This window comes from Desulfobacter latus (assembly GCF_013389365.1).
GTDB lineage: Bacteria > Desulfobacterota > Desulfobacteria > Desulfobacterales > Desulfobacteraceae > Desulfobacter > Desulfobacter latus.
Genome location: NZ_JACADJ010000032.1, coordinates 1 through 40,975 on the forward strand (window position 1 = coordinate 1; position 40,975 = coordinate 40,975).

43 protein-coding genes and 2 tRNA genes are annotated in these 40,975 nt (G+C 47.1%); 17 read left to right on the forward strand and 28 right to left on the reverse strand.

Going from position 1 to position 40,975, the window contains the following annotated elements:
• The 4 genes from HXW94_RS19265 to nadS all read left to right on the forward strand — a co-directional run.
• The coding region (locus HXW94_RS19265) for a hypothetical protein (RefSeq protein ID WP_218576666.1) at window positions 1–217 on the forward strand (217 nt) is incomplete at its 5' end.
• Window positions 218–1,546, forward strand: coding sequence for a hypothetical protein (locus tag HXW94_RS10275; RefSeq protein ID WP_178366813.1), 1,329 nt, complete (start codon window positions 218–220; stop codon window positions 1,544–1,546). It abuts the gene before it with no gap.
• A gap of 1,017 nt (window positions 1,547–2,563) precedes the next feature.
• The gene (locus HXW94_RS10280) at window positions 2,564–2,878 is read left to right on the forward strand and encodes a type II toxin-antitoxin system RelE/ParE family toxin (protein ID WP_178366814.1); all 315 of its coding nucleotides are present in this window, start codon (window positions 2,564–2,566) and stop codon (window positions 2,876–2,878) included.
• Window positions 2,875–3,165: a NadS family protein gene (nadS, locus tag HXW94_RS10285; RefSeq protein ID WP_178366815.1), complete on the forward strand. Its 291-nt coding sequence runs from the start codon at window positions 2,875–2,877 to the stop codon at window positions 3,163–3,165. Before HXW94_RS10280 ends, nadS begins: the two co-directional genes overlap by 4 nt.
• Window positions 3,166–3,502: 337 nt before the next feature.
• Here nadS and HXW94_RS10290 read toward each other — a convergent pair whose 3' ends face one another.
• Complete coding sequence (locus HXW94_RS10290; protein ID WP_218576667.1) at window positions 3,503–3,703, reverse strand: hypothetical protein; 201 nt, start codon at window positions 3,701–3,703, stop codon at window positions 3,503–3,505.
• 27 nt (window positions 3,704–3,730) lie between these two features.
• Here HXW94_RS10290 and HXW94_RS20345 point away from each other — a divergent pair, with 27 nt between their 5' ends.
• The 4 genes from HXW94_RS20345 to HXW94_RS10310 all read left to right on the forward strand — a co-directional run bounded on the left by HXW94_RS20345 (window position 3,731) and on the right by HXW94_RS10310 (window position 7,541).
• Window positions 3,731–3,901, forward strand: a complete 171-nt coding sequence (locus HXW94_RS20345; protein ID WP_425484217.1) for a type II toxin-antitoxin system RelE/ParE family toxin — start codon at window positions 3,731–3,733, stop codon at window positions 3,899–3,901.
• Between the two features lie 111 nt (window positions 3,902–4,012).
• Window positions 4,013–5,443, forward strand: a complete 1,431-nt coding sequence (pyk, locus tag HXW94_RS10300; protein WP_218576669.1) for a pyruvate kinase — start codon at window positions 4,013–4,015, stop codon at window positions 5,441–5,443.
• A gap of 117 nt (window positions 5,444–5,560) precedes the next feature.
• Window positions 5,561–6,391 carry a rhodanese-like domain-containing protein gene (locus HXW94_RS10305; RefSeq protein ID WP_178366818.1) on the forward strand — a complete coding sequence of 277 codons (831 nt, stop codon included), beginning with the start codon at window positions 5,561–5,563 and terminating at the stop codon, window positions 6,389–6,391.
• A 28-nt stretch (window positions 6,392–6,419) separates the two neighbouring features.
• Complete coding sequence (locus HXW94_RS10310; protein WP_178366819.1) at window positions 6,420–7,541, forward strand: NAD(P)/FAD-dependent oxidoreductase; 1,122 nt, start codon at window positions 6,420–6,422, stop codon at window positions 7,539–7,541.
• Here the strand turns inward: HXW94_RS10310 and HXW94_RS10315 are convergent.
• The 8 genes from HXW94_RS10315 to HXW94_RS10350 are packed head-to-tail and all read right to left on the reverse strand — an operon-like array spanning window position 7,504 to window position 15,570.
• A complete protein-coding gene (locus tag HXW94_RS10315) occupies window positions 7,504–9,162 on the reverse strand; it encodes a B12-binding domain-containing radical SAM protein (RefSeq protein WP_178366820.1) in 1,659 nt (552 codons plus the stop codon). The genes HXW94_RS10310 and HXW94_RS10315 overlap by 38 nt on opposite strands.
• A 32-nt stretch (window positions 9,163–9,194) precedes the next feature.
• On the reverse strand, window positions 9,195–10,565 hold the full coding sequence (locus HXW94_RS10320; protein ID WP_178366821.1) for a DUF711 family protein: 1,371 nt from the start codon (window positions 10,563–10,565) through the stop codon (window positions 9,195–9,197).
• A gap of 13 nt (window positions 10,566–10,578) precedes the next feature.
• Window positions 10,579–11,130 carry a glycine cleavage system transcriptional repressor gene (locus tag HXW94_RS10325; protein ID WP_178366822.1) on the reverse strand — a complete coding sequence of 184 codons (552 nt, stop codon included), beginning with the start codon at window positions 11,128–11,130 and terminating at the stop codon, window positions 10,579–10,581.
• Complete coding sequence (rpe, locus tag HXW94_RS10330; protein ID WP_178366823.1) at window positions 11,127–11,792, reverse strand: ribulose-phosphate 3-epimerase; 666 nt, start codon at window positions 11,790–11,792, stop codon at window positions 11,127–11,129. The genes HXW94_RS10325 and rpe overlap by 4 nt, the downstream gene beginning before the upstream one ends.
• A gap of 9 nt (window positions 11,793–11,801) precedes the next feature.
• Window positions 11,802–13,163 carry a 16S rRNA (cytosine(967)-C(5))-methyltransferase RsmB gene (gene rsmB / locus HXW94_RS10335; protein WP_246293831.1) on the reverse strand — a complete coding sequence of 454 codons (1,362 nt, stop codon included), beginning with the start codon at window positions 13,161–13,163 and terminating at the stop codon, window positions 11,802–11,804.
• A gap of 2 nt (window positions 13,164–13,165) precedes the next feature.
• Entirely contained in the window at window positions 13,166–14,113 is a 948-nt protein-coding gene (gene fmt, locus HXW94_RS10340) for a methionyl-tRNA formyltransferase (RefSeq protein WP_178366825.1), read from the reverse strand.
• Complete coding sequence (gene def, locus HXW94_RS10345; protein WP_178366826.1) at window positions 14,110–14,640, reverse strand: peptide deformylase; 531 nt, start codon at window positions 14,638–14,640, stop codon at window positions 14,110–14,112. Before def ends, fmt begins: the two co-directional genes overlap by 4 nt.
• The gene (locus HXW94_RS10350) at window positions 14,641–15,570 is read right to left on the reverse strand and encodes a bifunctional riboflavin kinase/FAD synthetase (protein WP_178366827.1); all 930 of its coding nucleotides are present in this window, start codon (window positions 15,568–15,570) and stop codon (window positions 14,641–14,643) included.
• Between the two features lie 119 nt (window positions 15,571–15,689).
• On the opposite strand from HXW94_RS10350, the gene HXW94_RS10355 reads away from it, so the two are divergent.
• A tRNA-Leu gene (locus HXW94_RS10355) sits at window positions 15,690–15,776 on the forward strand.
• Between the two features lie 95 nt (window positions 15,777–15,871).
• Here HXW94_RS10355 and HXW94_RS10360 read toward each other — a convergent pair.
• A complete protein-coding gene (locus HXW94_RS10360; protein WP_178366828.1) occupies window positions 15,872–16,504 on the reverse strand; it encodes a flavodoxin family protein in 633 nt (210 codons plus the stop codon).
• Between the two features lie 76 nt (window positions 16,505–16,580).
• Window positions 16,581–19,301 carry a pyruvate, phosphate dikinase gene (gene ppdK / locus HXW94_RS10365; RefSeq protein ID WP_178366829.1) on the reverse strand — a complete coding sequence of 907 codons (2,721 nt, stop codon included), beginning with the start codon at window positions 19,299–19,301 and terminating at the stop codon, window positions 16,581–16,583.
• A 339-nt stretch (window positions 19,302–19,640) separates the two neighbouring features.
• Here ppdK and HXW94_RS10370 point away from each other — a divergent pair, with 339 nt between their 5' ends.
• Genes HXW94_RS10370 through HXW94_RS10385 form a run of 4 tightly spaced genes read left to right on the forward strand, consistent with a single transcriptional unit; the run spans window position 19,641 to window position 25,000 of the window.
• Window positions 19,641–21,485 carry an ABC-F family ATP-binding cassette domain-containing protein gene (locus tag HXW94_RS10370; protein WP_178366830.1) on the forward strand — a complete coding sequence of 615 codons (1,845 nt, stop codon included), beginning with the start codon at window positions 19,641–19,643 and terminating at the stop codon, window positions 21,483–21,485.
• A 1-nt stretch (window position 21,486) separates the two neighbouring features.
• Window positions 21,487–21,702, forward strand: a complete 216-nt coding sequence (locus HXW94_RS10375; protein ID WP_178366831.1) for a hypothetical protein — start codon at window positions 21,487–21,489, stop codon at window positions 21,700–21,702.
• 17 nt (window positions 21,703–21,719) lie between these two features.
• Window positions 21,720–23,954 (forward strand): type IV-A pilus assembly ATPase PilB, encoded by a 2,235-nt coding sequence (gene pilB / locus HXW94_RS10380; RefSeq protein ID WP_178366832.1) that lies wholly within the window; start codon window positions 21,720–21,722, stop codon window positions 23,952–23,954.
• Between the two features lie 44 nt (window positions 23,955–23,998).
• Window positions 23,999–25,000, forward strand: coding sequence for an adenosine deaminase (locus HXW94_RS10385; protein ID WP_246293832.1), 1,002 nt, complete (start codon window positions 23,999–24,001; stop codon window positions 24,998–25,000).
• Between the two features lie 8 nt (window positions 25,001–25,008).
• On the opposite strand, the gene HXW94_RS10390 is transcribed toward HXW94_RS10385, so the two are convergent.
• The 3 genes from HXW94_RS10390 to HXW94_RS10400 are packed head-to-tail and all read right to left on the reverse strand — an operon-like array spanning window position 25,009 to window position 26,833.
• Complete coding sequence (locus HXW94_RS10390) at window positions 25,009–25,539, reverse strand: epoxyqueuosine reductase QueH (protein WP_178366834.1); 531 nt, start codon at window positions 25,537–25,539, stop codon at window positions 25,009–25,011.
• The gene (locus HXW94_RS10395) at window positions 25,536–26,225 is read right to left on the reverse strand and encodes a YggS family pyridoxal phosphate-dependent enzyme (protein WP_178366835.1); all 690 of its coding nucleotides are present in this window, start codon (window positions 26,223–26,225) and stop codon (window positions 25,536–25,538) included. Before HXW94_RS10395 ends, HXW94_RS10390 begins: the two co-directional genes overlap by 4 nt.
• 2 nt (window positions 26,226–26,227) lie before the next feature.
• Window positions 26,228–26,833, reverse strand: coding sequence for a Maf family protein (locus tag HXW94_RS10400; RefSeq protein ID WP_178366836.1), 606 nt, complete (start codon window positions 26,831–26,833; stop codon window positions 26,228–26,230).
• Between the two features lie 95 nt (window positions 26,834–26,928).
• On the opposite strand from HXW94_RS10400, the gene HXW94_RS10405 reads away from it, so the two are divergent.
• The 4 genes from HXW94_RS10405 (at window position 26,929) to HXW94_RS10420 (ending at window position 30,758) form a co-directional block, all read left to right on the forward strand.
• A complete protein-coding gene (locus tag HXW94_RS10405) occupies window positions 26,929–27,666 on the forward strand; it encodes an RsmE family RNA methyltransferase (RefSeq protein ID WP_178366837.1) in 738 nt (245 codons plus the stop codon).
• A 67-nt stretch (window positions 27,667–27,733) separates the two neighbouring features.
• Window positions 27,734–27,809: transfer RNA gene (locus HXW94_RS10410), tRNA-Phe, on the forward strand.
• Between the two features lie 234 nt (window positions 27,810–28,043).
• The gene (locus HXW94_RS10415; protein WP_218576670.1) at window positions 28,044–29,534 is read left to right on the forward strand and encodes an alkaline phosphatase; all 1,491 of its coding nucleotides are present in this window, start codon (window positions 28,044–28,046) and stop codon (window positions 29,532–29,534) included.
• Between the two features lie 78 nt (window positions 29,535–29,612).
• A complete protein-coding gene (locus tag HXW94_RS10420) occupies window positions 29,613–30,758 on the forward strand; it encodes a YibE/F family protein (RefSeq protein ID WP_178366838.1) in 1,146 nt (381 codons plus the stop codon).
• 108 nt (window positions 30,759–30,866) lie between these two features.
• Here HXW94_RS10420 and HXW94_RS10425 read toward each other — a convergent pair whose 3' ends face one another.
• The 14 genes from HXW94_RS10425 to HXW94_RS10485 all read right to left on the reverse strand — a co-directional run bounded on the left by HXW94_RS10425 (window position 30,867) and on the right by HXW94_RS10485 (window position 40,841).
• A complete protein-coding gene (locus HXW94_RS10425; RefSeq protein ID WP_178366839.1) occupies window positions 30,867–31,688 on the reverse strand; it encodes a hypothetical protein in 822 nt (273 codons plus the stop codon).
• 145 nt (window positions 31,689–31,833) lie between these two features.
• Window positions 31,834–32,316, reverse strand: coding sequence for a Crp/Fnr family transcriptional regulator (locus tag HXW94_RS10430; protein WP_178366840.1), 483 nt, complete (start codon window positions 32,314–32,316; stop codon window positions 31,834–31,836).
• Between the two features lie 10 nt (window positions 32,317–32,326).
• On the reverse strand, window positions 32,327–34,153 hold the full coding sequence (locus HXW94_RS10435) for a Na(+)/H(+) antiporter subunit D (RefSeq protein WP_246293833.1): 1,827 nt from the start codon (window positions 34,151–34,153) through the stop codon (window positions 32,327–32,329).
• Window positions 34,143–34,418 (reverse strand): hypothetical protein, encoded by a 276-nt coding sequence (locus HXW94_RS10440; RefSeq protein WP_178366841.1) that lies wholly within the window; start codon window positions 34,416–34,418, stop codon window positions 34,143–34,145. Before HXW94_RS10440 ends, HXW94_RS10435 begins: the two co-directional genes overlap by 11 nt.
• Window positions 34,419–34,443: 25 nt before the next feature.
• On the reverse strand, window positions 34,444–34,578 hold the full coding sequence (locus HXW94_RS19850; protein WP_281357831.1) for a hypothetical protein: 135 nt from the start codon (window positions 34,576–34,578) through the stop codon (window positions 34,444–34,446).
• A gap of 4 nt (window positions 34,579–34,582) precedes the next feature.
• Window positions 34,583–36,064 (reverse strand): monovalent cation/H+ antiporter subunit D family protein, encoded by a 1,482-nt coding sequence (locus HXW94_RS10445; RefSeq protein WP_178366842.1) that lies wholly within the window; start codon window positions 36,062–36,064, stop codon window positions 34,583–34,585.
• A gap of 11 nt (window positions 36,065–36,075) precedes the next feature.
• Entirely contained in the window at window positions 36,076–37,575 is a 1,500-nt protein-coding gene (locus tag HXW94_RS10450; RefSeq protein WP_178366843.1) for a complex I subunit 5 family protein, read from the reverse strand.
• Window positions 37,572–37,982: a cation:proton antiporter subunit C gene (locus tag HXW94_RS10455; protein ID WP_178366844.1), complete on the reverse strand. Its 411-nt coding sequence runs from the start codon at window positions 37,980–37,982 to the stop codon at window positions 37,572–37,574. The genes HXW94_RS10450 and HXW94_RS10455 overlap by 4 nt, the downstream gene beginning before the upstream one ends.
• 11 nt (window positions 37,983–37,993) lie before the next feature.
• The gene (locus tag HXW94_RS10460) at window positions 37,994–38,812 is read right to left on the reverse strand and encodes a Na(+)/H(+) antiporter subunit B (RefSeq protein ID WP_178366845.1); all 819 of its coding nucleotides are present in this window, start codon (window positions 38,810–38,812) and stop codon (window positions 37,994–37,996) included.
• Window positions 38,809–39,054, reverse strand: coding sequence for a Na(+)/H(+) antiporter subunit B (locus tag HXW94_RS10465; RefSeq protein WP_178366846.1), 246 nt, complete (start codon window positions 39,052–39,054; stop codon window positions 38,809–38,811). Before HXW94_RS10465 ends, HXW94_RS10460 begins: the two co-directional genes overlap by 4 nt.
• Before the next feature lie 2 nt (window positions 39,055–39,056).
• A complete protein-coding gene (locus HXW94_RS10470) occupies window positions 39,057–39,401 on the reverse strand; it encodes a cation:proton antiporter (protein ID WP_178366847.1) in 345 nt (114 codons plus the stop codon).
• Window positions 39,398–39,703, reverse strand: coding sequence for a monovalent cation/H+ antiporter complex subunit F (locus tag HXW94_RS10475; RefSeq protein ID WP_178366848.1), 306 nt, complete (start codon window positions 39,701–39,703; stop codon window positions 39,398–39,400). Before HXW94_RS10475 ends, HXW94_RS10470 begins: the two co-directional genes overlap by 4 nt.
• Entirely contained in the window at window positions 39,700–40,251 is a 552-nt protein-coding gene (locus tag HXW94_RS10480) for a Na+/H+ antiporter subunit E (protein WP_246293834.1), read from the reverse strand. Before HXW94_RS10480 ends, HXW94_RS10475 begins: the two co-directional genes overlap by 4 nt.
• A gap of 116 nt (window positions 40,252–40,367) precedes the next feature.
• The gene (locus tag HXW94_RS10485; RefSeq protein WP_178366849.1) at window positions 40,368–40,841 is read right to left on the reverse strand and encodes a response regulator; all 474 of its coding nucleotides are present in this window, start codon (window positions 40,839–40,841) and stop codon (window positions 40,368–40,370) included.
• Between the last annotated feature and the right edge of the window lie 134 nt (window positions 40,842–40,975).

Genomic DNA, 40,975 nt, shown 5'->3' on the forward strand with positions numbered 1-40,975 from the left:
TAATATTGTTGGGAAAATATTACCAATTTCAGAGATATCTGAACTATACAACGCTGAAGCAGAAACTCTCATTTCCCAATTTCAAAAATTAAAATTATTAGGCTTTGAAATAAGAAATCATAATACAAACAGACAAATAGAAGAGGGATATTTACTTATTCCATATTCTTTTCCGAGTTTAAATGAAAGAAGCCTTCAGCGATTAACGGAGTTATAAATGAAATACAAAAATGATGAATTTCAAAAACATCTTCGTGTATTTGAAGATAGAAGTGAATATTTCACAGATGAAAACAATGTAGAAATGTTTCCAGAAGGTGTTATTTCCGCAGAAGCCAAGAAAAGAATTAAAAAAGTTAGAAATGCTTTTGAAAATAGCTTCCTTGATAAACTGATTATAGATCTTTCAAGTGGAAAAGAAAGCGTTGATGTGGCTGCAATAAGTGAGGCCGCATCAATAAGTGTAAATGGCCTTGTAGATTCATTAACGAGTGAAGTTGGAAGAGCGCTTATAGGCTTGTCTGTAATGCAACTTTGCGTCAAATCCATTGAGCCATCCCAAAATATTCGTTTGCACAAAGGCAGCTCAAATCGCGCATCATTTTCATGGGTTGAAGGCATTTCAATGCGAACATTAGATAAAAAACATGTTACGCCAACACTTCGAAAATATGATTTATTGAGACTGAATGCAGATGGCTTTATGATGACTAGAAGTCTTGCTGAAAACTATCCCTATACTTTTTTGTATAAAGCATATCTTAGAGGCGCGAGAGAACAATGGCTAACTCTTGTTGAAGAGGTTGAGAAAAAAAACACTTCAGCCATTGAAACATTGAAATATCTGCTATCTAGACTTATAAATGCTGCTTCAGAGTTCGTAGATACAGCAAATGTTTTATTAGATTTGGCACACAAATATGTAACTATCAATTCCGACAAAAAATCTATATCTTCTGTTTTAAGGCAACACTCTGAAAATTCAGACTACGCCGCTCGATTATTGGAAATAAACATGCACTCATTAATGCAGACCGCATCAGAATCAGGCGCTTTTGGAGTCGCTGAAGTTAAACCCCTATCTCAAATGAGGTCTGCGAATAAGAAGCATGGGAATATCGGGGATATTGAGTTATTAGAGGATGGGCAAATCATCGAATCCTGGGATGCCAAATATGGAAAAGGCTATCTGAGGGAAGAAATCGAAGAAGCCGTAGAGAAACTTCAGCACCATGAATTTGTAGATACTGTTGGTTTTGTTACGAATGTTCACATTGAACGTACAGAAGAAATATCAAAACGTATTTTCGAAATAGAACAATTGTATTCAATAACTCTCAAGGTGTTATCTTATGATGACTGGGTAGAGATGGTTTTTCGCAGGGCACTTGAAGTTGGAACTGTTTCTGAAGAAGAGTTAGCACAAAAGTGGTTCATCACATATTGTGAATACTTATCGCAAAAACGACGGCAGAATGCACCTATTGATGAGCCGTGTCTTGGTTGGATCAACTCCTTAACGAGCATTATAAAGATTGCACAATAGGGATAGGACTCCCCATTACTGAGGAGCCCTCCCACACCACCCGGCATACGGATCTCGTACCAAGGCGGTTCGGCTGGTGTTAACAAAATCGGCTGTAGGTTATCCCACCGATTTACCGGGTTTTGTGTAGAGTCATGCTATGGAAATTTCGGCCACTGCCGCATTATTCCCATAAAATCCTTCTACTTACTCACCACAACCATTTACCCAAGCCATTCGGCCCGGGTACCGTTCAGGCCTTCATCGGGGTGAGGCCTCCGGGTGTACTTCTCTCAAGACAGCGAGGCCCGGCTCGTTTCCTCCGACTACTATGCCCTCTGCTGACTTCTCCCATGCGGTCAGGACCAGTTACCCGGCCCTCAGCCAATCCGGCACATGGGAGACCTCCCGGGGTAAACACATGCCTTTCAGTACGTAGATGCCGAGTTTACGGACATACCCTGTAATGGATAGAGGACTTTACCTTGTTGTGCAGGCTCGTCCCGGTATGCGCGCCTTATACTCGATTCCTGTACGTCATCCCGTACCTTCGCGGTACCTTGCCTCAGCAAGGCGGCTTCCTCCCGAAGCACCGTCACCGGTACCCCGTTGCACTACCGCTACACCCTTCGCCTCCATCCGGCTGGGTCTAAGACTTGCCAAATGTTTGGAAATCCATTACATTTGACTCACTTTTAAGAACATGTGCCGTGCCCGGCACACACCAAACGCTGCAGCTGACCGTGGGGAGCTAGCGGCTTTTTGAAAGTGCTTGGTTTCTGAAATAACTTGGCTTTTAGAACGTGCTCGGCTATATAAGGGTGTTGAAATCGACCACCTCTTTTACAATAAAATCAGCGACTTAACCCCAAAACCTTTGTTTTCGGATAACGTATTGATTTTAATAAAGATAGTAACCAAAATAAGACCTCGATTTCAACACCCTTTATATGCCCCCCCCGGCCAGCTGAACTCCCCGTTATCATTTAAAACCATCCCTATCTTGATTCAAATACGCCAATGGCGTATTGTTGTGTTATGGAATTCATTGAAACATCAATATTTACCAAGCAAGTCCTGAGGCTTCTACCCGACTCGAGTTATCGAGTATTGCAATCTGCTTTAATGTTAAATCCAGGTGCAGGGGCAATTATTAAAGGAAGTGGAGGGATTCGCAAGATTCGTTGGAAATTACCTGGTGCAGGTAAAAGAGGGGCTTTACGGGTTATTTATTATTTCGATCAACCCGAAACGATTTACATGCTATTCATGTACAAGAAAAAGGAACAAGAAGATTTAACCCCTGAACAAGTCAAAATCTTGAAAAAAGCATTAAAGGAGAATTTATTATGAAAAACGAAGATTTTGATATGTTGCTTTCAAGCATAAAAGAAGCTGGCGATATAAAAACCGGAAAAAAGAAACCAAGTCGAGTTTTTGAGATTGAAGCTCCTGAAATTAAAATGGTTCGGAAAACTTTAAGCGTTTCACAATCTGAATTTGCCATGATGATAGGAGTAAGCGTAAGAACTCTTCAAAATTGGGAACAAGGGAGGAGGAAACCAGAAGGCCCTGCAAAAGCCTTGTTATGTATCGCCTCGAAAAACCCCAAAGCGGTACTTGAAGCCCTTCACGCTTGATCAAAAATTATGATAATCGGGATAGGACTCCCCATCACTGAGGAGCCCTCCCACACCACCCGGCATACGGATCACGTACCAGGGCGGTTCGGCTGATTTAAGGCATCAGTTCCCGGGTAGATACAATCCTTTGTCGATGAAATATCTTTCAGGCATGGCAATGGCAACCCACTTGATTTTACTCATGTGCCAATACTTTTTACGGGCATTGCCGCAAAGCATGGCATCATGGTGCGAAATACCAAGTTTTTTAAGGTTACGAACCCTGGTTTTGGGATTCTTCCATTGTTTCCAAACAAGGCTTCGCAGCCGCCGCAGTATCCAGACTTTGAGCCCTTTAGGGAAAAAGCATAACAGGCCCCGGGCCGGATCGTTGTGTGGTATTCCAGGAGGACGCGCTTTTTCCCTGGCTCACCGTGGCGGAAAATATCGGGTTCAGCCTGAAGGGAAAGGCCTTGTCTGCGGCTGAAAAACAGTCCCGGGTAAACCGGCCAAGGGCATTGGGAAGATATGTCTCGCCAAATCCTTTGTTTGACAATGTTCCCCATTTGAGATACAAAATAAAATATATTCAGCGGAAGAAACGCTTGACCCCATTCACAGGGATCATAAGTTGATTGGCAACTGGAAGGGACGCCGTGAATGTCACATTGAATCTGATTGGCTGCTGATCTATATGATCGAATCGGATAAAGTTGTTTTTGAACGGACCGGAGCTGACCTGGTCCATCGATGATTTCAATACCCAGACTCACCCCCACAACAAAACATAAAAGTTCTATAATAGCTTATTGGAACTTTTAGATAAAAATTTATCATGACCCTGTGCCGAAAGAGAGGGCTTGCTTTGAAAATGCGTAGGACAAAAATTGTAGCGACCATATCCAACCTGAACTGTTCCGTGGAATTCATTAAAACGCTTTATCAGGCCGGAATGAATGTGGTGCGCTTGAATACGGCGCACATGAGCCATGATGATGCCAGGCAAGTGATTGAAAATACCCGCAAGGTATCGGACAAAATCGGCATCCTTCTAGACACCAAGGGCCCTGAAGTCAGAACCTGCGATGCCAAAATGCCGCTGTCCGTTGTTTATGGGGATTTTATCCGCATCAAAGGAGAGGCTGACGGGATTTCCAAAGATGATGTCATCTGCGTATCCTATCCGCATTTTGTCGATGATGTGCCGGTTGGTTCTTTCATTCTCATTGATGACGGATACATTGCCTTGAAAGTGACGGACAAAATAGATAATCATCTGGTCTGTTTCGTGGAAAATGACGGGGTCATTTACCCCAGAAAAAGTGTCAATATCCCATCGGTTCATGTTAGATTGCCGGCCTTGAGCAAAAAGGATATGGGGTTTATTGCCTTTGCCGCAGACCAGAATCTTGACTTTATTGCCCACTCCTTTGTTCGCAATAAGGAAGATGTCCTGGCTGTTCAAAACATTCTTGATGAGAAGAAATCTCCAATCAAAATCATCGCCAAGATTGAAAATGCCCAGGGGGTGAATAATCTTCGGGAAATTCTGGAATATGCCTATGGGGTGATGGTGGCCAGGGGTGATTTAGCCGTTGAAATTCCAACTGAAAAAATTCCCTTGATTCAAAAAGATATTGTCCAGACCTGTATTGAACTTAGACGTCCTGTGATTGTCGCCACCCAGATGCTGCATTCCATGATTCAATCGCCGCGGCCTACACGGGCGGAAGTGTCGGATGTGGCCAATGCCTGCCTGGATCATACTGACGCCTTGATGTTATCAGGTGAGACGGCGAATGGTAAATATCCTGTGCAGGCGGTGCAGACTATGGCCAGGATTGCCCGGGAAGTGGAGTTAACAAGAAGCTCATTCATTGATATCCCCTATTCAAGTAAAGGCAATTTGACGGATTATCTTGCCAAGGCCGCAGTGAAGTCTTCCCTGCGTTTGAACACCAGGGGCATTGTGGCGGATTCACTTTCCGGAAAAACCATTCTGGCACTGGCCGCCTACCGGGGGGACAGCCCGATTTTCGCCCAGGTTTACGATAAAAAAGTGATGCGCAGGCTCTCTTTGTCTTTTGGGGTATTTCCCGAGTACATTTCTCTTGAGCCAAGTCCAAGGGAATCAGTTGCAGGCGCCATCTGCCGTTTAATTGAAGACCAAAATTTTAACGATGACGACTTGATTATTCTGCTTTCCGGCAGTTTCGAGCCTGAGCAAGGTGCCTCTTTTATTGAAATCGGCAATGCAAAAAATTTTAGTGAACACTTTATGTGGCAGCATAAATAAGCGTACCATATAGGATATCGCACATGGAAAAGACTGGAAAAGTAACAGACATTGAGTTTGTATCATACATTTTAAACCGAAAAATGTCGTAATAAAATTTGGAAGAAGGGAGTGGTCATGAAGTGGATGCAATATTTTACGCCTGCCAAATCAATTAGCCCAAAAGAAGCCCGGGAGTATGTCACAAAACACCCCGATGAAGATTTTACCCTTCTGGATGTCCGCCAGGATTCGGAATACCAGGAGGCGCATCTGCCGGGTGCCGTACTCATCCCGTTGCCCCAGCTTTCCGACCGCTTAACGGAGATTGACGCTGAAAAGCCTGTCCTTGTATATTGTGCCATTGGCGGGCGCAGCCGGGTTGCCGCCCAGATGCTGTCTGGAAAAGGGTTCAAAAAGGTTTACAACATGTCAGGGGGAATCAAGGCCTGGCAGGGAAACAAGGCTGTGGGGCCCCAGGATCTGGGCCTGCATATTTTCAGCGATGTGGAAAATCCCTGCGATGTGCTGAAAATCGCCTATTCTCTGGAACAGGGATTGCGCGAGTTTTATCTTGGCATGCAAAAAGAGAGCAAAAGAAAAGAGGTAAAATCTCTTTTTGCAACACTTGCAGAAATAGAAATCAAACACCAGGATGAAGTTATCGCAGCCTATAAGGAATACTGCACAGAATCTGTGGACAGGCAGACGTTTGAACTTGAGGTTGAGGCACATGCCATGGAAGGGGGGCTTTCCACGGAAGAGTACCTGGAACTTTTTGACCCTGATCTTTCGTCGGAAAAGGATGTGATTTCCCTTGCCATGTCCATTGAAGCCCAGGCCCATGACCTGTATCTGCGCCTGGGGGCACAGCTTGAAAATATTCAGGCAAAGGACGCTGTAAATAAAATCGCAAATGATGAAAAACAGCATCTTGAAAGTCTGGGCCGGTTAATGGACACTCTTTAAACATTTATTTCACAACGGGGGAAATAAAATGGAAAAACATCTTGCTTTGATCGGTGGCGGGCACGCCCATATGATGATTCTGGATAACCTGAAAACAATTGTAGACAAGGGGATTAAAGTTACGGTGATCGCGCCGTCCGCCTATCATTACTATTCAGGCATGGGACCTGGTATGCTTGGGGGGCGATACAGCCCTGACGACATCCGGTTTGCCACAGAAGATGTGGTAACCAAACAGGGGGGCACCTTTATTCGTGACCGCGTAGTTAAAATAGATCCCAAGGCAAAAGAAATTTTTACGGAAACCGGGAAAACTGTCGGGTATGATGTGGCCTGCTGCAATGCCGGTTCCTATATTCCCATGGATACGGTTCCGGGGAAACTTGAAAATATATATCCTGTCAAGCCCATTGAGACGCTGTGGGAGGCAGCCCAAAAGCTGAAAATGTTGTTCAGGGAAAAAAGGGTTCGTGTCTCAATCGTGGGGGGCGGCCCCTCTTCGGCGGAAGTGGCCGGCAATATCCTTGCGCTTGCCCGACGAACACATGGGTTCAAGCCGGAAATACACATTTTTGCAAGGCGCTGTCTCATGTCGGGATTTCCTGAACCGGTAAGATCAAGGGTCGTCTCCATTCTTAAAAAAAAGGGGATACTCATCCATGAACAGGCGCCTGTCAAAGAGGTAGGGCCCGGAACAATTCAGCTTGGCTCAGGCCGGAAATATAGCACGGATTTCATTTTCATGGCCACAGGGGTTCGACCGTCACCCATCTTTGAGAATTCCGGCCTTCCCGTTGGCCCGGATAAAGGCCTTCGGGTCAACCGGTTTCTGCAATCTGTGGCATACCCTGAAATTTTCGGGGGTGGGGATTGTATCTGTTTCCAGGAAAGGCCGTTGGCTAAAGTCGGGGTTTACGCTGTCAGGCAAAATCCTGTCCTTCTCAACAATGTCATGGCAGCCCTTGAAGAAAAACCGTTGATCTCCTTTGACCCCGGGCCTGAGTATCTTCTCATTTTCAATCTGGGGGGCGGCATCGGGGTCTTAAAGAAAAAAGGGCTGGTCTTTGGTGGAACGCTTGCATTCATGATCAAAGACTATATTGACAGACGCTTCATAAAACAATTTCAAGCCATTGAGAAAAATTTATAAATTTTTTACATAAATCCGTACTGTGGGGATGATGGTAAATGCGGCCCTCATAATCCATTCCCCTGGGAATCGCGTCTGATAAAAACAGGCGTATTAAAAGGATGCTGGCTTTGTATCGATCCATTTTCCCGTGGCAGTTGTTTTCAATGTCTGAAATTTCGCCGGAACCGAATGCCTTCGGTAAAACACCATGTTGCTCCACACAGGATTTAAGAAAATTTAAGATTCTTGCCAGGCGTAAAAGTGTCACGGCTTCAAGCCTGGACGTTTTATCCACCACTGGAAAAACGGTGGACCGCATTAAGGAAAAATCATGGGGCAGCAGTTTCTGTCTTTCACACAGGGCATAATCTGAACTGCCCGGGGCCGGATAGTAAATGGAGAGACCTACAATGGTTCTTCTGGTCGCAAGTGTTAACAAATCATTTAAGGTGGTCTCGGCGGTCTGACCGGGCGCGGCCCCAAGAAGGTAAGAGACACAATTCATATCCAGATCCCTGGCCATGTCCAGTGCCTTGTCATGGGCATCTCTGACATCCGGACGGTTAAAGCGCTTTAACTGGGCGGCACAAAAAGACCCCACGGACAGGTTTAGGGTTTTGAACCCGGCTGCTTTCATGGCTGTCAGGATTTCTTTGTCAAGGGATGGGGGAAAAAGTCCGTTCATGGCGCGCAGTTCAATCTCTTGTCCCTTGAATATCTGTTGGATGCCCGCCAGAAGTTCCATTACCCATGATTTTTTAAGGGTTAAGTTCTCATCCTCAAAATCAATGAATCCAATCTGTTTGGATCTTGCCTGCAATTTGATTTCATCAAGCACATCTTTAACCGGCCGCATTCGAAAAGCCCCATAATTGCCGGCTGCAGACACCGCGCAATAGGAACAGGAAAAAGGACACCCTCGGGAGGCCACAATGGTGATGGCGGCTTTTTTATTGCGCTGGTAAAAGTGCCGGTTAATTTTATCCAAAGCCTTCTGGTCAAGCCCATGGGGAGAATCCGCCCAAAAAGGTGGATTGAGAACAATATCATTGCCATACCTGAAACCGATGCCGCTGATTTGCCTTAAATCAGCGGCATCAGGTAACGTGTTGGGCGGTTGGTCCTTGAGCAGCCGCGCAAGCTGTACCATGGGGCGCTCGCCCTCTCCCTGGATCAGAAAGTCAATCTCGTTGTATTCAAGACATTTTTTGGGAAACTGGGTGACATGGTGGCCGCCCAGTACAATAAAGGCATTGGGCCGGAATCGTTTCACCGCCCTTGCCGTGTCCAGGGCCTGCGCCCAATAGGGGGTGAACAAGGCGGAGATGCCCACTAAAAATGGTTTTTCCTGCCTGACCAGATTGGCAATATGCTCAAAACTGCAGCCAAAGTGTCTGTAATGGTGGAACAAAGAAAAAAAGGTCAGATCGGTTCTTCCATAATGGGGAACCAGGTGACCGAACGCTTCCGGGTATTCAATGATTTTTGATTTATCCCTGGCAAGCGCATCAATAATGGTCGTCGAAAATCCGGCCTGTTCCAGCTGTTTGGCAATACAGGCAAGCCCATAGGGAATAGTACGCTTTTTTGTCAGGTAAAATTCCCGGATGGGCGGGGCGATTAAAACAACATCCGTCATGGACTGTGCGCCTGTTTTATTTGGTCCAAACACTAATTTTTCAGGCTGTGAATGGGTGCCGGTATATGACCGCCGTATTCCACAAAGCTATCTTCAAGGTCAAGGTGGGGCACATCCATGATACTAGCCTTGCCCAAAAGCCCGCCGAAATTGACGTTGTCCCCTGCTTTTTTACCGGGCACCGGAATAATGCGCGTGGCCGTAGTTTTGGCATTGATCATGCCGATTGCCATTTCATCGGCAATGATGCCCGCCAGCACCTGCTCTGTAATATCTCCGGGCACCGCCACCATATCCAGCCCCACGGAACATACACAGGTCATGGCTTCCAGTTTTTCCATGGAGAGAAATCCTTTCTGTGCCGCCTCGGCAATGTTAAGGTCTTCACTCACAGGAATAAAGGCACCGGACAGGCCGCCCACATGGGACGAAGCAAAGGCCCCGCCTTTTTTCACCGCATCATTGAGCATGGCAAGGGCTGCGGTGGAGCCGGGTACACCAATATAGGAAAGACCCAGGGCCTGGAAGATTTCGCCCACGCTGTCACCCACCGTGGGGGTCGGGGCAAGGGACAGATCCACCACGCCAAACCGGATATTAAGGATATCCGCCACCTCCCTGCCGATAAGTTCTCCCACCCGGGTGACCTTGCAGGCCGTACGTTTGATAATTTCGGCAATGCGACCAAGGGGCAATCGCTGCTGGGCCAGGTTTCTTTCAATGGCGCGTTTGACCACGCCGGGTCCGGATACCCCGACATTGATCACGGCATCTGCCTGGCCCACGCCAAGGTAGGCGCCTGCCATAAACGGCATGTCCTGGGGAATGTTTGAAAAAACACACAGCTTGGCACAGGCCAGTCCGTCTTTATCAGCTGTAAGCGCAGCTGCCTTTTTAATGGCCCTGGACATGGTAAGCACGGCATCCATATTAATGCCGGCCTTGGTGGTCGCCACATTTACCGATGCACAGATCCGCTGGGTGCCGGCCAGCGCTTGCGGGATCGCGTCAATCAACGCCTGGTCCCCTTTGGCAATGCCTCTTTCCACCAGGGCTGAAAAACCGCCGATGAAATCAATATTTACGATTTCGGCAATGTCATTGAGTTCATGGGCAATCTCCACCATCTGCGCCGATGAAAAAGAGGCACCCACCAGGGCAATGGGAGAGATGGAAATACGCTTATTGACCACCTTTATGCCGTACTTTTCACCCACCTGGTCACAAGTTTCCACCAGCGCGGCGGCATGGCCGATGATTTTTTTGCGTATGTTTTTTTTGAATACAGTCAGGTCATGGGAAATACAGTCAAACAGGTTGATGCCTAAGGTCACGGCCCGAACGTCCAGATTTTCATTTTTTACCATCTCTATGGTGGAGATAATTTCCTGATCGTCAAACACCTTGAAAAATTCCTTATATTTTATTGGTCACGTCAAAAATATTTTTGTGCTGGATACGGATGTCCAGGTTCAGTTCGTTCGCTTTTTCTTTAAGGGCCGCAAACATGGCAGGGGCATCAATCTCTTTTGTTACCAGAACCTGGTAAGACATGACATTTTCATTGGGATTGGAGCCGCCCATGAACACGGCTTTCATGTTGACAATATTGGCGCCAAAACTTGAGATGATGGAAGATAGTTGTGCCACAAGGCCTTTCTGATCGGGGCCCGAGGTGGTGATCAGAAAAATTTCCTTTTCCGAAACCGGCGCCTGGGTCTCTTCCTCAAGGGGTCTGACATGGATGGTCAGTCCCCGGTCTTCTTCTTTTAAGGCAAGCTCCTGTCGAATGGTCTCACAGGACAGGCCTTTGGGGACCTGGGTTATAAAGAAACCGGCAAACTGATTTTGCAGGATCATCTGGTTGACGTTTTCAAGATTGCACCCCAGTTCATACAGATCTGACGTGACACTTGCGATGATGCCCGGCCGGTCTTTGGCCAGGACGGATATTATCATTTTTTTCATTTCTTGCCTTTTTCAGAAAGCTTGCGAAGCCCGTCTATGGTTTTCTTGTAGTCAGGTGTGTTAAAAACGGCAGACCCCGCCACAAAACAACACGCCCCGGCCCTTGTAACGGCTTCCATGGTATCATTGTTAACGCCGCCGTCTACTTGGATAATGGCATTGGATCCTGCCTCCGACAGCATTTTAGACAACGCAGTGATTTTATTTAAGCTGGCGTCAATAAATTTCTGGCCGCCGAAACCGGGATTGACACTCATGATCAGGACAAAATCCAGCATATCAATGACATATTCAATGGCTGACAACGGCGTGGCCGGATTCAGGGCAACGCCGGCCTTTGGCCCCAAACTTTTTATCAGCTGCAGACTGCGGTGCAGATGGGGGCATGCTTCGGCATGGACGCTGATGTAGTCGGCCCCGGCTTTGGCAAAATCCGGAATCCGGGCATCCGGGGTCTCAATCATCAGGTGGACATCCATTACCATATTGGTGACGCGTCTGCAGGCCTGAACAACAATGGGGCCGTAGGAAATGTTGGGCACAAATTGTCCGTCCATAACATCAATGTGAATCCAGTCGGCACCGGCTTTTTCCACTGCTTTGACCTCTTCTCCCAAACGGGTGAAATCGGCAGACAGGATGGAAGGGGCGATCAATGTCATAATTGTCTCCTATTTTTTTCTCCGCATCCTGGCTATGAAAAAACCGTCCATGTCAAGATGGTCAGGAAAAGTTGTTTTATTAAATGCCTTAGGCCCGGATTCGCAGAAAAAAGGCAGATGCGCTTCAAATCCTGAAGGGTCCGGGGCAAAGTCTTTTCGTTTGTCTAAGAATCGCTGAATCACCTGGGTTGTCTCTTCGGGTTCGCAGGAACAGACCGCGTATACCAGTACACCGCCGGGGATCACCAGATTGGCGGACCCGTTAAGGATTTTTTTCTGCAGGGCGGCCATGCGCATCATCTCCTTTGATCTTCTTTTCCAGCGGCTGTCCGGGTTTCGGGCAAGGACGCCTAAGCCTGTACAGGGCGCATCCACAAGTACCCGGTCAAAATAGAACGAAAAATCATTGACCCCGGCCCGGGTCATGTCCACATGGGTGTTGTGAATTATATCAATATCCAGGCGACCGGCTTCACCGGCTAAACGCCCGGCTTTGCTTTCGCCGGTATCATTGGCGGTAATGCAGCCTGTGTTATCCATTTCAAGGGCCATGTGGCAGGTTTTGGTACCCAGTCCTGCACAGGCATCCAGAATATTTTCTCCGGGCCTGGGGCCCAAAAGCTGTACGGCAAGCTGGGCCGCTTCATCCTGAACCTGAAACAGGCCTGCATTAAATCCGGGCAGATCAGGTATGGCAATGCCGGATGTCCGGAGCTGAAGGCCTAAAGGACTGAATCGTGTAGTTTGGGTTTTAATCCCTGCGCGTTCAAAATTTGCCGTCAGGTCTTCCCGGCTGATTTTGCGTGGATTAACCCTGAGGGTAAGCGGGGGCAACGCCATCAATGCGGCGGCCAGCGCCAGTGTTTTTTTTTCTCCATATCTTGCAGCCCAGCGTTTACCAAGCCAGGGGGGAATGGAAAACGCAGCCGTCAGGTGCCCAATTAAATCTTTATGGGAACAGGGCAGGGCAACGTTTTGGTGTGACCTGGCGATATTGCGCAAAACCGCATTGATGAACCCTGACGCCTTTTTACCGCAGATCGGTTTTGCAAGTTCAATACTGGTATGAATGGCTGCAAAATCCGGGACCCTGTCCAGGAAAACAAGCTGGAACACCCCCATGCGCAATATGGTTTTTACCTTGGGGTCAATGCGGTCAAAGGCAAGTTTAGAGCCGTGGCAAATCAATTGATCAATGCGGCCCCTGTGTCTGAATACGCCGAACACAATGGCATGGCAAAGCCCTTTATTCTTTTGACTCAACCGGTCAAGCTTTTGTGCCGCATCTTCAATGGCACGGTCAAGGGGCAGGAAGGGCTTTTGCCCTGCTTCAATCAGGGTAAAGGCGATATAACGCGGATCAGCGGTCATATTCATTCACAACAGGCCGGCAGGTCAATCTTATTTCCACAAAGAAATGCGGCGGCATCAAGACGTTTTCCTGAGCTTCCCATCAATTCAAGGATCTGGACAACACCATCTCCCGCAGCTATAAACAGGCCTTTGTCGCTGCAGCTTATAATGGTTCCCGGCAGGGCGGACGTTGGCATGGGTGCGGATGAAACAACGGCTTTAAAAATTTTGAGGCGTTTTCCGCAAAGTTCCGTAAAAGCCCCGGGCCAGGGGGTCATGGCATTGATGTGGGCGCAGACAGATCCTGCACTGCCGTTCCAGTTAATGCGGCCGTCTGACTTTTTGAGCATGGATACATAGCTTGCTTTTGAATGATCCTGGGGAACGGGAGTGATTTTCTTTTGTTCAATGCCGCGGATGGTTTTAATGATCAGGTCGGCACCCAGCTGCGATAACCTGTCATGCAGGGTTGACGCGGTCTCTTCAGGATTCACAGGCGTTTTATCCATCAACAGAATATCCCCTGCATCCATTTTTTCAGCCATGACCATGGTGGTCACACCGGTCTGTTCATCCATATTCAAAACCGCCGCCTGGATGGGGGACGCCCCCCGGTATTTGGGTAACAGGGAGGCATGGATATTTATGGGATAGATTTTGGGGATATCCAGCACCTGCCGTGAAAGGATCCGGCCAAAGGCCACTACGACAAAATAGTCCGGTTCAAGAGCGGTCATCCGCGCTATTGTTTCCGGGGTGTTTATTTTTTCAGGCTGGTAAACGTCAATGCCAAGGTCCCGTGCGGCTTGCTTGACTGCGGAAGGGCTAAGTTTTTTTCCACGACCTTTGGGGCGGTCCGGTTGGGTCACTGCCAGTAAAACATCAACCCCCGGCTCTTTTGCCAGGGTCTTTAACGCCGGGACCGAGAATTCCGGGGTGCCCATGAAAACGATGCGAATGGGTTTCATTTTTTATTTTTCAGTTGTTTTAATCGTTTTTTCTTATACATCGCCCGTTTCAATGCGGAAATCCGGTCAATAAACAGGATACCGTCAAGGTGGTCAATTTCATGCTGCATGATAACGGACATAATCCCTTGGGCATCAAATTCAATGGGTTCGCCGTCAAGATTCATGGCCCGGACCGTGACACTTGCATGCCGCCTGACATCGGCCCTGTAGTCAACGACACTTAAACATCCTTCTTTTTCAGAGATAAAGGTCTCTTTGGATTTGGATAGGATTTCAGGATTAATCAGTGCGGTAAATGTTTTGTCCTTGGGGTCTGTTTGTTCTTCCCCTGCATGGGGATCATAAATAATAACCCGGCGATTAATCCCGACCTGGGGAGCGGCAAGGCCGACGCCCGGTTCATGGAACATGGTCTCCCCCATATTCTCAATCAATCTTTTTAACGCCTCATCAATGGTTTCAACGGGTATGGATATATTTTTTAATGAGGGTTCGGGAAATGTGACAATATCAAGAATAGCCATTTATTTTAAAATTTCCTTTGCCTTTTGAATGTCTTTTTTGATCTGATTGGACAGCTGCTCAATATTTGAAAATTTAATTTCATCCCGGAGTCGTTCCACCATATTAACGCGTATCCGGGAATCGTATATATCTTCTTTAAAATCAAGGATATGAACTTCAATAGTAAACATCCCATCTCCAAAGGTCGGGGAATAACCAATATTGGCCACACCGTTGAAGTTGCCATGGATGGTTTCAACCGTTACCGCATAAACCCCGAACTTGGGACACAACTCATCATGAAGTTTTATATTGGCCGTGGGGCATCCAAGCTGACTGCCCCCGCGTTCGCGGCCCTTTATAACCTTTCCCCGGATCTGATAATAGCGCCCAAGATAGTGCTTTGCCCGGTCCACATGACCGTCCATGACCAGGTTTCGTATTTTTGTGCTGGAAATACGCTCCGTGCCGGTTTCAACATCCTTTATCCAGTCCGGAACAATGGTCTCATAGCCAAATTCTTTTTCCTTGGACTTTAAAAGCGCAATATTGCCGATTCTGTTTTTTCCAAAGGTATAGTCCGGGCCGATAATAATCGTTTTCATACCGATTTTCTTTACAAGAATATCTTCAATGAATTCCTGGGCTGATATCTGTGCAAAAGCTTTGTCAAAGGGCAGACAAAGCAGCACGTCTATGCCCGAGGACTCAATCAGTTCAATTTTCTGGTCCCGCCGGGTAATCAGCGGAGGGCTGGAAAGGCCCAAGGCTCTTAATGGATGCGGTTCAAATGTCATGGCTATGCAGGTACCGCCAATCCGGGTTCCCTTTTCAATCACCTGGTTCAACAGCGCTTGATGACCTTTGTGCACACCGTCAAAATTACCAATGGTAATAACAGCGTTTTTAAAGGGGGCCTTAATTTGATTTAAATCTTCAATTAATTCCATGTTGTCCTTTAAAATTTAAACAAAATACTATTGACAAACCAAACAAACACATATATATATCTCAACCATCGTTTTTACGCAATCTTTAAATGGGTTGCCAATAAAGCGGTTTGACGTGTGCCGAAGTGGCGGAATTGGTAGACGCACTAGTTTCAGGGACTAGCGAGCGTACGCTTGTGGGAGTTCGAATCTCCCCTTCGGCACCATCTCAAGTCAAGTCAAAATCAATATTCCGGTTAAAAATTGTTGCCGCCTTGAATTTGAACAAATTCCTTAAAAATCTGATGATCAAGTAATAGGATTATTTAACCGCACAGGCTAAATCCCTGCCAAGCTGATACGCTTTTCCCATGGCCTCTTTATCATCTTTGACCTTTGCCTTATCAAAAATTCTGAAAACAGCAAGTTCGCCAATCACGTCAAGTCCGAGGGCGGCAAGTGGCTGTCTCATGGCCTCTAACGTAAACCCCATGTCCTCAACGGATTCCTGTTCACATATAGCGGCAATGACAGCCTTTCGACCCTGGTTTTCCAATTGGCTTGTCCAGCTTCTCGGACGATTATCGTTAAAATTATAAAAGCAATATAAACGGTCGATAAGTGCCTTCATCCAGGATGTAACATTATAATTATGCGTCGGGGAGACCAGAATAAGGCCTTTGGCGGAAATAATGCGGTCATAAACGGGTGACAGGTCATCCGTTAAGCCTGTGCAAATTTTATCTTTCCGGCATTTTTCGCACCCAATACACCCTTGAAATTTTAATTTTGTTAAATTCAGGGCATCAGCTGCAATGTTTTCCCGGACCACACCGGATATGATTTGGTTTAGAATCAGATCGGAATTGCCGTTTATTCTGGGACTGCCACTAAAGCCCAGGACTGTTTTTTCCGGGATTGATGGATTTTGTATTAATGATTGGTTTGTATTCATTTAACATTTTCCTATCCGAAAATAACAAACCTGGTCACTTTAGGTAACCAGGCTTGTTATGTTTATAGATCGTTTTCTATCGGCCGTCAGGATACATAATGGCGGCCTGGGCTGCCGCCAGCCGGGCAATGGGCACCCGGTAGGGTGAGCACGATACGTAATTCAATCCTGCTTTATGGCAGAATATGACGGATTCAGGGTCCCCGCCGTGTTCCCCGCAGATACCCAGTTTGATTTCGGGCCGCGTCCTGCGACCGCGTTCCACGGCTGTTGTCACCAGACCTCCCACAGCTTCCTGGTCCAGGGTCTCAAAGGGGTCTGAACTGAGGATGGCATTATCAATGTAGTCGTTCATGAAAGAGCCGATATCGTCCCTTGAAAATCCAAAGGTCATCTGAGTTAAATCATTGGTGCCAAAGGAGAAAAACTGGGCATATTCTGCCATTTTATCCGCAATCAAAGCTGCTCTCGGGATTTCGATCATGGTGCCGTACAGATAGGGCAGGGCGTCTATATCGTAGGCTTCAAGCGCCTGAGCATGGCACTGGGTAACGATATCCCGGACAAAGGCCAGTTCTTTTTCATTGCAGGTCACAGGCACCATAATTTCAGGTATGGGATTTTTGCCTGCCTTGATCAGTTCCGCACACGCCTCAAAGATGGCTTCTACCTGCATGCGGGAGATTTCGGGATAGGTGATGCCAAGTCTTACGCCTCTGTGACCGATCATGGGATTGGATTCTAAAAGCTGTTCACTGCGTTTAAACACTTCTTCTATGTCAATATGCAGGGCATCGGCAATTTCCTGCTGATTTTCCCGTGACTGGGGTACAAATTCATGCAGGGGGGGATCCAGCAGGCGAATGGTCACGGGCAGATTGTCCATGACCTGGAGGGTCGCCTTGATCTCCTCCTTGACAAAGGGGAACAGTTCTTTAAGGGCAGCCTCTCTCTCTTCGTGGGTTTTGCTTAGAATCATTTTGCGCAAAAGGAAAAGGGAGTTGTCTGAGTCCGCACCATAAAACATATGCTCTGTTCTGAAAAGCCCGATACCCTGGGCGCCAAAGTCAAGGGCTGTCATGGCATCTGCCGGGGTATCCGCATTGGTGCGTACCTGCATGGCCCGGTATTTATCCGCAATGCTCATGAATGCTTTGAATCGGACATTTTCCGATGCGTCTTTCATCTTAAGCCGGCCTTGGTATACCATACCTTTGGTGCCGTTAAGGGTAAAGATGTCACCTTCTTTGAACACCCGGGTTCCCACGCGCAGTTCTTTGGTTTCAAAATTAATTTTAAGGGCGCCGGCGCCAACAATGCAGCATTTACCCCATCCCCTGGCCACTAGCGCCGCATGGGAGGTCATGCCGCCCCTTGCTGTCAGAACGGCTGCGGCAGCCCGCATGCCTTCAATGTCTTCGGGATTGGTTTCTTCGCGGACCAGAATGACTTTTTTATTTGATTTGGCCCATTGAACCGCATCGTCTGACGAGAACACAATCTGTCCCCATGCACCGCCGGGGCCTGCAGGCAGGCCTTCTGCGACCTTTACAGCTGTTTTTTCCGCATTCGGGTCCACAACCGGGTGAAGCAAGTCATCCAGAATTTTAGGATCAAGACGGCATACCATGGTTTTTTCATCAATGGTGCCTTCGTCGAGCATGTCCATGGCCATGTTCAGGGCCGCTGTCGCGGTGCGTTTACCCACACGGCACTGGAGCATGTAAAGCCTGCCTTCCTGGATGGTAAATTCAATATCCTGCATGTCCTTGTAATGGGCTTCTAAAAGATTCCTGATCTCAAACAACTGTTTATAAAGTTCAGGCATGGATTCTTCCAGAGAGGGCAGGTGGCTGTTCTGGGCATTTTTGGTGTCGGTGTTCAATGGATTCGGGGTTCTGGTGCCTGCCACCACATCCTCACCCTGGGCATTGACCAGCCATTCTCCATAAAAGTTATTGTCCCCTGTGGCCGGGTCCCTGGTAAAGGCAACGCCTGTGGCAGAGGTATTGCCCATATTACCGAAAACCATGGTCTGGACATTGACGGCCGTGCCCCAGTTGTCCGGAATATGTTCAATGCGGCGGTAGGATACGGCCCGTTTGCCGTTCCAGCTTTTAAATACAGCGCCGATGGCCCCCATGAGCTGATCTTGGGGTTCATCAGGAAAATCGGCCCCCAGATCCTCCCGGATTTTTTTCTTGAACCGCTCGCAAAGGGCCTTTAAATCTGCGGTAGAAATATCCGTATCATTGTCATAGCCCTTGTCGTTTTTCAGGTTATTCATCATCATTTCCAGGTTCAGGCGGATCCCCATACCGTCCTTGGGACTGATTTGTTCCGCTTTTTCCATAACCACATCTGAATACATCATGATCAGTCGACGATAGGCATCATAAACAAACCATTCATTATCGGTTTTTTTGATCAGTCCCGGAATCGTTGCCGGACACAGGCCGACATTCAATATGGTCTCCATCATTCCAGGCATTGAACTTCTTGCACCGGACCGGCAGGATACCAGCAATGGATTTTCCGGATCACCAAAAACCATACCTGTCTGGGATTCAATATTGGCCATGGCCTTTAGAATGTCGCCTTCAAGGGTATCAGGAAAGCACCCGTTTAAATCAAAATAGTGATTGCAGCATTCCGTTGATATGGTGAAACCCGGCGGAACAGGCAATTTCAGCTTTGCCATTTCTGCAAGGTTGGCACCTTTTCCGCCTAAAAGGTTTTTTTGACTTGCATCGCCCTCCGTTTTATCAGGGCCGAACTCATAGATGTATTTGGTCATTTTAAATCACCGTTTATACCGTTTAAATGGTTAAAGACATAATTGATATTAGCTTGCCCAGGCCGTGGAATCAGCCGGAATTTGATTTTTAGTGTTTGGGCGCAAATCCACCCATATGCGGCGTTGCCTCCAGGCAACTTTGTGCCCAAACATGGATTGCCGTTCAGGCACTATTTAGTTTAAATCTGCCAAGACATAACGTCTACTATTAAAACGTTGAAAAAATCAAGTCAAATAAAATCTAATATTTATAAATTCCCCCTTGGATGATAATATTACCATTTTTAAAATGGCGTGTCGGCATTTTATCATCGTCGACAGGCGTAACAGGAGGCATCAATGCTGAATATAGAATCCATAACCAAAGGATTCGCAGATCAGGTACTGCTTGACAATACCGGCATGCAGATCAATTCCGGGGAACGGGTGGGCCTGGTGGGAAGAAACGGCCATGGTAAGACCACGCTTTTAAATATAATTGCAGGCATTGAACATCCCGACGAAGGGCGCGTTATTATACCCGGCGGATATCGGATCGGTGTGCTTTCCCAGCATATAAAATTCACCAAACCCACTGTTCTTGAAGAGGCCATGCTTGGCCTGCCGGATCATGAACGCGATCATTTCTGGAAAGCTGAAAAAATCCTGTCAGGTCTGGGATTTTCAGACCAGGACATGCAAAAGGACCCCATGCTGTTTTCCGGTGGCTACCAGGTGCGTTTAAACCTGGCCAAGGTATTGGTATCCGAGCCTGATCTATTAATTCTTGACGAGCCCACCAACTATCTGGACATTACATCCATCCGCTGGATTACAGGATTTCTTGTTTCGTGGCCAAGGGAGATGCTTCTGGTGACCCATGACCGTGGATTTATGGATAATGTGGTGACCCATGTTGTGGGGATTCACCGTCGCAAGATGAAAAAGATACAGGGTGACACCGCCAAATATTATCTCCAGGTGGCCCAGGACGAAGAGATATATGAAAAAACCCGGGTAAATGAGGAAAAGCGCAAAAAAGAGATGGAGCTGTTCATCACCCGGTTCCGGGCCAAGGCAAGGCTGGCCAACATGGTACAGTCCAGGATCAAAACCCTGGCCAAGCTTGAAGCAAAAGACAAACTGGCAGAACTTAAAAATCTGGACTTCTCCTTTAACTACCTGCCGTTTGCCGGTAAACAGGTGCTGACTGCCGAAATGTTGCGTTTTGGATACCAAAAAGAGACCCCGTTGATTGAAAATTTTTCCTTGACCGTATACCCTGGTGACCGTGTGGCCGTCATCGGCAAAAACGGTAAAGGAAAAACCACCTTGCTGAAACTGATCAGTCAGAATATACATCCGGATGCAGGGTGGGTGAAACCCAATCCAGGCGTAGAAACCGGATATTTTGAACAGACCAATATCCAGACGTTAAATCCGCAATTCACTGTGGAAGAAGAAATTTTGCATGCCTACCCTGAAACAGATCGCCAGACCGCCAGAAACATCTGCGGCGCCATGATGTTTGAACAGGATGCAGCTTTAAAAAAAATCAGTGTGCTGTCCGGTGGAGAAAAGGCCCGGGTCATGCTTGGCAAACTTCTGATCCGGCCTTTAAATCTTCTGCTTTTGGATGAGCCGTCAAACCATCTCGACATTGAGGCCAGTGATGCCTTTGTGGCTGCGTTAAATGCGTTTGAAGGTGCCGTGGTGCTTGTTACCCATAATGAGATGTTTCTGCATGCCCTGGCAAATCGCCTGGTGATATTTACTGCCGACGGCATTGACATATTTGAAGGCACTTATCAGGCGTTTCTTGACAAACAGGGATGGGGGGATGAAGAACTGATCCCTGCAAAGCGCAAAAAAAGCCCACAGCTTTCCAAAAAGGAACTGCGCAAGAAAAAATCAGAGCTTGTGGCCGAAAGGTCAAAGCAATTGACGCCGATAAATAAAACGATAAACAAACTTGAAACTGATATAGAAACAAAGGAAAGCAAGATGGCCCGGGTGGACAAAGCACTGCTCGATGCTTCCCGGGACCAGGACGGATTAAAAATTGCCACTTTATCCAAAGAACATGCTAAACTGGAATCCGACATTGAAATCCTGTTTGACACCTTTGCGGAAATATCTGATAAGGCAGACAAGATAAAAAAGAAATTTGACCGGGAATTATCCGGCCTTGAAGGTGGGGATTAAGATGGACAAACAAAAGCTGACATTTTTTTATGGTATTATTTTGATCGTTGTGGGTATCGCGGTTTTTATAAGGGTTCCCCAGGTGGTCCTCCAAATTGAGACCATTGAATTTTTTAAAAATAAGATCGGAATTGTAAAGTTCTGTGCCTATTTTATAGGTTTTCTTTTGGTACTGGCCGGTGGTATCCGGGTATTCAAAAATTATAAAAAATCGTAACTGTTTCAGGATCTCTTATGGCCGGCAAAACTGCTGTAAAATCCGGTTCCAGCCTTAAATCTACCATTAAAGATCAGTCTGGTGCCGGCAAGGTTAGAATTGGTGAAATTCTTTCCAAAGAAGGACAGATTACCTCCATTATGTTTAATGAAGCCCTCTCTGTCCAGAAAAAGACCAACGAGCGGCTTTCAGGCATTTTGCTCCAGAAAGGCTATATTGATCCGGACACCATCATCAATGTACTGGGACGACTATACAATTATAAAGTTGTCGCTTTTTCTGAAATAAAGCCGGATCCCCAGGCTCTGAAACTTCTGCCCTATGATGACGCCAAAAACAGTCTGGTTTTTCCCTTGAAACTGGCTGGGGACGATCTTCAGGTCTGCATGGCGGAACCCACAGACACGGATGCGGTGGCAGAGCTTGCAAAGAAGACAGGCAAAAACATCCGGGCTTTTGTCTCCACAGAAAATGATATCATCCAGGCCTATCGCGATTTTTATAAAATTTCGGATGAAGAGTATAAAAGTTTTCTTCATTTTGAGGATGAGCCGGAAGACGATGAACCGGTAACCTCTGTTGATGATTTCGGTTCCCTGGTGTCCGAGGCCGCTGAGGAACTTGAGGTGGCTGCCGCTGATGCAGACACTGGTCCGGATGAGTTCATGGCCTCGGATGCCCCCATCATCAAACTGGTAAACGGCATCTTAACCAAAGCAATCAACGACGGCGTGTCGGATATACACATTGAACCTTTTGAAAAATCTTTTCAGGTACGCTACCGCCTGGACGGCGGCATGTACAAGGCCATGAATCTGCCGCTGTCAATCAAAAACGCCGTGCTTTCAAGGGTAAAGATTCTGGCTTCCCTGGATATTGCCGAACGCAGGGTTCCCCAGGACGGTCGTATCAAACTTCGCCTGGGCAAGAAAAAATCCGTAGATTTTCGTGTATCCACCTTGCCCACCCTGTTTGGCGAGAGCGTTGTTATGCGTATCCTGGACCAGAGTGCGTTAAGCGTTGATCTGACTCGTCTAGGGTTTGAATCCGGCACTTTTGATATGCTTAAACGCTGTATCTCCAGACCCTATGGTCTGCTTCTGGTTACCGGGCCCACAGGGTCGGGTAAAACCACAACATTATATTCCGTTCTCAACCGTTTGAACAAGGATGACATCAAGATTCTGACCGCTGAAGATCCTGTAGAATTCAATTTTAAAGGGATTAACCAGGTGCCGGTAAGAGAAGAGGTCGGCATGACCTTTGCCGCAGCTCTGAAAGCCTTTCTCCGGCAGGATCCGGATATTATCATGGTGGGTGAGATCCGTGATATTGAAACCGCTGAGATTGCCATCAAAGCGGCCATGACAGGCCATCTTGTATTTGCCACCCTGCATACCAATGACTGCCCGTCCACCATTGGAAGGCTTGTGGATATCGGCATTCCCCCCTATATGCTGGCCTCATCCGTCACCATGGTGTTGTCCCAGCGTCTTGGGCGCAGGCTTTGTCCGGATTGCAAACAGGTGGTCACCGGATATAATCCCGAAGACCTGGAATCGTATGGTTTTGATAAAAATGAAATTTCGGATTTGACCATTTATGGCCCCAAGGGCTGCCCCCATTGCAATGGGACCGGATACAAGGGCAGGGTTGGGCTGTATGAACTTATGGAAGTGACCGACGAGGTTGCCAAAGCCATCTCTGCTGAAGTGCCTGAAGACCAGTTGCGCAAGGTGGCGATCTCCGAAGGCATGATCACGCTTCGGGATGCCGGCCTGGTTAAGGTGAAATCGGCAGAAACATCTCTGGAAGAAGTGTTAAAAAAAACCGTTATTTCAAAAGAAGCCCTGCCGGCCTACCTGGTGAACCCCGACATTGAACAATACGAAGATAAGGATGTGATCATCCGTGAGGGCAACACGGATATTGATTTTTTTAAGCTCGTTCAAGGCGCTGTCTATGTGGTCAAGGGCGGTAAAATGATAGCGGAAATTACCCAGCCCGGAGAGTATTTCGGCGAAATGGCAGCCATCACCGGTACGTCAAGGTCCGCGTCTATTATTTCAAAGGGACGTGCCAAAATCAAACGGTTTCCCGGAGACAAGCTGATTGAAATCATAGAAAAATATCCTGATGTGGCCAAGCATCTTTTCACGGTCCTTGCCGACCGCCTGAACGAGACGGACCGCAAGCTTGTTTCCCTTTATCATCAGATCAAAAAACATAAAGTCAATAACAACGGCGCTTAGGGCCTATGGTCTTTACTTAAAATAACAAAGGGATTGTTATGGACATGAATGTATTTATTCAGGGTATTCCCAAGGCAGAACTGCATCTTCATATCGAAGGGACGTTGGAGCCTGAGACATTGTTTCGCCTGGCCGAGAGAAATGGTATCCGTATCAAATTCAATTCGGTAGAAGCCCTGCGACAGGCCTATCATTTTGATAATCTGCAGTCTTTTCTGGATATCTATTACGAAGGTGCCGGCGTACTTCAGAAAGAGGAAGACTTTTATGACCTGACATGGGAATATCTCTTGAAAGCCAAAGCTCAAAATATCCGGCACGTTGAAATTTTTTTTGATCCCCAAACCCATACCGAACGCGGCATTGCGTTTGAAACAGTAATAAACGGCATTTATCATGCGTTATCCGACGGGGCCCGCACGCTCAACATTTCATTTTGTCTGATCATGTGCTTTCTACGTCATCTGCCGGAATCCGAGGCCATGGCAACCCTTTCGCAGGCGTTGGATTTTAAAGATAAGATTACAGGGGTCGGGCTTGATTCATCCGAATACGGCCATCCACCATCCAAATTCATACGTGTTTTTGAAAAAGCGAGAAAAGAAGGCTTTATGACCGTGGCCCATGCCGGGGAAGAGGGGCCTGCTGAATATATATGGGAGGCCATCCAAGAGCTTAAAGTCCATCGAATTGATCATGGCGTGCGTGCGCTCGAAGACAAGTCACTTATCAGTGAACTCAAGCGCCGCCGCATTCCTTTAACGGTGTGTCCGCTTTCCAACGTCAAACTGCGTGTATTTAAAGACATCCGGACGCACAGCTTTAAAACACTGTTTGACCAGGGGCTTTGCGTGACGGTCAATTCGGATGATCCTGCATATTTCGGCGGATATGTTGTTGAAAACTATATCGCGCTTCAAAACGCGTTTCAGCTGACGCGGGATGATATCGCACAATTGGCGGTGAATTCGTTTAATGCGGCTTTTATCAGCCAGGATAAAAAAGATATCTTTATTGAGCAGATAAAAAATTTTATGGCTGAATAAAGCAAAGCCTAATCCTTATAATATCGGTCTTTTTCGCTGTAAATACAGCCGCAATACTGCTGGCGATACATGCATAAGGCCTTGGATTTCTCTATCCCCTGTTTCCAGCCTTCACGGAAATCATGATAAATGAATTTAAGTCCATATTGTTTTGCCAGGCCCTGGCCGATTTCCGTAATCAACCCATGATTCTGGAATTTTGAATAGAGCAGGGTAGTGGAGAACCCGTCAAACTTTCCCTTTTTTGCAACCAGGGCAGTGGCTTTAAGACGTGCGTGGTAGCAATACCTGCATCTGTTTTTTTCCCTGAATGTCACTGCACGCAAAAATTCTTCAAGCGCATAGCCTTTTTGCCAGATCATTTTCAGATTCACCTGATCCGCATAATCGCGTAATGTTTCCTCACGCTTCATACATTCTGTAAATGGATGGATATTATGTCGGTAAAAATACCCCATGACCTCTATTTCCATGTTTCTTAAAATCTCAAGGGGATAGATGGTGCACGGGCCGCAGCAGGCATGCAGAATAATTCTCACTGTCTTGCTCCGAAAATGGCTGTGCCCACACGTACTAAAGTAGCTCCTTCTTCAACGGCTACCCTAAAATCATGGCTCATGCCCATGGACAAATGGGTCATGGTTGTATTGGGAAGATTAAGCGTTTCAATATTTTTACTGATCTGTTTAAGCTTTTTAAAATAAATTCTTGCGTCTTCAGGATCATCGAAAAAAGGCGGCATACACATAAGTCCTGAAACATGCAGGTTATCAAACCGGCAGACCTGTTTTGCAATGTCCATAATTTCGTTTTCTTTCGCACCGGACTTGGTCGTTTCCCGGGCAATATTTACCTGGAGTAAAACTTCCTGGATTTTTCCGATTTTCTGGGCCTGGCGGTTGATTTCCCTGGCAAGCTTAACCTTATCCACGGTATGAATCAGGTCAAAATAGCTTACCGCGAATTTGGCTTTGTTGGATTGAAGATGGCCTATAAAATGCCACGTCGCCGATTTTCTGCCAATGAGATCAATTTTTTCCATGGCTTCCTGGATATAATTTTCCCCAAAATCCCTGTGACCGGCATCCATGGCCGCCTGAATCATTTCAGGCGGTTTTCTTTTGCTCACTGCGATAAGGGTCACTCGGGATGCATCCTGTCCGCTTTTTTGCGCGGCAGCATGTATGTCATCATGAATTTTTTTTAGATTGGATTGAATCTGCATTTTTATTTTGTTTCCTTAAAACGGATTGCCCCCAAAGATGCCAGGGCATCAATGAGTTCACACACGGGCAGGCCCACAACGTTGGTATAAGATCCGGATATCTCTTTAACCAGAAAGGCCCCAATCCCCTGTATCCCATAGCCTCCGGCCTTGTCATAGGGTTCGCCGGTGTCTGCATACCAGTTGATTTCATCATTGGATAGTTTTTTAAACCGTACCCGGGTGTTGATAACCCGGGTAACCACATCATGGGCGTCCGGTCTGGTGATGGTAAAGGCGGTAAATACACTGTGTTCCCTGTTGCTGAGCCGGCTTAACATGGTTACCGCCTGCAGGTGCCCGACAGGTTTGCCTAAAATGGTATTATCAATCGCCACTATCGTGTCCGCCCCGATGGTCCAGGCATCCGGATAGTTCGGGGCCACGGCCCGGGCCTTGATTTTGGACAATAAACAGACATAATTTTCGGGGGGCGTGCCCGGATCAACTATAGATTCGTCAATATCGGCCACATGAATTTTGAACGCTATGCCTGCCTGGGTCATAAGCGCTTTTCTGCGCGGTGAACCCGAGGCAAGAACAATTTTTTCTTTGTTTATTGTTTTCATGGCCCTTTATGTATCATAATTTATAAGCGGCGAACAGATTTGTACTATTTTACGATGAAAAATTAACCACTTTTTAGCGGGATCAAGACATAACTATGCAGAAGTTTTTAATCAATAAAGAGGCGTTAAGCGTAAACAAGGCAGTCATTCAGGGTCAGGATGCAAAACATATATGCAAGGTACTCAGGCTTAAACCCCAAGATGCCGTTTCCATGACCGATGGCCATGGTACGGACTTTACAGGCTGTATAGATAAGGTTTCTCCTGAATGTGTGGAAATTTCAATTCTAACTGAGAAAAAAAGCCTGACCGAATCAAATCTCGACCTGACCTTGTGTAGTGCCATGCTCAAACACAACAAGATGGATGAGACTATCAAGCAGATTACCCAACTCGGGGTAACCCGTTGGATTCCTTTTTATTGTAAAAGATCGGTTCCATTGTCAGGCACCCAAAAGGGAAAAAAACAGATTGAGCGGTGGCAGACCATTGCCAGGGAGTCTTTAAAGCAGTGTCGACGGTCTTGTCTTGTTGAAATTATGCCGCCCATGGATTTTCAACAGGTGCTGGCATTCTCAAAAGGCTGTACACATAAATTGGCGTTCTGGGAAGCCTCGGATCGCTCCCTTGCCGTAACGGTCCCTGGAGAGAATAACAAAGCTGTTGTCCTGATCGGACCGGAGGGTGGATTTGAAGAAGAAGAGATCCGGTGTGCCGTTGAATCGGGATTTATGAGTTATTCCCTTGGGCCCAGGATTTTAAGGGCGGAAACAGCAGCGGTATGTGCCTGTGGTTTAATTCAGTATCTGCTGGGTGATATGGGTGGGTCGTAATACTTTTCTAATTTTTTGCTTGACTTGAACGGTTAAAGAACATATATAAGCTGACGTTGTTTGACGTGCCCAGGTAGCTCAGTCGGTAGAGCAGGGGACTGAAAATCCCCGTGTCAGCAGTTCAATTCTGTTCCTGGGCACCACGATTATAAAGGCCTTCGGTTTTAAAAAACCGAAGGCCTTTTTGGCTTTTATCCCGGCTTGTTTCGGCAATATAATTATTACATTATCCTCATATATTTCTAATATAATTTAATTAATGTACAAACGAAAAGTCATCCATCATGGGCAACTTTTTAACTAAACAGGGTTTTCTCAGGTACGAATTAAAAATTTTACTGTCCTTAAACAACATTTTAAAAGGAGGCACAACGGTTATGAAATCATTGAAATATATGACGATGAGGGTTTTTGTCCTTGCCCTTGTTTTGACTTTCATCCCCCTTTCCGGGGTTTTTGCAAAAAATGCAAAATATGTTTTTCTTTTCATTGGTGACGGTATGGGTATGCCCCAGAGAATCGCAGCCGAGCAGTACACCGGCAAAAAACTTCTCATGAATTCTTTTCCGGCCCAGGGCATCACCACCACGCATGCCGCGGACCGGTTTATCACGGGCTCTGCTGCGTCAGCAACGGCCATGGCATCCGGCACCAAAACCAATATCGGCGTTATTGGTATGGACCCGGCGTTGAGACCGGTTAAAACCCTTGCTGAACTGGCAAAGGAAAAAGGTATGAAAGTGGGTATTGTTTCCAGTGTATCTATTGACCACGCCACCCCGGCTGCCTTTTACGCCCATGTACCCAGGCGCAGCCAGTACTATGATATTGATGTTGCCATCGCCAACAGTGGTTTTGATTATTTCGGCGGCGGCGGCCTTAAAGATGTAACCAATAAAAAGAACAACTCAAAAAATTATGTGGGCAACGCCATGGATCTTATTAAAAAGAACGGATACAAGGTGGTGACTGATAAAGCTGAATTCATGGCCTTAAACGCAGCAGACGGCAAAGTTCTTGCTTACAATAACTGGCTTCAGGACGGCAAAGCCCTTCCCTATGACATGGATAAAAGAAGCCGGGATATATCCCTTAAGGAGTTCACAGCCAAAGGCATTGAACTGCTTGACAATGACAAGGGGTTTTTCATGATGGTCGAGGCCGGCAAAATTGACTGGGCCTGCCATGCCAATGACGCCACTGCTTCCATTAAAGATACGCTGGTTTTTGACGACGCCATCAGTGAAGCCTATGAATTTTATAAAAAACATCCTGCCGAAACCCTGATTGTTGTTACCGGGGACCATGAATGCGGCGGTTTGACCCTGGGCTACGCAGGCACCAAATACGCCACCAATTTTGATGTACTGGGTAAACAGAATCTGTCTTTCCAGAAATTCACCGATGAAGTACTCGGCAAATTCAAACAAGGATCGGATAAATCCTTCAATGCCATGAAACCCATCATCACCCAACATTTCGGCCTGACATTCGAAGGTAACGGTCCGCTCGCTTTGCAGGCACATGAAATAAAAGCCTTGAAAGGCGCCTTTGATCGCAGCATGAAAGGGGAACAGGAAAAATCCAAAAATCCTGAAACCTATGTACTTTACGGCGGTTACGAGCCCCTTTCAGTATCCATCACCCATATTTTGAATCAGAAAGCCGGCCTGGCCTGGACATCATACAAACATACCGGTGTCCCTGTTGCCACTTCTGCTGTCGGCGTCAGCGCCGGATTGTTCAACGGATACTATGACAATGTTGATATCGCCAAAAAGACCATGGATATTATGGGAATTGATGAAAAAATCCACTATGCTGAAAAAAGCCCCATTAATGATGTAACGTTTGCTGCTGTAAATTAGGGCTCATGGCCATAACAATAAAAACGTGGGGCAGCATTTGCTGCCCCACGTTTTTTTACTTATTGAGAAGGTTTTGCAATGAAAAAAATCAAGGCAGGAAAAGATACAATCCTCTGCATTTTTTTTATTCTTTTCTGCATTGTGCTTGTCATGCTCCCCACGGGGTTTGAAGATAAAATGGCCCAAAATGCCGTCAGGTGCAAAGGAAAAATAATTTCAGTGGATAATTCGGAAATTCAGACCATTGGAATCATTCAGACAGGGGATCAGAATGTTACGTTGAAATTAATGGACGGGCCGTTTAAGGGTAAGGTTTTGTCTGCTGGAAATCCCCTTCTAGGCCAGATGGATAAGGACAAAATCTATAAGGCGGGTGACACAGCCCTGGTGGTATTGACCTTAAACGAACAAGGTGAAATTATTTTTGTAAATCCCCAGGACCATTACCGCCTGGGGCTTGAAATCTATTTGCTTGGCCTTTTTGCGGTGCTGTTAATCGCTTACGGTGGATTCACCGGTTTGAAAGCCTTGCTTTCTTTTCTTCTCACGGCACTGGTTTTGTGGAAGATTTTGGTTCCTTTGTTGTTAAAAGGGTGGGACCCCATCCTCATTTCCCTTGTGATCATGGCGTCATTAAGTGCCGGTATCATTTTTCTTGTGGCCGGTATTAACAGAAAAGGGTTTACAGCGTTTTTAGGTGCGTTTCTAGGCGTTTTAACAAGCTGTGCCATGGCAATTTATTTTACCAAAGTTTTTCATGTGCATGGCGCTGTCATGCCTTTTGCAGAAACATTGCTTTATTCGGGATTTGGTCATTTAGATCTGACAAAGATATATATTGCCGCAGTATTTATTGCATGCGCCGGTGCGGTGATGGACCTTGCCATGGATGTTGCCGCAAGCATGCATGAAGTCGTATGTACGGATTCTTCCATCACCCGGTGGCAGGCGGTAAAAAGCGGTATCAACGTGGGCAGGGCCGTTGTAGGTACCATGACCACAACCCTGCTTCTGGCCTATTCCGGCGGATTTATTACGTTGATGATGGCTTTTATGGCCCAGGGCGTTCCCTGGGTAAATACCTCAAATTTTATTTATGTCTCTGCTGAGATTCTAAAAACCCTCATAGGCAGTTTCGGACTTGTAACAGTGGCCCCTTTTACCGCTTTGGTGGGTGGCTTTGTGCTGGTGAAGTCACCTGAAACGGCTTTACAGAGGGTCTAAAGGGCGTTTTTGTACCAGCCCGGTGGCTGAATAAGGCCCATGATCGGAATACAATCTTCCAAATAAAATAAGGTCTGATCCGCAAGTGCCGCAATTTCAGAGATGGTTTTATTCCGTCGGCGGGCCCGTCAGCTGATCCGGCGGATCAAGGCGACTCGTCTCATTTAACAGTTTTCTTTCAAGGCCGGCGCTCATGGCAAGCTGGTCCCTGTATTTTTGGATTTCTGCCTGCTGCCGGATGATTTCTTTTCGGGTATTATAAGCAAAAATGGTTTTGAGAATCAGAATAATTCCGCCGACCACAACAACGGCCAGAATGATCCATTTAAGCTGCAAAATGGTATGAACACTGATTCGGCCCACTGCAATGAGCAGATCGGGAACCATCCAGAAAAAAAAGGCCCCCAGCATAATGATGGCCCCCAGTGAGTAAATACTCATCCGACCGAGGGAGGAAAACAGTTTTTCAAACCGGGTTTCTTCAAAAATTTTATTTTCATTTTCATCAGAATGTTTTTTTGCCTTGGCACCGTCTTCTTCTTTAGATTCTTTTGTGCCGAATAGATCCTCAAACGCCCGGATCAGAAAAACAACAAAGAAAATCGGTACCAGGGGCACGCAGACCGATAATGCAATCCAGGTCCGCGTCGGGAATGGTTTGTCAATGGTCTTCCGGATAATTTCATACCCTTCTTCCCTGTAATTTTCAATGCCGTATACGCTTTTGAATTCCGTGGTCCGGATTTGATTGTAAACGCCTTCATATATGATTTCTTTTTCAGGATTATAGATGGTAACCCACTCCTGATTTGCGCCAAGCCACATGCATACCGCCAGGATACCAATTTCAATCAGGGCAAAAATTGATATCATATAAAAAAGTCCGGGAATCCGGCCTTCAATTATTTTTTTCAGTCTCTCGTCACTCATTTACGCCTCATAGATTGCTCTGCTTATTGTGTTGCCAAATAGATAGAATACTGTATTCTGAAATTAAATGCACGATTTTTTCAAGCGGATTGAAAAAATCGATTGAAAGTCCGGCAGGCGGCTTGGCGGGGATGTTCATCCTGCATCAATATCTTATGCGGTGTTGCAATTCCGGGTGTTTTTCCAAGGTTTTCAAAATTATGCGAAGGCGGCGGTCCATGGTCCGTTTATACTGACCGGCCACGCCGGCCATCAAATAATAGCCAATCTCTTTATTATCATTAAACAGGTTCTGTAGGGTTTTCCCGTTCAGGGTCATTATTTCGCACGGTTCCTGGCAGATGGCCGTATAAGAGGCTTTTGCGTCAGAAAGCATGGCTGATGACCCCAACGATCTGCCGGCCTGAAGAATATCAAAGATCACATCAATATCTTCATCCAAGGGAACTTTCAACGCCACCTGCCCCATGACGATCATATAAAAAAGATCAATATTCTCCCCTTGGGAAAACAGCAGGGTATCCTTGCCGTAGATATTGAGCTGGGCCACTTCACTGATCATTTTCAAAAGATGATCCGGCATGTCGGCAAGCATGTTTATTCGCTTGAGATCTTCAATTTTTATCATTGTTATTCCTTCAGTTTAAAATATATATCAGTATAAAAAAGCCAACCGCTGTCGCAGCCCCTAAACCAATGGGCATGGTCCCTTCCATGGCATCGTTATAAAGTCTCGATTTTCTTAATTCCAGGTATCGTCCCCGGATACCGAAAACCAGCCAGATATTCACAGAGACGAACAGTGCAATCCTGGCCGGGGCATCTTTGAAGATAAAGGCCGAAGCTGAAGCCACAGACCGGACCACTTTTTCACATCCGGTATTTAAAGGGTTCAAGATGCCGGCCAGGATATGATACAATTTTTTTCCGCCGATGCGGTAACTCCAGTCTGCATCCAGGTTCACAGCCCGCTGTTCTGCAGGATAGATACCCGAGAGCAGCAATAGGCAAAAAGCCAGTGCTGAGAAGAACAACAACTCCGTCTGGGTGAGCACATGGGAAATGCTGTAAGGTTCGTAATCCACCGGGAACGGCAGCACTGAATATAAATACTGGGGGAATGTGCCGATGAACACGCATAAAAAGGCTGCGATGCCCATGGCAATAAGCATGTTCAAAGGGGCTTCCTTGACCCTGTGTCCTGCATCATGGCCGAAAAAGGCAAAAAACGGGATCTTGATGCCGGCATGGTGAAATACACCGGCCGCAGCAAATAAAAGGACCAGCCAGACAAAGACCAGCGCTCCCTGCCCCGGGTTATGGGACATGTGCGCCACAGCCGACATGACCATGGACTTGGAAACAAATCCTGAAAAAAGCGGGAATGCGGAGATCGAGGCGGCGCCCACAATACAGAAAAGACAGGTCCAGGGCATGCTTTTATACAATCCGCCAAGGTCTGTGGCATTAATCTTACCGGTGCGGTGCATCACCGCCCCCATGGTCATGAAGAGCAACCCTTTGAACAAAATATCATTAAAGGCATGGGCGCAGGCGCCGTTGACGGCAAGCTCAGTGCCGATACCGATGCCCACAACCATGAATCCCACCTGGTTAATCAGGCTGTAGGCCAGCACCCGTCGCAGATCATTCTCAATCACGGCATAGAAAATGGGAAAGGCGGCCATGCCCACACCAATCCAGATCAAAAGATCCGTCCCCGGGTAGAGCCTTGCCAGGGCATATACAGCCGTTTTGGTGGTGAATGCACTTAAAAACACAGCGCCGCCAATGGTGGCTTCAGGATAGGCATCCGTGAGCCAGGGATGCAGGATAGGCCAGGCACAGTTGATGCCGATACCGAAAAACATCAGCCACGATCCCGGGCCGGACAGGGTCATCAGGGACATCTCCAGGGAGCCGGTGTGTGAATAGTGGAACACAATGCCTGCCAGCAGCACAAGGCCCCCGAACGCATGGACCAGAAGATAGCGAAACCCCGCGGCCTGGGCTTTGGGGGTTTTCCTGGCCCAGATCAACATGACCGACCCTAGGGTCAATGCCTCCCAGAAGACAAAAAAGATAAAAAGATCACCGGCAAATATGGCGCCTAAAGCGGCACCAGCATAGAAAAAGCCTGCCACATACTCCACATCGTTTTTAAATCCCAGGATATAAATGACCGTAATAAAAGCAATGATGTGAAAAATATAGCCGAACAAAAGACTTAACCGGTCAACATGGAGCAGCACCAGGTTGAAATCGCCAAAGAACAGGTGATGATGATCTCCCAACGGAATATGGATCAGGTTTAAAAACCCCACCACCGGAATAAGAAGCATATAAACGGATTTGGCCCGGCCCTTGAAAAAGGGTACCAGCAGGCCGCCCACCATGAAAATCAGTGCCGGCATCAGATCCGTTGCCAGTGCCGTATCGGCAGCCATAACTATTTCACTGGTCATAATAATCCTCCCGACGTTTTACCAGGGGCCGCAGCACATACTTGGAGACCAATACCAGGATGACGCAGGCCACAAATCCGTAAAAGGAGTAAAACCCCCAGAAATTTTCCCACTCATAGTAAGCATGGTGGTGAATAACATGATGTTTGGCCAGATAAAGGTAGACTCCGTTCAGAACGAGCAGCCCGACCACGCAAGCGAAAAAGACCGCCAGCAGCCGCTTTACATTTTTGGGATCGTCAAACAGATGTTTTTTTTCTTCCATGGGTAAAAAGCCTTCAACAGGTTGTCTATAAAGGTGAATGGCATAAGATAAATGCCATATACAGACAGGCAATGGTAAAAACCACCACGAACACGGGCTTATACCCCGGCACAGGGTCATGCTTTAATTCCATAAGTTCTTTGTCATCTTGTGGGTTCATCTGTCTAACCTCCTGTAAAACCGGTTACGGCAAGGGTTGAAAGCTTCAGAAAGGGTTGGGGGACAAAAAAGAATATAAAGGATATCAATGCGGTGATCACCAGGGGGACCACGCACATCACAGGTGCTTCGTCAAATTTGCGTTCAAACATGGCCTCCGCCGGTGTGCAGAAAAACGCCTTGTAAAATATGGGCATGAAATAGGCGGCATTGAGAAGAGAAGAGGTTAAAAGCACAAAGAGCATAACGGCCTGATCCCCTTCAAGGGTGCCTAAAACCAGATACCATTTGCTGATAAACCCACCCGTGGGCGGCAGTCCGATAATGGACATGGCGCCGATGAGAAAAGCGGTCATGGTGACGGGCATGCGATAGCCGATGCCCACCATCTGGCTTAAATATTTTTTGCCTGTGGCCACATAAATGGCGCCGGCACAGAAAAACAGGGTAATCTTGCCGAATGCATGCATGGTGATATGCAGAATCCCTCCGGTCATACCTTTGGGTGACAGAAGCGCTGCACCAAGGACGATATAAGAGAGCTGACCAATGGTGGAATAGGCCAACCGCCGTTTGAACTCATCCTGGGACAGGGCAATGGCGGAACTGGTCAGAATGGTCACCGAAGCAATAAACGCCACAAGTCCGCCAAGGCCTAAAGAGGAGAGAAGTTCCACCCCGAAAATACCGGTCAGCACCCGGATAATGGAAAAAACCCCCACCTTGACAACGGCCACGGCATGCAGCAACGCCGATACCGGGGTTGGCGCCACCATGGCAGCCGGCAGCCAGGTGTGTACGGGCATGATGCCGGCCTTGGCAAACCCGAAGACAAACATCAGCAGCAGAACCGTGGCAGACGGTGTTGACAGCTGACCTGTAAAAATACCGGCTGCCGAAAATTCAAGGGTGCCGGTGGCGTGGTAGCACCAGATCATGGCCGGCAACACAAGACCAATGGAGGTGCCGAGAATAAAGGTCAGATACCTGCGGCCCGACACCTTGGACGTTTCATCCTGATGGTGCGTGACCAAAGGATAGGTGGCCAAAGATAAAATTTCATAAAAAAGATACAGGGTGATCAGGTTCGCGGAAAATGCCGCCCCGATGGTGGCGGAAATAGCCAGGGCAAAAAAGGCGACAAACCGGGTTTGACTGTGTTCGTTAAGTCCGCGCATGTAGCCGATGGAATACATGGCTGTGATAATGTAAAGAGATGATGCCACCAGGGCAAAGAGCATACCCAATGCGTCTACGCTCAGGGCAATGTCAGCCCCCGGTGCAATGGGAAACAGTGTCAGCCCGATGCGGTTTCCATCCAGAACCGCCGGTACCATGGAGACCACCAGAGCAAATGAGAGGATACCGGCAATGAAGGTCCAGGCTTCGCGGACATTGGGCCGCCCCCCGGAAGAAACCAGTACCGGAATCACTGCCAGGGGGATCAACACAGCCAAAACAGGTTTGATCGATTGTATAAATTCCATGTATGCCTTTTTTAAGAACGAAGTAACGGCCAGATCAATCTGACAACAATGGTTTTGGAATACATCCCCACTACGATGAGGCTGATGCCGGCGATACCCAGAACCGCAAGGGATATGGCCGGCGCCTCCTGAATTGCCACGGTGGTGTGCCGGCCGTGGGTATCGCTGCCATGACCAACATGGGTGTCGGGGGATTCAAAAAAACAGACCTCAAATACCTTGAAAAAAAGAACTGCACAGATCAAGGATGACATGATCAGGGCTGCGGCAAAATGCCAGGCTCCGGCTTTAAACGCCCCTAAGATCAGATACCATTTGGAGAAAAATCCGCAGGTGGGCGGTACCCCCACAATGCTGAAGGCCGCCAGAACAAACCCGGTCATGGTCCAGGGCATTTTGGCAAAAAGCCCTTTAAGATCCTTTATCTGAACCCGGTCCAGTTTATAAACCATATTGCCCACGGCAAGGAACAAGGCAAAGGTCATTAGCCCATCGTTCAGGATGTGAAGCACAGCGCCTGTTAGACCTAAATTATTGCCAAGCCAGGCACCGCCCACCATATACCCGATTTCACACACAATAATATAGGCAAGCATCTTCTTTAAATTTGTCTGGGCCAGGGCCATGACACCGCCGGCCAGAATGGCGATGGTGCCGAGCCACACAAGAGTATCGGCGATATGAAGTTTTATGAAAATATAATCCAGCCCAAAGACCGTGATCATCAGACGCACCATGACATAAACCATCACTTTGGTCATCAGCGGTGCCACAATCCGTGCAAATCCCACCGGTGCATAGCTGTAGGCATTGGGCAACCAGACATGCAGGGGGAACAGGGCCATTTTGATAAATACCCCCACAAGGCACAGGATAAAGGCAGTCAAAATCGTGGTGGAGTCCTGGAGGGTTGGGATCATGGTGGCAAACTCAGCCATGTTCAGGGTGCCGGTTTTAATGTAGATGTACCCCACCCCTAAAAGATAGAACGAGGCGCCTATGACGCCCACAAAAACATAATTTAAAGCGGAAATCGGTCCCCTGTCCCTGTCGCCTAAAGCGATCATGGTGTAGGAACTTAACGAGGTGATCTCAATGAGGACGTACAGATTAAATAAGTCGCCTGTAGAGGCCACACCGGTCAGCCCCACCACAAAAAGCAGATACATCGCGTAAAAGGATGGGCGTCGGTCCGGCATCTCCTGTTTAATATTGGGCCGGGATGCCGCAAGATTTAAAAAGGCAATGGCTGTAATCAATACCAGGACCATGGCATTTAAGGTATCAATGCGGTACTCAATACCCATGGGCGGCGCCCAGCCGCCCATGTGGTAGGCAATGGGACCGTGACCTGCCACATAGATCAGATCCCGGACAGCTGCGGCGCAGGAGATCCCTGTGGCGATCAGTGCCGCAGGATAGGCATACCGCTCCTCTACAAAAGATAGAATCCCGGCAGTCAAAGCGCCGACCAGGGGGGCGATGACGACAATGGCTGGATAATGAATCATGATTTTATTTTTTCCGATAAGCGCATTCTTAATTCATCTTCTTCCAGCGTCTGGTACCGCTGGTATACCTTGACACAAAGGGCCATGGCCACGCCTAAAGTAGCCACCGACACCACAATCGCGGTAAGCATGAGTACATGGGGCAAAGGATTCATGTAATCAGCGGCATGAATGGCAGCCCCGTGCCCGCCATGGCCGTGATCTCCCTTGATAATGGGGATGGTGGCATTGTGCTTGAACCCGATGGAAACATAGAACAAAATGATGGCGGTCTGAAAAATATTCATGCCCACCAGCTTTTTCATCAGGTTGTTCTTGGCAATCATGGCATAAAGGCCGATCATCATTAAAATGACATAAAGGCAGTAATTGTATTTGGCGGCAATCAGCATGAATAATTCCGTCATTTGCAACTCCCTTATAATCCTTCGTCGTGTTTGCCTTCAGACACGATATTAATGTAAATAATGACCATGACTGCCGTCACAGACATGCCCACACCGATTTCAACCCCGAGCATACCCAACGCCCTGATATGGTGTTCCCCGAAAATAGGGGCATATTTCTCATAATCCAGAAAGTTGCCGCCTAAAACCATGGCCGCCAGTCCAATACCCATATAGACCAGAACCCCTGCAGCAGACAGAATGCCTAAAAACTTCTCACTCACCCGTTTGAGTAGATATTTCAGATTATAGGAGATGGCCAAAAGAATGAAGCTGGACCCCAAAATTACGCCGCCCTGGAACCCGCCGCCCGGGGAAAAATCCCCGTGGGCCACCACATAGAGTGCATAGATCTGGATAAAAGGAATTAACATCCGGCACACCGTTTTAATGATGGTGTCCGGCGGGAGCCACTCCTTGTCCATATCTTCAAATTCATTGCCCGCAATGATCTGTCTGTCCGGATTTTTAACATGCAGAATCACGCCGCTGGGTACATGGCGGTAATAGTGGTCTTTTTTAGGGGTGAAATCCCGGAGCAGCATAAAGCAGGCAAGGCCTGCACAAAAGACCACTGCCGTTTCAAGCATGGTGTCAATACTTCTGTAGTCGGCAAGGACGGCTGTCACAAGGTTGGGCACTTCGGTATCCCTTATGGCATTTTCAATGTAATACTTGGATAAATGAAGGGATGCCGGCGTGTTTGGGTCCCCCCAGTCCGGCAGATCGGCTGTGCCGTACAATAAGAGCCCGCCGGTGAGGCAGACCACAATCAGACTTAGCAGTTTCAATCTTTTGTCCTCCTGCTGGTTCGGAATACCGCGGCCACAAAGAATACGGTACTGACACCCGCGCCAACGCTTGCCTCAGTAAAGGCCACATCCACAGCCCCCATTATCGCCCACAAAAGACACATCATAAAAGAATAGGCCCCAAAGAGGACGGCCGTGGCCAAAAGATCTTTTACATAGATGGCAGCCAGGGCACAGACAATGACAAAAACCAAGATAACCAGGTTAATAGACCAGTACATAATTACTCTTCTCCTGTGCCTTGTAATTGAGATGTTTTTTTTCGGGTAAAAGGGCTTAAGCCCGCCCGCATGCCGGCATCCACAATGGCCTGGGTGGCTGTGGGAATGGAATGGAGTACAAAAAACACAATCAGCATCATCTTGACGGACAAAAGCAAGGTACTCAAAGAGAAATGATGCAGGTTGTATGCGGCCAGACCTGACACCATGGCAAAAAGCCCTAATGTATCCAGTTTACCTGCCGGATGAAGCCGGGTGTAAAAATCCGGCATCCGAATGATTCCCACAGTTCCCCCGAGGAAAAATAAGAAACCAATACACAGACAGATGACAACAAAAAAATTCATGAGACCTCCTTTGTTTCCCCCTTAAAGGATCCTTCATACAGACCTTTTCTTTTGTGAAAATACCGGGAGGCGGCAATGACGGCCACAAAGTTTAAAAACCCATAGGCCAGGGCAATGTCCACAAACATGTCTACCCGCTCATACAAAAAACCTATGAGCAGAAGCAGTACAACGGTTTTGCTACCAATGGCATTGACACCGATAAGTCGGTCTAAAATCGTGGGGCCCATCAAACATCGGTAAAAGGAAACAAACATGAGAAAACATAAGCCTAAACTGATACATAAAAAAAAGGTATTCACTGTTTTTCTCCGTAAATGCCGGCTACTTTGGCAAGCATGGTTCCGGGCAGGGCATCCGCAGAGCGCCTGTCAATGGCATGAACCGAAAACAAGCCGTCCGCTGTGGCTGTGACCGTAATGGTACCCGGGGTCAGTGTTATGGAGTTGGCCAGGATGGTGATGGACAAATCCGAGGTTAGATGTGTTTGAAAAACCGTAATATGAGGATCAATCAACTCATTCATTCTCGGATGGAATATTAGAAACATCAGGTTGAAATTTGCTTTTACGATTTGCCACATCAGCCAGGGAATGTAAGCGATAAATCCGAAAAAAAGGCCTGGATAGCGGGATGTCACATTTGGAAAAAGCAGATCATGAAAAAACCAGGCCACAAGCAGACTCGATATCACGCCTAAGCTGATGAGCAATGTTGAAAAATTACCGGACAGGACCACCCAGGTTAAAAACATGAGTATAAAGGTCAAAAAAAATGATACAAACGAAAATTTTTTTTTGCGTTCTTCGGACTGAACCGAAGCGCAACTATTCGGGGCGGATTGAGCCAAATCAGACCTCCTTAAAAACTTGATCGTTGAGGATACAAGTTCAGGTAACGATCACACACACCAGTCAAAGTTATAATCCCCAACGCTGCATAAACATGTTTATGCAGCGTTGGGGATTACGCTTTAACGCCGTAAAGCCCGCACAGTTTATCAAGCAGCTTAACCATGCCCCCTTTATTCGATGCATCGTCTGGGCTGTCTTTAAATTCTATGTTTTGATTTTCGAATTCAAGCCGGTGGGCATGGGCCTCATGAATCGTTTTTAAGAGCATGGCCATGTCAACCGGTTTTGTTAAAAATTTGAAGGGATTGTATTTCGTACGTTTGAGTGCGCGGTCAATATTGCCGTGTGTCGTGAGTAAGATACTTGGCAAACAGGGCTGCAACTGTCTGAGGCGTTTGAGTACCTCAATGCCGTCGATGCCGGGCAGTTCCAGTTCTACAATGGCCACATCAAAATTTTCTTCTGTAGCAGCCAGGACGGCTTCTTCTCCGGAAAAGGTTGCCTTGACCGTGAATCCTTCCGACACCATACGGGTGGTAAGATACGTTAGAAAGGTCTGTTCGTTTTCCACGAATAGAAGTTTCATAAAGCCCTTTTATAGAATTCGGCAAGAAAACCCACTGATCACCGAAGGTGTCGGTGGGATGAATTGCCGCTTTTTAGCCTTGCTGTTCAATATACCTCTTAATTGTTTCAATTGAAGCATTACCAATTGAGCAA

Excerpts from the sequence above, each read along its gene's own strand:
- HXW94_RS10400 (WP_178366836.1), bottom strand. The coding sequence starts at position 26,833 with ATGAAAACAATAAACAAAGAAAAAATTGTTCTTGCCTCGGGTTCACCG.
- HXW94_RS10420 (WP_178366838.1), top strand. The coding sequence starts at position 29,613 with ATGAAAAAAATCAAGGCAGGAAAAGATACAATCCTCTGCATTTTTTTT.
- HXW94_RS19850 (WP_281357831.1), bottom strand. The coding sequence starts at position 34,578 with ATGAACCCACAAGATGACAAAGAACTTATGGAATTAAAGCATGACCCT.
- HXW94_RS10465 (WP_178366846.1), bottom strand. The coding sequence starts at position 39,054 with ATGTACTGGTCTATTAACCTGGTTATCTTGGTTTTTGTCATTGTCTGT.
- HXW94_RS10415 (WP_218576670.1), top strand. The coding sequence starts at position 28,044 with ATGAAATCATTGAAATATATGACGATGAGGGTTTTTGTCCTTGCCCTT.
- HXW94_RS10470 (WP_178366847.1), bottom strand. The coding sequence starts at position 39,401 with ATGAATTTTTTTGTTGTCATCTGTCTGTGTATTGGTTTCTTATTTTTC.
- pilB (WP_178366832.1), top strand. The coding sequence starts at position 21,720 with ATGGCCGGCAAAACTGCTGTAAAATCCGGTTCCAGCCTTAAATCTACC.
- nadS (WP_178366815.1), top strand. The coding sequence starts at position 2,875 with ATGAAAAACGAAGATTTTGATATGTTGCTTTCAAGCATAAAAGAAGCT.
- HXW94_RS10425 (WP_178366839.1), bottom strand. The coding sequence starts at position 31,688 with ATGAGTGACGAGAGACTGAAAAAAATAATTGAAGGCCGGATTCCCGGA.
- HXW94_RS10315 (WP_178366820.1), bottom strand. The coding sequence starts at position 9,162 with ATGACGGATGTTGTTTTAATCGCCCCGCCCATCCGGGAATTTTACCTG.
- HXW94_RS10435 (WP_246293833.1), bottom strand. The coding sequence starts at position 34,153 with ATGACCAGTGAAATAGTTATGGCTGCCGATACGGCACTGGCAACGGAT.
- HXW94_RS10325 (WP_178366822.1), bottom strand. The coding sequence starts at position 11,130 with ATGAAAAAAATGATAATATCCGTCCTGGCCAAAGACCGGCCGGGCATC.
- fmt (WP_178366825.1), bottom strand. The coding sequence starts at position 14,113 with ATGAAACCCATTCGCATCGTTTTCATGGGCACCCCGGAATTCTCGGTC.
- HXW94_RS10440 (WP_178366841.1), bottom strand. The coding sequence starts at position 34,418 with ATGGAAGAAAAAAAACATCTGTTTGACGATCCCAAAAATGTAAAGCGG.
- HXW94_RS10350 (WP_178366827.1), bottom strand. The coding sequence starts at position 15,570 with ATGGAATTAATTGAAGATTTAAATCAAATTAAGGCCCCCTTTAAAAAC.
- HXW94_RS10485 (WP_178366849.1), bottom strand. The coding sequence starts at position 40,841 with ATGAAACTTCTATTCGTGGAAAACGAACAGACCTTTCTAACGTATCTT.
- HXW94_RS10375 (WP_178366831.1), top strand. The coding sequence starts at position 21,487 with ATGGACAAACAAAAGCTGACATTTTTTTATGGTATTATTTTGATCGTT.
- HXW94_RS10385 (WP_246293832.1), top strand. The coding sequence starts at position 23,999 with ATGAATGTATTTATTCAGGGTATTCCCAAGGCAGAACTGCATCTTCAT.
- HXW94_RS10280 (WP_178366814.1), top strand. The coding sequence starts at position 2,564 with ATGGAATTCATTGAAACATCAATATTTACCAAGCAAGTCCTGAGGCTT.
- rpe (WP_178366823.1), bottom strand. The coding sequence starts at position 11,792 with ATGACATTGATCGCCCCTTCCATCCTGTCTGCCGATTTCACCCGTTTG.
- HXW94_RS10310 (WP_178366819.1), top strand. The coding sequence starts at position 6,420 with ATGGAAAAACATCTTGCTTTGATCGGTGGCGGGCACGCCCATATGATG.
- HXW94_RS10305 (WP_178366818.1), top strand. The coding sequence starts at position 5,561 with ATGAAGTGGATGCAATATTTTACGCCTGCCAAATCAATTAGCCCAAAA.
- def (WP_178366826.1), bottom strand. The coding sequence starts at position 14,640 with ATGGCTATTCTTGATATTGTCACATTTCCCGAACCCTCATTAAAAAAT.
- ppdK (WP_178366829.1), bottom strand. The coding sequence starts at position 19,301 with ATGACCAAATACATCTATGAGTTCGGCCCTGATAAAACGGAGGGCGAT.
- HXW94_RS10450 (WP_178366843.1), bottom strand. The coding sequence starts at position 37,575 with ATGATTCATTATCCAGCCATTGTCGTCATCGCCCCCCTGGTCGGCGCT.
- rsmB (WP_246293831.1), bottom strand. The coding sequence starts at position 13,163 with ATGACCGCTGATCCGCGTTATATCGCCTTTACCCTGATTGAAGCAGGG.
- HXW94_RS10430 (WP_178366840.1), bottom strand. The coding sequence starts at position 32,316 with ATGATAAAAATTGAAGATCTCAAGCGAATAAACATGCTTGCCGACATG.
- HXW94_RS10455 (WP_178366844.1), bottom strand. The coding sequence starts at position 37,982 with ATGACGGAATTATTCATGCTGATTGCCGCCAAATACAATTACTGCCTT.
- HXW94_RS10445 (WP_178366842.1), bottom strand. The coding sequence starts at position 36,064 with ATGGAATTTATACAATCGATCAAACCTGTTTTGGCTGTGTTGATCCCC.
- HXW94_RS10360 (WP_178366828.1), bottom strand. The coding sequence starts at position 16,504 with ATGAATACAAACCAATCATTAATACAAAATCCATCAATCCCGGAAAAA.
- HXW94_RS10405 (WP_178366837.1), top strand. The coding sequence starts at position 26,929 with ATGCAGAAGTTTTTAATCAATAAAGAGGCGTTAAGCGTAAACAAGGCA.
- HXW94_RS10275 (WP_178366813.1), top strand. The coding sequence starts at position 218 with ATGAAATACAAAAATGATGAATTTCAAAAACATCTTCGTGTATTTGAA.
- HXW94_RS10395 (WP_178366835.1), bottom strand. The coding sequence starts at position 26,225 with ATGCAGATTCAATCCAATCTAAAAAAAATTCATGATGACATACATGCT.
- HXW94_RS10370 (WP_178366830.1), top strand. The coding sequence starts at position 19,641 with ATGCTGAATATAGAATCCATAACCAAAGGATTCGCAGATCAGGTACTG.